Origin of the sequence: Micromonospora sp. NBC_01638 (genome assembly GCF_045209745.1) — a bacterium.
Taxonomy (GTDB): domain Bacteria; phylum Actinomycetota; class Actinomycetes; order Mycobacteriales; family Micromonosporaceae; genus Micromonospora.
This window is the reverse complement of record NZ_CP109273.1, coordinates 4,925,697-4,983,367: the sequence shown is the minus strand read 5'-3', so window position 1 is coordinate 4,983,367 and position 57,671 is coordinate 4,925,697. Positions and strand designations below refer to the sequence as shown.

The 57,671-nt window shown below is 69.3% G+C and carries 36 protein-coding genes and 2 pseudogenes (2 of these 38 cut by a window edge); 24 read left to right on the top strand and 14 right to left on the bottom strand.

Annotation, left to right across the window (positions count from 1 at the left end; all coding sequences use genetic code 11):
* The 11 genes and pseudogenes from OG811_RS23330 to OG811_RS23280 form a co-directional block, all read left to right on the top strand.
* Positions 1–292 carry the end of a condensation domain-containing protein gene (locus OG811_RS23330; protein ID WP_406068672.1) on the top strand. Its footprint begins 3,194 nt before the window's first position, so 292 of the gene's 3,486 nt are visible here — the last part of the coding sequence; the start codon falls outside the window, past its left edge; it ends in the stop codon at positions 290–292.
* A complete protein-coding gene (locus OG811_RS23325) occupies positions 282–5,729 on the top strand; it encodes an SDR family NAD(P)-dependent oxidoreductase (protein ID WP_406068671.1) in 5,448 nt (1,815 codons plus the stop codon). The genes OG811_RS23330 and OG811_RS23325 overlap by 11 nt, the downstream gene beginning before the upstream one ends.
* A gap of 28 nt (positions 5,730–5,757) precedes the next feature.
* The gene (locus OG811_RS23320) at positions 5,758–8,109 is read left to right on the top strand and encodes a lantibiotic dehydratase (RefSeq protein WP_406068669.1); all 2,352 of its coding nucleotides are present in this window, start codon (positions 5,758–5,760) and stop codon (positions 8,107–8,109) included.
* Complete coding sequence (locus OG811_RS23315; RefSeq protein WP_406068668.1) at positions 8,110–8,541, top strand: phosphopantetheine-binding protein; 432 nt, start codon at positions 8,110–8,112, stop codon at positions 8,539–8,541.
* Positions 8,532–11,285, top strand: a complete 2,754-nt coding sequence (locus OG811_RS23310) for a non-ribosomal peptide synthetase (protein WP_406068667.1) — start codon at positions 8,532–8,534, stop codon at positions 11,283–11,285. The genes OG811_RS23315 and OG811_RS23310 overlap by 10 nt, the downstream gene beginning before the upstream one ends.
* Positions 11,286–11,287: 2 nt before the next feature.
* The gene (locus OG811_RS23305; RefSeq protein ID WP_406068665.1) at positions 11,288–12,097 is read left to right on the top strand and encodes a hypothetical protein; all 810 of its coding nucleotides are present in this window, start codon (positions 11,288–11,290) and stop codon (positions 12,095–12,097) included.
* 2,303 nt (positions 12,098–14,400) lie between these two features.
* Positions 14,401–15,526: pseudogene (locus OG811_RS23300) on the top strand (branched-chain amino acid aminotransferase).
* A 275-nt stretch (positions 15,527–15,801) separates the two neighbouring features.
* Positions 15,802–17,010, top strand: coding sequence for a sensor histidine kinase (locus OG811_RS23295; RefSeq protein WP_406068663.1), 1,209 nt, complete (start codon positions 15,802–15,804; stop codon positions 17,008–17,010).
* Positions 17,011–17,027: 17 nt separating this feature from the next.
* The gene (locus OG811_RS23290) at positions 17,028–17,636 is read left to right on the top strand and encodes a DNA-binding response regulator (protein ID WP_406068662.1); all 609 of its coding nucleotides are present in this window, start codon (positions 17,028–17,030) and stop codon (positions 17,634–17,636) included.
* Between the two features lie 236 nt (positions 17,637–17,872).
* Positions 17,873–18,346 (top strand): acyl-CoA thioesterase, encoded by a 474-nt coding sequence (locus OG811_RS23285; RefSeq protein WP_406068660.1) that lies wholly within the window; start codon positions 17,873–17,875, stop codon positions 18,344–18,346.
* Positions 18,343–19,701 (top strand): cytochrome P450, encoded by a 1,359-nt coding sequence (locus OG811_RS23280; RefSeq protein ID WP_406068658.1) that lies wholly within the window; start codon positions 18,343–18,345, stop codon positions 19,699–19,701. The genes OG811_RS23285 and OG811_RS23280 overlap by 4 nt, the downstream gene beginning before the upstream one ends.
* Before the next feature lie 73 nt (positions 19,702–19,774).
* Here the strand turns inward: OG811_RS23280 and OG811_RS23275 are convergent, their stop codons facing one another.
* Positions 19,775–20,581, bottom strand: a complete 807-nt coding sequence (locus tag OG811_RS23275; RefSeq protein ID WP_406068657.1) for a BTAD domain-containing putative transcriptional regulator — start codon at positions 20,579–20,581, stop codon at positions 19,775–19,777.
* A 261-nt stretch (positions 20,582–20,842) separates the two neighbouring features.
* Between OG811_RS23275 and OG811_RS23270 the strand changes: the two genes are divergently transcribed.
* On the top strand, positions 20,843–21,808 hold the full coding sequence (locus OG811_RS23270; RefSeq protein ID WP_406068656.1) for a DUF1702 family protein: 966 nt from the start codon (positions 20,843–20,845) through the stop codon (positions 21,806–21,808).
* A gap of 72 nt (positions 21,809–21,880) precedes the next feature.
* On the opposite strand, the gene OG811_RS23265 is transcribed toward OG811_RS23270, so the two are convergent.
* Together OG811_RS23265 and OG811_RS23260 are read right to left on the bottom strand one after the other, a co-directional pair.
* Positions 21,881–22,756, bottom strand: coding sequence for a MaoC/PaaZ C-terminal domain-containing protein (locus OG811_RS23265; RefSeq protein ID WP_406068654.1), 876 nt, complete (start codon positions 22,754–22,756; stop codon positions 21,881–21,883).
* A 33-nt stretch (positions 22,757–22,789) separates the two neighbouring features.
* Entirely contained in the window at positions 22,790–24,133 is a 1,344-nt protein-coding gene (locus OG811_RS23260; RefSeq protein ID WP_406068652.1) for an extracellular solute-binding protein, read from the bottom strand.
* A 192-nt stretch (positions 24,134–24,325) separates the two neighbouring features.
* Between OG811_RS23260 and OG811_RS23255 the strand changes: the two genes are divergently transcribed.
* Entirely contained in the window at positions 24,326–25,204 is an 879-nt protein-coding gene (locus tag OG811_RS23255; RefSeq protein ID WP_406068650.1) for an alpha/beta fold hydrolase, read from the top strand.
* Positions 25,205–25,290: 86 nt separating this feature from the next.
* Here the strand turns inward: OG811_RS23255 and OG811_RS23250 are convergent, their stop codons facing one another.
* From OG811_RS23250 to OG811_RS23220, 7 genes and pseudogenes are all read right to left on the bottom strand, one after another.
* Complete coding sequence (locus tag OG811_RS23250; protein ID WP_406068649.1) at positions 25,291–26,460, bottom strand: pyridoxal-phosphate dependent enzyme; 1,170 nt, start codon at positions 26,458–26,460, stop codon at positions 25,291–25,293.
* A 17-nt stretch (positions 26,461–26,477) separates the two neighbouring features.
* A complete protein-coding gene (sbnB, locus tag OG811_RS23245; RefSeq protein WP_406068647.1) occupies positions 26,478–27,461 on the bottom strand; it encodes a 2,3-diaminopropionate biosynthesis protein SbnB in 984 nt (327 codons plus the stop codon).
* 9 nt (positions 27,462–27,470) lie between these two features.
* A complete protein-coding gene (gene sbnA / locus OG811_RS23240) occupies positions 27,471–28,436 on the bottom strand; it encodes a 2,3-diaminopropionate biosynthesis protein SbnA (protein ID WP_347662394.1) in 966 nt (321 codons plus the stop codon).
* A 69-nt stretch (positions 28,437–28,505) separates the two neighbouring features.
* A complete protein-coding gene (locus OG811_RS23235; RefSeq protein ID WP_124773869.1) occupies positions 28,506–28,715 on the bottom strand; it encodes an MbtH family NRPS accessory protein in 210 nt (69 codons plus the stop codon).
* Positions 28,716–28,826: 111 nt separating this feature from the next.
* Entirely contained in the window at positions 28,827–29,882 is a 1,056-nt protein-coding gene (locus OG811_RS23230; RefSeq protein WP_406068644.1) for a phosphopantetheine-binding protein, read from the bottom strand.
* A 4-nt stretch (positions 29,883–29,886) separates the two neighbouring features.
* Complete coding sequence (locus tag OG811_RS23225) at positions 29,887–31,467, bottom strand: AMP-binding protein (protein WP_406068642.1); 1,581 nt, start codon at positions 31,465–31,467, stop codon at positions 29,887–29,889.
* A gap of 1,349 nt (positions 31,468–32,816) precedes the next feature.
* Positions 32,817–33,380 (bottom strand): annotated as a pseudogene (locus OG811_RS23220) (FAD/NAD(P)-binding protein); the annotation flags it as partial.
* Positions 33,381–33,732: 352 nt separating this feature from the next.
* Here OG811_RS23220 and OG811_RS23215 point away from each other — a divergent pair.
* Positions 33,733–34,896 carry an IS110 family transposase gene (locus OG811_RS23215; protein ID WP_406068640.1) on the top strand — a complete coding sequence of 388 codons (1,164 nt, stop codon included), beginning with the start codon at positions 33,733–33,735 and terminating at the stop codon, positions 34,894–34,896.
* Positions 34,897–34,920: 24 nt separating this feature from the next.
* Here OG811_RS23215 and OG811_RS23210 read toward each other — a convergent pair whose 3' ends face one another.
* The 3 genes from OG811_RS23210 to OG811_RS23200 all read right to left on the bottom strand — a co-directional run bounded on the left by OG811_RS23210 (position 34,921) and on the right by OG811_RS23200 (position 40,759).
* Entirely contained in the window at positions 34,921–35,739 is an 819-nt protein-coding gene (locus OG811_RS23210; protein WP_406068639.1) for a thioesterase II family protein, read from the bottom strand.
* 47 nt (positions 35,740–35,786) lie between these two features.
* Entirely contained in the window at positions 35,787–37,373 is a 1,587-nt protein-coding gene (locus tag OG811_RS23205; protein ID WP_406068637.1) for an amino acid adenylation domain-containing protein, read from the bottom strand.
* 167 nt (positions 37,374–37,540) lie between these two features.
* Complete coding sequence (locus OG811_RS23200) at positions 37,541–40,759, bottom strand: condensation domain-containing protein (protein ID WP_406068636.1); 3,219 nt, start codon at positions 40,757–40,759, stop codon at positions 37,541–37,543.
* A gap of 413 nt (positions 40,760–41,172) precedes the next feature.
* Here OG811_RS23200 and OG811_RS23195 point away from each other — a divergent pair, with 413 nt between their 5' ends.
* The 7 genes from OG811_RS23195 (at position 41,173) to OG811_RS23165 (ending at position 52,915) form a co-directional block, all read left to right on the top strand.
* Complete coding sequence (locus OG811_RS23195; RefSeq protein ID WP_406068634.1) at positions 41,173–42,354, top strand: acyl-CoA dehydrogenase family protein; 1,182 nt, start codon at positions 41,173–41,175, stop codon at positions 42,352–42,354.
* A gap of 346 nt (positions 42,355–42,700) precedes the next feature.
* Entirely contained in the window at positions 42,701–43,717 is a 1,017-nt protein-coding gene (locus OG811_RS23190) for an alcohol dehydrogenase catalytic domain-containing protein (protein ID WP_406068632.1), read from the top strand.
* A 192-nt stretch (positions 43,718–43,909) separates the two neighbouring features.
* Positions 43,910–45,154 (top strand): cytochrome P450, encoded by a 1,245-nt coding sequence (locus OG811_RS23185; protein ID WP_406068630.1) that lies wholly within the window; start codon positions 43,910–43,912, stop codon positions 45,152–45,154.
* Positions 45,151–46,455: an enoyl-CoA hydratase/isomerase family protein gene (locus tag OG811_RS23180; RefSeq protein WP_406068629.1), complete on the top strand. Its 1,305-nt coding sequence runs from the start codon at positions 45,151–45,153 to the stop codon at positions 46,453–46,455. Before OG811_RS23185 ends, OG811_RS23180 begins: the two co-directional genes overlap by 4 nt.
* Positions 46,434–47,747 (top strand): PLP-dependent aminotransferase family protein, encoded by a 1,314-nt coding sequence (locus tag OG811_RS23175; protein ID WP_406068627.1) that lies wholly within the window; start codon positions 46,434–46,436, stop codon positions 47,745–47,747. The genes OG811_RS23180 and OG811_RS23175 overlap by 22 nt, the downstream gene beginning before the upstream one ends.
* Positions 47,748–47,893: 146 nt before the next feature.
* Positions 47,894–51,445, top strand: a complete 3,552-nt coding sequence (locus OG811_RS23170; protein ID WP_406068625.1) for a non-ribosomal peptide synthetase — start codon at positions 47,894–47,896, stop codon at positions 51,443–51,445.
* A 234-nt stretch (positions 51,446–51,679) separates the two neighbouring features.
* Positions 51,680–52,915 (top strand): acyl-CoA dehydrogenase family protein, encoded by a 1,236-nt coding sequence (locus OG811_RS23165; RefSeq protein WP_406068623.1) that lies wholly within the window; start codon positions 51,680–51,682, stop codon positions 52,913–52,915.
* Positions 52,916–53,458: 543 nt separating this feature from the next.
* Here OG811_RS23165 and OG811_RS23160 read toward each other — a convergent pair.
* Positions 53,459–55,285 carry a condensation domain-containing protein gene (locus OG811_RS23160; RefSeq protein ID WP_406068621.1) on the bottom strand — a complete coding sequence of 609 codons (1,827 nt, stop codon included), beginning with the start codon at positions 55,283–55,285 and terminating at the stop codon, positions 53,459–53,461.
* 51 nt (positions 55,286–55,336) lie between these two features.
* On the opposite strand from OG811_RS23160, the gene OG811_RS23155 reads away from it, so the two are divergent.
* The 3 genes from OG811_RS23155 to OG811_RS23145 form a co-directional block, all read left to right on the top strand.
* A complete protein-coding gene (locus OG811_RS23155) occupies positions 55,337–55,717 on the top strand; it encodes a phosphopantetheine-binding protein (RefSeq protein ID WP_406068619.1) in 381 nt (126 codons plus the stop codon).
* A complete protein-coding gene (locus OG811_RS23150; protein WP_406068618.1) occupies positions 55,714–57,069 on the top strand; it encodes a condensation domain-containing protein in 1,356 nt (451 codons plus the stop codon). Before OG811_RS23155 ends, OG811_RS23150 begins: the two co-directional genes overlap by 4 nt.
* A gap of 99 nt (positions 57,070–57,168) precedes the next feature.
* A protein-coding gene (locus OG811_RS23145) for an LLM class F420-dependent oxidoreductase (protein WP_406068617.1) crosses the window boundary here: on the top strand, positions 57,169–57,671 show its 5' portion. The gene runs 502 nt beyond the window's last position; only the first 503 of its 1,005 coding nucleotides appear in the window; its start codon is at positions 57,169–57,171; its stop codon lies beyond the right edge, outside the window.

The window sequence follows — 57,671 nt, the reverse complement described above, 5'->3', positions numbered from 1 at the left end:
GCAGATCGGTCTCGACGAGCACTTCTTCGAAGCCGGTCTCACCTCGATGAGGCTGCTGCAGGTGCACGCGCTGCTGGCCGATGCGATGCCCGATCCGCCTCCGGCAACGGCGTTCTTCGCACATCCGACCGTTCGCCAGGTCAGCGCGCTGCTCGCCGGAGCGGACGCGGCTGCCGGGCCGGTGGCGCCCCTGCGTTCCGCGGCCGGGCTCGGGAGTGCCGGTGACCGACGCCGGGCCGTCCGAACCCAGTTGAACCAGGACCGGAAAGGGAGGTCGGGGGATGACCGATGAACTCGAGCCCATCGCGGTGATCGGCATGGCCGGGCGGTTCCCCGGCGCCGACGACGTGGAGCAGCTCTGGCAGAACCTCAGCGCGGGTCGGGAGTCTGTCCGCTTCCCGTCGGAGGACGAGCTGCTGGCTGCCGGAGTCCCCCGCTCCACCCTGGACGATCCGACGTACGTGCGGGCGGTCGCCGAAGCCGCGCAGCTGGACATGTTCGACGCGGCGCTGTTCGGGATGACCGCGCGGGAGGCACGCACCAGCGACCCGCAGTTGCGGCTGTTCCTGGAGACGGCGCACGCCGCCGTGGAGAACACGGGCTACAACCCGGACTCCGTGACCGACGTGGGGGTCTTCGGCGCCGCCGGCACCAACCGGTACGTCGACCTCTACCTGCGCCCGAAGCCGGGGACGCCCACGGGCATCACCGGACTCGCGGTCGGCACCTGGAACAACCTTGGCTCGCTGGCCACCATGGTGTCGTACAAGCTGGATTTCACCGGGCCGGCGATGAGTGTGCAGACCGCGTGCTCCAGCTCGCTGGTCGCCATCCATCAGGCGGTGGCCGCCATCCGCAACGGGGAGTGCGAGATCGCTCTCGCCGGCGGCGTCGAGGTCGAGATGCCGGTGACCCACGGGTACCGGTGGGCGATGGACGGACCGTTCAGCCGGGACGGGCACTGCCGGCCGTTCGACGCCGCCGCCAGCGGCACGATCTTCGGTAGCGGCGTGGGTGTCGTGGTGCTCAAGAAGCTCTCCCAGGCGCTCACCGACGGTGACGCGGTCCGGGCCGTCGTGCGGGCCACCGCCGTCAACAACGACGGCGCCCGGAAGGTCGGCTTCACCGCCCCCGGCGTGACCGGCCAGACCAACGTGGTGCTGGAGGCCATGATGATGGCCGGGGCGGACGTGAACCACGTGGGGCTGGTCGAGGCGCACGCCACCGGGACGATGCTCGGCGACCCGATCGAGGTCGCGGCCCTGCTGGCCGCGTACCGCCGACTGGGGCACCCGGGTGACGGCACCGTGGCCCTCGGCTCCGTCAAGGCCAACGTCGGTCACCTGGGGCACGCGTCGGGTGTCACCTCGTTCATCCGCGCCGTGCTCAGCCTGGAGCGGGAGCGAATCGCGCCCACCATCAACGTGAGCGCCGTCAACCCCAAGCTCGAGCTCGACGGCTCGCCCTTCCACCTGCCGAGCGAACCCACCCCCTGGCCGCGCCGCTCCGACCGGCCCCGGCTGGCCGCCGTCAGCTCCCTCGGCATCGGCGGGACCAACGCCCACGCGGTGCTGCAGGAAGCGCCCCTACGGGTGGCCGAGCCCGCCGTCGCCCGGCCTCGCCTGCTGGTCTGGTCGGCAGCGACGACCACCGCCCGGGACACCTACCAGGAACGGCTCAGAAGCCATCTGGCCGACCACGGTGAGCGGACCTTCGCGGCGACCGTCTCGACGCTTCAACACGGCCGCCGCGCCTATCCGCACCGGGCCGCCCTGCTGGCCGAAAACGCCGCGGAGGCGGTCACCGGCCTCGCCGCAGGCGACGTCAACTCCGTGGTCCGGGGCTCCGGAGACCGGCGGGAACTGGCCTTCCTCTTTCCGGGGCAGGGCGCTCAGCACGCCGGCATGGTGCAGGACCTGTATCAGCAGGAGCCACGCTTCGCCGAGGCGCTCGACGAGACGCTGCACCTGTTCTCGGCGGCCGGCACGGACGTCGCGCACGCCTGGCGTACGGGCGACGACACCCAGTTGGCGGCCACCGTCGTCGCGCAGCCGCTGCTGTTCGCGGTGGAGTACGCCCTGGCGCAACTGTGGCGCTCCTGGGCCGTCGTGCCGCACCGCCTCCTGGGCCACAGCATCGGCGAGCTCACCGCGGCGGCCGTCGCCGAGGTCGTCAGTCTCTCCGACGCCGTCGCGCTGGTGGCGATCCGCGCGCGGGCGATGAACCGGATGCCGGCGGGTGGCATGCTCGCGGTCGCCGCCAACTGCGACGACCTGGCCGATCTGCTGTCGGTGGAGGTCGGGATCGCGGCGGTGAACGGGCCCCGACAGACCGTGCTGGCCGGTCCGCGCGACGCGCTGGACGGCCTTGCCGGCACGTTGCGGGAGCGCGGCCTGCGCAGTCGGCCGATCCGCACCGCGCACGCCTTCCACACGGAGGCCATGCGGGAGGCGGCCGACGAGTTCCGCTCCGCTTTCGGCGACGTCGCGCTGCGCGCGCCGCGTATCCCCATCGTCTCCGCCGCCACCGGCGCGACGATGACCGCGCAGCAGGCGACGGACCCGACGTTCTGGGCCGATCAGCTCGTCGAACCGGTGCTCTTCGGACCCGCGCTGGAGCATCTGCTCACCCAGGGGCCGCACATGCTGATCGAGGTGGGGCCGGGCCAGACCCTCACGTCGTTGAGCCGGTCGCACCGCGCCCTGGCCGACGAGGGCCACCTGGCTGTGGCGTCCCTGCCGCCCCGGCGGCCGAACCCGGGCGAGGACCAGAGTGCAGTTCTGCGTTCCCTCGCTGCCGTCTGGACCGACGGCCACGACGTGGACTGGAACGCGGTGGGTCACGGGCGACAGGTCGTCCGTACGCCGCTGCCGGTCTACCCGTACCAGCGGGAGCGGTTCTGGGCGGACCCGCCCGCGACCGCTGCGGTGGAGCCGACATCCCCCGCACCCGACACCGCACCGACGTCCGAGAGGGATCACAGCGTGGCGGCACCCGACACAGACGACCCGACGGAGGAGCAGTTGACCGGCGACACCCCCGTGGACGAGTCCCCGTTTTCGGTGCCCTGCTGGATACCGGCGCCCCACCGAGCGGACGGCAGCTCCGACACCGCGCCGTACGCGCTGTTGCTGGCCGAGGAGGACCGGGCGCGCGATCTGACCATTGCCCTGCAACGGGCCGGGATCAGGATGGTGCCCGTCCCGGCCGCCCGGGAGTCCGGCTCGTCCGAGCGCTCCTTCCACCTGCCCGCCCGACGTCAGGCTGAGCTGGGTGACCTGCTGCGGGACGTCGCGGCTGCCGGCCGGCAGCCGCTCATGCTGGTGCACGCGTGGGGTCTTTCCGGTACGGCTGCCGAACGCACCGATGTCGCCGCGCTCCAGCGCCCCTTCCGACAGCTGCACGAGGTGGCGCGGCTGGTGTCCCGGGTCTCTGGTGTGGCCGACGGGGCTCGGATCGTCGTACTGACCCGCCAGGCCGTCGACATCAGCGGCGCCGAGGGCGTACGCCCGGAGCACGCCCTGCTGCCGCCGTTGGCCGCGACCATTGCGGAGGAGGACCGACGACTCACCGTACGACTGATCGACCTCGGCGAGCGGGTGGCTGACGACGACCTCGCCGCGGAGCTGGCGGACCAGGACGGATCGCCGGTCGTCGCACTGCGCGGCGAACTCAGGTGGGTGCCCGCCGAGCGGCGGCTCGAGGTGGTCTCCGGTACGTCACCGACGGTCCGGCGTAACGGCGTGTACCTGATCACCGGCGGCGGTGGAGGGCTCGGCATCGAGGTGGCCCGCGGTCTCGCGAGGACCGGTCAGCAGCCGGTTCTCGTCCTGGTGGGGCGCAGCGGGTCGGTGCCGGGCGAGGTGGTCGACGAACTCGGCGCGCTCGGCGCGACGGTGGAGACCCACGGCTGCGACGTCGCGGACGCCCTCGCACTGGGTCACCTGGTCGACGAGGTGACCAGCCGGTGGGGGCCCGTCAACGGTGTCCTGCATCTGGCCGGCCGGATCGGCTCCGGCACGGTCCAGTTCACCGACGCGGCGGACAGCGAGGCGACGTTCGCGCCCAAGATGGCCGGTGCGCTGAGTCTCGAGTCGGTGTTCGCCAAACGCCAACGGCTGGACTTCTTCGTCTGCTTCTCCAGCAGGGCCGCGCTGGGAGGCCAGTCGGGGGGTGCCGACTACGCCGCGGCCAACGCCTATCTGGACACCTTCGTGCGCGACACGCCCCTCGTCGCGGATCGCCTGCTGAGCATCGACTGGCCGGCGTGGCGAAGCGTGGGCATGGCTGCGGGCGGAATGCTCCTCTCCGCCGCGGGAAAGGCTCCGGCTCGCCGGTGGCAGACGGTGCTGAGCGCGGAGAACGACCCGGTGACCGACGAACACCGGCTGGGCGACGTGCCGGTGGTGCCGGGCACCCGACACCTCGACCTGGTCGTCGACGCCTTCCGGGCCGAGATCCTGGACGGGGCGGACGAGCCGGTCCAGCTGAACGACGTCGTGTTCCAGCGGATGCTGGAGCTGACCTCGCCGCGGCGGGTGGAGGTGGCCTTCCACCCGGACGGCGAGAACTGGACCTTCGCGGTCTCCTCGGCACCGCTGACCACGTCCTCCCCCACCGACGTGCAGACCCACGTACGAGGGCGGGTCGCCGCGTGGCGGCCTGACGCGGACGCTCCGGCACCGCGCCACGTCGACCTGGCGGAACTGCGCGCCACGTTGACCGAGCACCGCCCCCTGCCACCGTTCGGCACCGACCGGCAGGCGTTCACGCTGGGCCCGCGCTGGCGCACCTATCAGCAGGTCCAGGCCCACCCGGCCGGTGACAGCCAACTGCTGGTCCTGGCGCTGCCCGAGGATTACCAGGACGAGGCCCTTCGACACGCGGTCCACCCGACGTTGATGGACGCCGCCACCACGTCGGTACGGGACCTGGACAAGGACGACATCCACGTCCCCTTCATGTACCGCTCGGTGGTGGTGCACGGCCGGTTGCCGGGTCGCATCCTCAGTCACATCCGCCGCCGGCCGGACGCCCCGGCCAACAGCATCATGGCGGACCTCGACGTCCTCGACGAGGACGGCACCGTGCTGGTCGAGGTGCGGGGCTTCACCATGCGCCGCGCCACCGACCCGGCCGCCCTGGTGTCACCTCGGGGGGCCGCCGACGGCGCCGCCGAGAGCGTGGGCATTCCGCCCGACATCGGTGTCGACCTGCTGATGACCCTGTTGGCGGCGCGCACACCCCGACAGGTGGCGGTTCGCCGGTTCCGCGACGGTCGTCCCGAGCCGTCGTCCGCGGACCTGTGGACGACGGCGGCGCGGGAGGAGACGCGGGCACGACGGCCGGTACCCGTTCCGCGGCCACCCGGACCGGCGACCGACCGGCACGGCCCGTCGACGCCGGCGGCCACCGTCCCGTCGGCGATGCCGGAACAGGCGTCCGCCATCGCCGAACCGCCACCGGCGCCGGCGATCGCGGAGCCGACAGCGGCGCCGGCCGAGCTGGCCGACCAGGTCCGCGAACTGTGGACGGCGGCGACCGGTGTCGTCGACCTCGGCGACGACCAGGACTTCTTCGCGCTGGGCGGCGACTCGCTGATCGCCGTGGAGCTGATGTCACAGGTCCGGGACCGCTTCGGTGTGGACCTGAGCATCGGCGCCATCTTCGACTACCCCACCCTCGGCAGCTTCATCGAGGAACTGCGCCGACTGGGAGCGGGCCGATGACCCGGCGGCAGAATCGGGGGTGGCGGCGGTGACGGCCGAGCACCTGCTCCGCCTCGGCGGCAGCGACTGGTCGATCTGGAAGCAGTCGGTGCTGCGGAGCGCCGGTTTCCCCGCGGCCGAGGTCGGACGCCTCAGCAACGTCGAGCTGGCGTCGGCGGCCGACCGGTCCGCGACGGGCGAGGGCAGCCGCGAGGACTACCAGGCCGCCTATGAGCGCGCGACGGCCCAACTGTCGGAGCAGATCCGGCACATCGCCCGCGACCCGGCGTTCCGCGAGGCGGTGGCCTGGCAGAACCGGGCACTCATCGCCGACTGTGTCGACAAGGCCGCCGCCGGGGAACCGCGCAACGTCCGGGGCCGCAACCACGAGTCGGCGATCGCCAGCTACTGGCAGCGCTACTGCGTCAAGAACGACACCATCGGCTTCTTCGGTCCGGTCGGCTGGGCGCACTGGTCCGCCGACGACGCGGCGACCCGCGTCAGTTCCGGCCTCGACCTCCTCGCCCGACGCACCACCTACTTCGAGGTCTGGGCGGTGGACGCCGTGGCGCATGCCTTGGAGCAGGACCCGCAGCTGTTGCCGTGGCTGCCGCCCCGCCGGGTCAGCTCGTTCGACCTCGTCGGCCGGACGCTGCACCGCAGCAGCCGGCCGCCGGTTCAGCTGACCGAGGCGGAGGCCGAGCTCATCGGCCTCTGCGACGGCGCGAGGACCGCCCGGGAGATCGCCGACGATTTCCTCTGGTCGGGCCACCCCGAGTTCCCCACCGAGCAGGACGTCTTCGACCAGCTCGTCACACTGCGGGAGCGTGGGCTCCTGCACCTGGGCCTGGAGGTGGCGGTCTCCGCCCACCCCGAGCGGGAGCTGATCGAGCGGCTCGACCGGGTGGGCGACCCGGTGGTGCGCAGGGACGTCCTGACCCGCGTGGGCCGCCTTCTGGACGCCCGGGACGCGGTCGCCGCGGCGGCCGGCGACGAGGCGAAGCTCGTGGTCGCGCTGGAACACGCCGCCGGGGTGTTCGAAGAGATCGCCGGGGTGCAGGCGGCCCGGCGGCCGGGGCAGACCTACGCCGGACGCACCATCCTCTACGAGGACACCGTGCGCGACGTGGACGTCCGCCTCGGCACCACGGTCCTCGACGCGCTGGCCCCGCCGCTGGCGCTGCTGCTGCAGAGCGCGCGCTGGTTCGTCGCCGAGGTGACGCGCGAGTACCGCACGATCTTCGACGACGCGTACGAGGCGGTGCGCGCGCGCTCGGGCGACACCCCGCCGTCGCTGGCGGCGGTCGTCGCGGCCGCCACCCCGCAGTTGGCCTTCTCCCTCCGGGAGCTGCCACGACCGGTGGCGAGGGTCGCCGCGGAACTTCAACGCCGGTGGCAGGAGATCCTGCGGCCCTCCGTCGACACGCCCTGTCACCGGGTACGTGCCGAGGACATCGCGGATCGGGTCGCCGAGCTCTTCGCGGCCCCGGAGCCGGCCTGGGCGGCTGCCGTCCACCACGCTCCGGACCTGATGATCGCCGCCGACGGACCCGAGGCGGTGACCCGCGGCGAGTTCCTGCTCGTCCTCGGCGAGCTGCACCTGGCATCGAACACCGTCGAGAGCCGCCTCTTCGTCGAGCAGCACGAGGATCCGTCCTGGCTGTTCCGGGCGGACGAGGCGGACCACGGCGACCGACGAATCTACCTGTCCTCGCCGAAGCACTGGCAGGCGGTGAACTCCCGCACCTACCCGCCGTCGGCGTTGCTGTCGCCCCAGTACACGTACTGGTCGCTGCACCCGGACGCCGGCGGCACCCCGGGAGAGCCGCTGCCGGCGGCACGCCTCGTGGTGGAGCGCACCGACGGCCGACTGGCGGTCCGTACCCGCGACGGTGTCCGGCGCTTCGACCTGCTCGAAGTGGCGGGCGAGCTGCTCTCGGCCGCCACGGTGAACGGGTTCAAGCCGCTGCCACCCGCTGCGCACCGGCCCCGCATCGCCATCGATCGGCTCGTGCTCGCGCGCGAGTCGTGGACGCTGGACGCCACCGACCTACGGTGGGCGTCCATCAAGAAGGAGCCGGACCGCTTCCTGGCGGCTCGCGCCTGGCGCGCCGAGCTGGGCCTGCCGGAGAGAGCGTTCTACAAGGTACCGGTCGAGGACAAGCCGGTCTTCGTCGACTTCACCAGCCTGGTGTTGGTGAATCTGTTCGCCAAGGCGGTACGGCGGACGGCCGAGGCGCGGCAGACCACTTTCACCGTCTCCGAGATGCTGCCGGACGTCGGCCAGACCTGGCTGACCGACGGTCACGGCGCTGGCTACACGACGGAGGTGCGGATCGTGGCCGTCGACCCGGCCGCCGGCGCGAACTCCACCGATCCTCGCACCGGAAGGGGTGAATAGGTGCTCGACGAAGAGCTGATCAACTATCTCCGTCAGCTGCTGCCCGACTACATGGTGCCGGCAGCGGTCGTGACGCTGGACGCCCTGCCGCAGACGCCGAACCACAAGGTGGACCTCAACGCTCTGCCGGCGGTCACTGTCGAGTCCCGCGCCGACGGTTCGCCCCGCGACGACCTGGAGCGGAACCTGGCCGGGTTCTGGGGGCAGCTGCTCAATCGCGACCAGGTGGGCATCCACAACGACTTCTTCCGAACTGGCGGCAACTCACTGCAGGTGATGCGAGTGATCGCGCACGTGCGCAAGACGTACGGGGTCGGTGTGCCCGCCAGTTACCTGTTCGAGCAGCCGACCGTGGCGGCCCTCGCCGCGCGGGTACGGGAAGCGTTGGCCGCGGGACCGGCCGACGCGGGAAGGCAGGACTCGTGCCGTTGACCACCGAGCCGTCGTTCGGGCAGGAGCGGATCTGGCTCCTGGAGCAGCTGCTGCCGGGCACGGTGATGCATCACCTCACCATGGCGTACGAGATCCGGGGGCCGCTCGACCCCGCGGTGCTCAGCCGCGCCGCCGAAGCCGTCGTGGAGCGGCACGCGCAACTGCGCACCACCTTCCACGAACGCGACGGCCGTCCCTTCGTGACGGTGCACGACAGCGCGCCACCTGTGGTGCGCGTGGTCCCGGTGGCGTCGCTCGAAGAGTGGGCGGGCCGGGCCGAAGAAGAAAGAGCCGTGCGGTTCGACCTCTCCGAGCTGCCGCTGATGCGGATAACCCTCTACCCGATCGCCGACGACCACCACGTCCTTCTCATCGTCCTGCACCACATCCTCACGGACGGGGCGAGCATGGGCGTGCTCCTCGACGAGCTCTCCGACGCGTACGCCGCGCTGCGCGACGGCGGCCGGTGGCAGCCGGCGGATCTGCCGACCACCTACCAACAGCACGTCGCGCAGGAACGGACAGCCGCGACGGACGGCTCCTGGGCGAAGGACCTCGCCTACTGGCGCGAGCGCCTGCACGACGCCCCTGCCGTTTTCACGATGCCGGGCGCGGCCCCGCGCCCGAGTCGACCGACGCTGTCGGCGCACGCGGCGCAGGCGTCGCTCACCGATGCCGACGTCACCGCGCTGCAGGAGTTCGCCCGTCGACACCGGGTGTCGCCGGCGATGGTTCTGTCGGCCGCGTGGGTGGCCACCCTGAGCCGACACTGTGGGGACCGGGACATCCTGGTGGGCACCTCGGTGTCCGGACGTGACCGGGCGGAACTCCGAGGGCTGATCGGCCTCTTCATGAACGTGGTGACACTGCGGGTGCAGGCACCCGCCGGCACGAGCTTCGCCGACCTGGTCACCCGGGTACGCGACGAGACACTGACGGCCATGGTGCACCGGCATCCACCGTTCGCCGCGGTGGTGGCCGAACTGGGCCGCGAGCGGAGTCTCGCGTACAACCCGGTCTACCAGATCCTGTTCAACAACGCCTCACGGTCGGCGCAGGCGTTCGCCGGCGTGCCCGAACTGACCTCTCGGCGGCTGCCGTTGGCCTCCGCGGCCCTCCAGACCGACCTCGAACTGGCCGTGGTCCCCGAAACCGACCAGCGGACGCTGCTGAAGCTGGAAGCCAGCGCGGACATCTACAAAGAGGGCACCGCCGCCCTCCTGCTGGAGCACATGGTCAACCTCCTCCGCCACGGGATGGCCTCGCCGGACACCCCGGTGGACCGGCTCAGCCTGGTGACCGAGGAGCAGTATCGGGACCTGCTCCGCCTGTGCGCGCCGCCCCGCACTCCCCTGCCCGGTGTACGCAGCGTCCTGGAGCTGGCGCTCGCCTCGATCGACAAGCATCCCGACGCGCCCGCGGTGTGCAGCGGGGGTCGCCGGTTCACCTACGCCGAGCTGGGGCGGCACGCCGGGCAGCTCGCCGAGCGGCTGGCACGGGAGGGGGTGACTCGCGGCGACGTGGTCGCCGTCCACCTCGACCGGTCCGTCGAGGCCCTGCTCGCGATGCTGGCGAGTTGGCAACTCGGCGCGGCGTACCTGCCCGTGGATCCGACGTACCCCCGTCGCCGGGTCGAGTTCATCCTGCGCGACGCGCAGGCTCAGGTGATCGTCTCCGGTCCGGGCACCGCGCCGGACACCTTCGGCGCGCTCGGCACGCGGGTCGTCGTGGTGGACGAGGTCGACGGCGACGCGGCGGACGGCCCGCCGCTGACCGTCGGTGCGGGGGGCGACGGCGAGGACCCCGCGTACGTCATCTACACCTCCGGCTCCACCGGCCAGCCCAAGGGCGTGAACGTGCCGCATCGCGCGGTGGTGAACTTCCTGACCTCGATGGCGGAGCGCCCGGGGCTGACCCAGGACGACGTGATGCTCGCCCTGACCAGTCCGTCCTTCGACATCTCCGTGCTGGAGCTGTTCCTGCCCCTGACGGTCGGCGCACGGATCGCGCTCGCCTCGACGGAGGACGCCCGCGACCCCCAGCGTCTGCTCGATCTGGTCACCGACGAACGGGTGACCGTGATGCAGGCGACGCCGGTGACCTGGGACGCCATCCTGGCCCTGGCCCCGGCGCACCTGCGACTACGCCTGGCGCTCTGCGGCGGCGAGGCGCTCACCCGCCCATTGGCCAACCGGCTCTGCGCGGTCGCCTCCCAGGTCTGGAACATGTACGGCCCGACCGAGACAACCGTCTGGTCGCTGATCGCCCCGGTACGACCCGGACCTGACGACGAGGTCGTGCCGATCGGCCGCCCGATCCACAACACCTCGGCCTGGGTGCTCAACCCCGATGGCGGTGTCCTGCCGGCCGGTGTGGTGGGCGAGCTGCACCTGGGCGGGAGTGGACTGGCGCTGGGCTACCGGGGTCGTCCGGGCCTGACGGACCAGCGCTTCGTCGCCGGTCCTCCGGAGACCGGCACCGAGCGCCTCTACCGGACCGGCGACCTGGTCCGGCTGCGCCCCGACGGCGACTTCGAGTTCCTCGGGCGGGCCGATTCGCAGGTCAAGATCCGGGGCCACCGGATCGAGGTGGACGAGATCGCCAGCCTGCTGCGCCGGCACCCCCGCGTGAAGGACGCCGTGGTGGTGGCCCGCGACGACGGTTCCGGCAACCGCCAACTGGTGGCCTACGTGGTGCCCTCCGGGGGCGGCGCGCCGGTTGCCCAGACGAACGAATCGAGATGACGATGCAGTCCACATGGCGGGTTCTCGCGCCCGGGCCCAGCGACCGCGTACTGCTCACCGTGGACTTCGGTCCCGGTCGTCGCGAGGCCGGCTTCAGTGACCTGGTCGCCAACCTCGCGCCGGAACCGGTCGTGTGGGAGCCGGTGTTCGCTCCGCAGACCGCTGACCCGGTCACCGGCACAGATCCGCACGGCTGCGTCAGCCGCTGGCTCGACGACGTCAGGAACGCCGGGCTGGAAGTCTGCGGGGTGCTCGGCTACTGCGCCGGGGGCGCGTTGGCCCGCCAGACGGGGGACCTGCTGCGCACGAGGGGCATGCCTGAGCCCCCGGTCGTGCTGCTCGACCCCAGTCACGTCGACGGCGACCTGATCCAGGAGCTCTTCGCCACGTCGGTGCAGGGTTATGCGGAGCTGCTGTCGGAGGACCAGATTGGGGCCGCCCTCGCTGCCGCGGCCGGTTTCACCGGCGCCCTCGGGTCGAACATCGGCACGCAGGCTCCTGCGGAGCTCGCCGAGGCCATGCGCAGCCTCCAGGCCCTGTACGACGGCGTCGTGCAGACCGTGTGCGACATGTTGGACGCCGACGAGGAGGTGAGCCGCGGGTTCTCGGAGCGGTTCGCCGCCTTCCTCAGCTACCTGGTCACCGCCGGACGTGCGAGCGCGGCGCGGGGCGGCTCGGCGACGGTCATCGTGTCCGGAAACCACCACCTGCCCGACGGGTTCGGCGTCGAGAAGCACCGCCTCCCGGTCTCCCGCGCGGCACTGCTGGCCGATCCCGCCGTCGCCCGTATCGTGGCGGAGGCACTGCGGTAAGCAGCGAGCTTCGCGTCCACCACGACCTAGTACGCGAACCGACCAGCCGTCGCCGCCGCACACCGCCGAGCCATCTGCCAACGCCTCCTTATCGAAACGGCTGCCGTAACCGGGTCCCCGGTCGCCCGTGGCGCAAGCCGCCGGGTCATCGCCGTGGCGCTGGCCATCGTAGGATTGGATCGACTCCGACCAGTGATCGGGCGATCTCAAGTGAGCCGCCCTCGCCTGATTGAGAGTTGCTCACGGGTCGCACAGAACGTGGAGCACTCTCGTGGAAGTTCCCTGTTGGGAGGTGATTGCCCTACAGAGGAAACCGACACTGATCGAGGGTTCGTAGCCATGCCAGCGACGTCACCAGTTAGCCTCATTTGCGCTAGTCAAGTTCGGTCACGGGGCTGCGCGGGCAGCCCTGATTCAGGCACACCGACGGCTGTGGTTGCTCACACGCGAGATCGAAAACGACTCGCAGGCGGGACACAGTGGCGGATGCCCAACTGGTACGTCGGTCCGACGGCCAGCGACACGTTTGCCTTCACGATGCCACGACAGGCGACTCGCAGAGCTGCGGCACCGGGCATATCTGGTGTTCATCGGCTGAAGACACTCGCCGGGAGGTCCCCCTTGGCCGTCACCTTCCTTCATCATGAGGTCACGGCAATTCGGTCGACATTCGGCTCCCGAGTGCCTGCGCCGCGCCGCGTCTCTCCTCGACGCGGATTCGGGCAGTCCACGGACAGCGGGCCGCTCGGTTGTTCAGCTCCAACCGCAGTTGCTGCCGATCCTGGCCGGCTTAGTCGGTGGCGTGGGCACTGACACTGGCTATTCGTCCGCGGGCCATACCTCGCGCACCTCGGCGTCGCGCCGTCCCGCGGGTCCCGCACCTGATGCGGTTTGACCTTCTCGCCGGTCTGCGCAGGCAGTGGCCGCTTGAGGTGCCGAAGGACGCCAGCATGCCCATCGGCGACTCTCGACGACGGGGCGCGGGCCGACGGCCAGGTCCACGCCGCGCCGGTGCCCGTCGAACGACTTCAGCACCGACTGAACGGGGCCGCGCCGACGCAGGTGCCGCTGATCAACGGGCTCGGTGGGCACCATCCGGATCCGAAGGTCGGACGCCTTTCACCAATGACCTGCCGGAGCTACTGACTCATTTACCCGGTGTTCATCATCGGTGCACCTGTATCCATGTCGAGCGCTCGGCCAGTACGCCGATCACCGCTTCCGGCGAGGACCGATTCCTGGCTCGCAACGACGACCTCGGCTCCTGGCCGCCCCCGTCAAGCCTGCCCTCGCGCAGACCAAACGTCGACCCATCCTCCGCCGGTCATCACGCACCCCCGCCCTCCGGCCCACGGTGAAACTTTCGGACGCGTCGATGACGCCACGGAGCCTGCCCGTCGGCGAGTCACGTGCACCGAACTCAATCTCGTCCGCCCCCTTGGGAACACGATCGACGCGATGATCGAATACCGACTGATCCCTTTGACCGACGCGCCGCCTGACGGGGGGGTCGGCGTTCTTCAGGCGGTCCCGATGGTGGCGTGGCGAGACAGCGTCGTGGCACCGGAGCGAGGCGGGCCACCCGAGACGAACGCCGTGCGACGAACGGTTCGGCCAGCAGTTGTGCGCCTCAGGATCTCAGTGCCCACCCTCCGTCTCCTTCGGGGCAGGAAAATGGCGGGAAGATCGGCGTCGTCAACGCGTAGAAGCGTCGAGATAATAGAAATTCATGCCACCCGGCCGGCCGGAGATCCGAAGACCTTTAGTGCACACCGCCCGGTGCGGAAATTGCCTCTCCTATGTTGCGCTGGAAGAAATCGTCCAGATATCGATAATTGCCCCGGTCGGCAGGGGCATCGAGCGATCGGACACGCCCTCGTCCAGCTGGAGGCGCGGAAACCGACGCGATCCCGAATCAGTGCCGATCGTCTCACCTGACGGTCGAAGAAAATCTTGAGGTGTGCCCTGACCTGGTGTTTAGTCGAGGAGCAGGAGGTGGTGGCCGATCGAGGTCCAATCGGCGGGACTCGACGCAAGAACGCCACTCGATCTAGGATGGATGTCGAGGTAGTTCGATACGACCCCTGAACCCAGGAGAGGGAGGCGATCAGTGCATATCGGACCTTCCCGTCGCAAGGAGCACTACCTGGCGCACCTGCCCAGGTGAAGGTAAATTGTTGGGTCTCGTGCTGAGGCGCTGACCGGCCTACGGTTTTCCCGACGACGAGAAGTCGTTTGTGTCGAATAAATTACTGGCAACTGATCAGTAACATAAATAGCCGCCAAAACACACATTACATGTCATGGGGAGGGCAGTAGTCATACTAGATTTCGACGTGCGTCCAAACCGTAATCCCTTGTCCCACACCGACCGGCAAGCGGTGCTCAACGCACCGGTCTTCGGTAAGGTGTTCACCGACCACATGATCACCCTGCGCTGGGACGCCGAGCGCGGGTGGCACGACGGACGCCTCGAAGAGTTCCAGAGCATCGCTCTGCCGCCGTCGGCATCCGTCTTCCACTATGGGCAAGAGATCTTCGAAGGCATGAAGGCGTACTGCCAGCAGGGCGGGTCGATCGCGCTGTTCCGCCCGGAGCGCAACGCCGCCCGGTTCAACGCCTCCGCCCGGCGACTGGCGATGCCGGAGATCCCGGTGGAGACCTTCGTGAGAGCCATCGAGCTGCTGGTCCGGCAGGACCGACAGTGGGTGCCGCACGGTGCGGGCACCAGCCTGTACCTTCGTCCCTTCATGATCGCGACCGAGCCCACGCTGGGGTTCACCCTCCCGTCCCGCAGCTACCTGTTCTGCGTGATCGCCTGCCCGGCGTCCGCCTATTTCAGCACCCGGACCGGCCCGCCCCGCACTGACCGTGTGGCTGTCGCAGGAGTACGCGCGCGCGGCGCCCGGCGGGACCGGCGCCGCGAAGGCCGGCGGCAACTACGCCGCCGCGTTCCTCGCCCAGCGAGAGGCGGTGGACCAAGGCTGCGACCAGGTTGTCTGGCTGGATGCGGTCGAGCACACCTGGGTCGAAGAGATGGGTGGGATGAACCTCTGCTTCGTCCAACAATCCGCGGCCGACGAACCTGCCTCCCTCATGACCCCCGCGCTGACCGGCACCCTCCTGCCGGGAATCACGCGGGATTCGCTGCTCCAGCTGAGCGGGCGGCTCGGCCTCGGCCGCAGCGAGGGGCGCATCAACGTACAGCAGTGGCGCAAACAGTGCGAGGCTGGCCAGATCACCGAGGTCTTCGCCTGCGGTACGGCGGCGGTCATCGCACCGGTCGGACGCGTACGCGGGGCGAGCGACGAGTGGACGATCGGCGACGGTCGCCCTGGTCCCGTGACCATGCGACTTCGTGACGAACTGCTCGGCATCCAGTACGGCCGCATCCCCGATGACCTGGGCTGGACGCGCATCGTGTGCTGACGGTGAGGGACTCTCCTGTCGGGCTCCGACAGGAGAGGTGTCTCTCCACACGCGTCTGGCGGCCCATCGGCAGGTCCGCCGATCCGGCATGACCGTGGGCCACCACCAGCGCGCTGCGGCAACGAGACCTGCTCCGACATCTGAGGCGCCGGCCCGGGTACGCCATCGGTCCGGTCGCGTCGTCGCAGGCCCACAGCGCCTTCATCGAGGAATGGGCCACTGAACCTTCCACGAAGACCTGGTTTCGGGGGTTTCCGAATGACATCACAGATGCCATGAAGCTGATCAGTTCCATGCCGTCGGCCGAGGAGGCTCAACGCGAAGACGCAGTGCCGGGGGTGGCACGTCTGCGGCTGGTGATTCTGGGCGTGCTGCTTGCGGTACAGATCAGCGCAATCCTGATCGCACCCATGCCGTCGCGGCGGGTGGCCGTCAGTCTGGTCGTGGTCACCACCCTGGCAGTCCTGCAGACCCGTCACATCAGAGTGACAGCTACGGGCCCACCGTGGCCGCGGATGGGGCTGTTGGCCGTCGAGGCTCTCACCACCTACCTGCCGATGCTGGCCGTCGGCGCGGTCTGGCCCGGCACGGGGGGATTCCTCGCAGCGTCGGTGCTGCTCGTGGTTCCCGGTCGAGCCGCATGGGCGCTGTTCACCACTGTGGTCATGAGCACGTTCGCGGCCGCCGTGACGATAGGGCCCGGAGTGCGGTACGCCGGCACGATCGCCATCGCCAGCATGGCCATCGGCCTGACCATCTATGGCATGTACCGCCTCAACGTGATGATCAAGCAGGTGCAGGGCAGGCACACCGAGGCGGTACAACTCGCCGTGGTCAGAGAGCGGATGCGCTTCGCCCGGGACCTGCACGATCTGCTCGGCTACAGCCTGGCCGCGATCACGCTTCGGGCCGAGTTGGCCGGACGGCTCACGAAGAGCGACCCGGCCACGGCCAGCGACGAGATGCGCGACGTGGTCGCCATGGCACGGCAGGCCGCCGCCGAGGTGCGGCAGGTGGCCGACGGGTACCGCAACATCTCACTGGCCCAGGAGGCGGCGGCTGTGGCCTCGCTGTTCGCCAGCGCCAACGTCACGGCGCGGGTCGAGGTGAACTGCGGAGTCCTGCCCGACAAGGTGGACTCGGTCCTCGCCATGCTTCTGCGTGAGCTGACCACGAACATCCTGCGGCACAGCAGTGCGCGTAACTGCTGGATCACTGTCGAACAGAGCGATGAACACGTGACACTCTCCGTCGCGAACGACGGGGTTCCACGGACCGCAACCACCTATCGCGACGGCGGCGGGTTGGAGAACCTCGCCTTCCGCCTGCAGGCGGTCGGCGGGACATTGAGCGCGTCGGTATGCGGTGACGGCCGATTCCACGTGCTCGCGGAGGTCGCCGTCAAGGCTGACGCGGCCCTGGGCACCCGGATACATCGCGTCGGATGCAGCTCGTCGTCGGCCCGGCATGCGCCGGCCGCGTGAATTGAGGGGAGTTGCGCATGCTGCGGATCCTGCTCGCCGAGGACGTCGCCATGGTCCGCGGGGCGCTGGTAGCCCTCATCGAACTGGAGCGGGACCTGAGGGTGGTCGCGGCCGTCGACAACGGCACGGACATCGTCTCCACGGCGCTGGACTGCCGGCCCGACGTCGCGGTCCTCGACGTCGATCTCCCGGGTCTGGACGGCCTGTCGGCGGCAGCACAGCTCAGGACCGAACTGCCCTGCTGTCGTACCCTCATCCTCACGAACCTGGGACGGTCCGGAACGGTCAGCCGCGCGCTTACCGCCCAGGTGTCCGGCTTTCTGCTGAAGGATTCTCCGCCGGAGGACCTGGCCAACGCCATTCGTGCCATCGCCCTGGGCCGCCGGGTGATCGACCCGCAGCTGGCCCTGTCCGCTTGGGACTGCGGCCAAAACCCGCTGTCCACACGGGAGCACGAGGTGCTGCGGATGACAGCCAGAGGTGCGGACCCGGTCGAAATCGCCGCTACTCTGCACCTGTCGGTCGGGACCGTCCGCAACTACCTCACAACGGTCGTCACCAAACTACATGCCCGCAACCGGGTTGAAGCGGTCAAGATGGCTTACGACTCAGGCTGGCTGCCCTAGGGCGCCGACAGCCGACCCGGACGGGATTCCGCAACTCCGAGTGATCGTGGATTGCTGTTCTTGTGAGCAAGGTCCGAGGTGGAGCGGCGTACGACCTTCCCGCAATCTAATCACAGGTCAGCAGAACAGCCTGCGGCGCAGCACGCAGAACCACGTTCGGCACAACCTGCGGCACAGCCGGTGAACCGGCGCTGCCGCTCCTTTGAGCTGCGTAAGCGACTCTGACGGAGGCGGCCATGAGGAAGCAGTACTACGAATACCGGCACGTCGTCGGCTTCGAGGAGACGAACCTCGTCGGCAGCGTCTACAACGTCTACTACACGCGTTGGCAGGGCCGGTGCCGCGAGATGTTTCTGCTCGAACACGCTCCGGGCGTGCTCGACGAGTTAAGTGACGACCTGGAACTGCGCCCGATCGAATCCGAGTGCGAACACCTGGCCGAGGTTTCTGCCTTCGACGAGGTGTCGATCCGGATGCGGCTGAAGGAGCTGACGCAGACCCAGATCGGCTTCGCCTTCGACGTCGTGCGGGTAGGCGAGGGAGTGGAGGATCTAATCGCTCGGTGCCGCGAACGCGTGGCGTGCCTGCGTGGTGCCAACGGTACCGCCACCCCGGCACAGGTACCGCCGCAGCTCGCGTCGGCGCTGGGTGCCTTCGCGGTCGCCCCCACCACGCAGCCCCGGGGCACCGGCACCGGAGGCAGGGCATGAGTGTCGCCGCGCATGGCCGACGGACCTTCCCGGGGCCACCGCCGTGGGCGACGCCCGGGTTGCTGCGCAAGCTGTGGGGTGACCGGCTGGGTCTGCTGTCCGATGCGGCCGACAAGTACGGCGACGTGGTCCGGTTCTCCATGGGGCCCAAGACGCTCTACTTCTTCAACCATCCGGACCACGCCAGGCATGTGCTCACCGACAATGCCGCCAACTATCACAAAGGGCTGGGCCTGGCCGAAGCCCGACGGCGGATTCTCGGCGACGGCCTGCTCACCAGCGAGGGCGAGACGTGGCGCGGTCAGCGGCGAGTCATCTCGCCCGCCTTCCGCCGGGAGCGCATCGCGGGTTTCGCCGGCGTGGTGGCCGACGCCGGCGCCCAGTTGACCGAGCGCCTGGCAGCGCAGGCCGGAAACATCGTCGATGTGGCCGACGAGATGACGGCGCTCACGATGGATGTGCTCGGCAGGACCCTGCTCGACGCCGACCTGAGTCCGCTGAGCTTCCTGGGGCCAGCGTTCGAGGCTGCGCAGGAGCAGGCAATGTTCGAGATGGTCACGCTGGGCGCGCTGCCGTTGTGGATGCCGCTTCCGCGCCACCGCCGCTTCCGCGCCGCCAAGCGGCAGATCGAAGACGCGGTGCGAACGCTCGTCGAGTCCCGCAGACATGACACGGGCACGGACGGGTCCGACCTCATGTCGGTGCTGCTGCGCGTCAGCGAGAGCGAGCAGGACGCCGATGCCCGCTGGCGTGGGCTGCGCGACCAGATCGTGACGATGCTCCTGGCCGGGCACGAGACCACGGCCAGCACGTTGTCCTGGGCCTGGTACCTGCTCAGCCGGCATCCGCAGGCGGCCGAGCGACTGCGTGCCGAGGCGATCGCGGTCCTCGGCGACCGCACCCTGGAGTACAGCGACCTGGTCAAACTGCCGTACACCACGATGGTCATCCAGGAGACGATGCGGCTCTATCCCGCGGTCTGGGGGCTACCGAGGGTGGCCCTGGCCGCCGACGAGATCGGCGGATACCCGGTCCCTGCCGGCGCGGACATCATGATCAGCCCCTACACGCTGCATCGGCACCGCGACTTCTGGGACGAGCCGGACCAGTTCCGGCCGGAGAGGTTCGCGGCCGACGCCCCGCCTGTCGGCCACCGGTACGCCTACATACCCTTCGGGGCGGGCCCCCGGGTCTGCGTGGGAAGCCACCTCGGCATGCTCGAGGCGACCCTCATCGCGGCCATGGTCGCGCGCCGCTTCCGGTTCGAGTTTGCCGGGCCGACCGACCCGGTGCCCGAGGCCATGCTGTCGCTCCGGATCCGCGGTGGCCTGCCGGTGCGGGTGAGGCGGGCCTGACCGCTGCGGCGTCTTCCTGGCGACCGACCGTCGGGGCCACGACGTGACGGCGGAGGTCGCCGGGCGGTTCGGGCTACGACGCGAGCCAGACCGGCTCGAAGTCCAGGGCGCCGGCCAGGATCGCCTGATGAAGTCGCTGTAGCCGCGGGCCCGGCTCCACGCCCAGTTCGTCGCGGAGTACGGCCCGTATCTGCCGGAAGGCCTCCAACGCGTTACCGGCGCGCCCGGAGCGGTAGTAGGCGATCATCAGCAAGGCGTAGAAGTTCTCGTGCATCGGATGCTTGGCCACCAGCATCGTCAGCTCGCCCAACAGGTCCGCATGACGACCGAGGTCGATGTCGGCCTCGATCCGGCGTTCCAGCACGCCGATCCTGTTCTCCTCGAGCGATCCGACCTCCGCACGCAGGATCCGGCCGACCGGGACGTCCACGAGGGCCGGCCCGCGCCACAGTGCCAGTGCGCAACCCAGCAGTTCGGAGCTGCCTTTCGGGTCTCCTGAATCCACGGCTCTGCGACCTGCGCGTGCGAGGTTGTCGAACTCCGCCACGTCGGTCTCGCACAGCTGCCCGTCGAGCTGGTAGCCGGAGTGCCTGGTGCCGAGCAGCCGTCTCGCCCAGTCCCGGTCCCGGGCAGCCGTCGCCAGCTTGGCCCTCAGCTGGAATATGTAGGTTTGCAGGGTGGTGGCGAAGCTGCGTGGCGGCTGGTCCCCCCAGAGTTCCTCCACGAGTGTCTGTGTGGTGACCACCCGCCCGGCGTTGAGCGCGAGCAGCACGAGGATCTGGCGCTGCTTGGGCGCGTTCGGCATCACCGGCTGGTGGTTCAGGTGCGCGGACACCGGGCCCAGCAGTTGGAAGACGACCTTCCCATTTTCCCTGTTCATTTCTCAGCTCCAAGGGTTGACACCGGATGACTTTCGGTTGCTCGATCGTCCCTCGAGCGGAACCCCAGCTCCCAGAGATCTGGTCACGACCCGGAGGGTGAAAAACTCACCCCACAAACATGACATCGCAACGTGCGACCACCAATGGCCGAGCCTGTGACGAAGTCGGGCGACGAACAGCAACCGAGAGTAAGCGCGCCCGCATTCCTCACGCCACGATGGAGAGGTGACGCGTCGGTGTCACCCGCGGAAGGTGGATAGATGCCAACTGTCTTCGGCTCGATGCGCAGGCTCATGCTGAGCCCTCAGCTCGCCGACGTGACCTTCGCCAAACGGGGCTTCCCGGGCGAACCGTCCCCCGGCGTACGACACCTGGAGGCTGTGCCCCAGGCCGTCATCTGCGGGTTCGAGTGGGGAATCGATGCCCGCGACCAGTGGGAGGTCGAGCGCCGGCTGGATCTGGTGAGCGAGGAGATGCGCGGATTCGCCTACGAGGGGGTGACGATGGCCTTCACCGTTCTCGACGCCATGGGACGTGGCCACCGAACCCGCGATCTGCTCCTCGGGCCCGGGCGTCCCCATGTTTTCCTCGCATACATCGGTATGGGTTTCGCGATGGCACGATTGCCCAGGAAGTTGTGGAACAAGGCAGTTCCCAACCTCGCCGGCGACCCCTATTACCCGACGATGAGCTGGTTGGCTGTCGACGGGTACGGATTCGATCGCGCGTATTTCGAGACGCCGCGCTGGGTCGATGCGCAGAAGGTGCCGAAGCCCTATCCCTGGGAAGGTTCGCCGGACTATTTCCTTCGAGCCGTCGATCAGGGAGTCGGACGGGCCCTGTGGTTCATCTGTGGTGGCCGCGCCCCCGATGTCGCCGCCGCGGTGGGGCGTTTCGCCGAGCACCGCCAGCCGGACCTGTGGAGCGGCGTGGGGCTGGCCGCGACCTTCGCCGGAGGAAGCGACGCGGAGGGCCTGGCCGCCCTGCGGCGGGCCGCCGGCGAGCACTGGGCGCAGTTGGCACTGGGCGTGGTGTTCGCGGTGAAGGCGCGTACCCACGCTGGCCTGGTGCCGGACTACACCACCGCGGCCTGCGAGACCCTGGCCGGTCTCACCGTGGACAAGGCGGGCGCGCTCGCCGACGCCACGGCGGTGCACTCCCCTGGATCGGCGCCCGCCTACGAGCTGTGGCGCCAACGGATCCGGGCACACTTCGACAACGCGTGACCGGTGACAGCTCGTTCCCGAGCTGTCACCGGTCCGCCGGTCCGGTGGAAGACCGCCGCCCGGCCGCCGGCCCTAAGAAGGGGCCTGGTACGAGGACGAGGCGCGATACCTGAACCGACCCCGGTCGATGACCACGGTCCCGTCTCCCCTGGCTGTCCGGAACGAGGCGGTGCCGTCAGCACCGCGCCAGATCGAGACGACCAACGAGTCGCCTGGGGTGACCGGGGCGGTGAACCTGCCCGACATCGCGATGAAGTTCGCCGGTTCGGCGCCGCACAGTTGATGCAGCAGCATCCGCCCGGTGAAGCCGAAGGTGCACGGACCATGCAGGATCGGCCGGCTGAAGCCTCCGCGTGCGGCGAATGTGGGGTCGCTGTGCAGCGGGTTCCGGTCGCCGGAAAGCCGGTACAGCAGTGCCTGCTCCGGCCTGGTCCGCTCCACCACCTGGTGGTCCGGGTCCCGGCTCGGCGGCTCCCACGGCTCGGAGGTGCCGCGGTCGCCGCCGAACCCGCCCTCGCCCCGGATGAACATCCCTGACCGGGTGGTGATGTAACGCTCGCCGGTGGCGGGGTCGACCGCGACGCTCTCGGACTCGACGAGCGCACCCGAGCCCTTGTCGTACATGCCGGTGACGGTGGGCGAGGTGAGCACCGTGCCGCTGACCGGTAGCGGCCGGTGCAGCTCGACGTACTGCTCGGCCATCACCAGTTGGGCGCGATCGAAGTCACCGATGCTGCGCGCCGGTGGGATCTGTGCGATCACCACGCCGTAGGTGGGCAGCACCCTCTGCTCGATGCCGTCGCTGTTCTCGGTCGTGAACTGGAGATCACGCAGTGGATCGCCGAGGCCCGCGCCGACGCCCAGGGCGTACAGCAGCGCGTCCTTCGAGGTCCAGGTTCGCTCGCACCGTTCCCCCGGTTCGCCGACGAGACTGTGATCGAGCGACATCACGACCTCCAGACGGTGATGCCAGGGCGTCGGCTACAGGCTGACGGCGAGGTCATTGGGGGTGCGGCGGGGAGGCCCGTCGCAGTACGAGTTGTAGGCGTCGAGGATCTGCTGTGCCCGTCGGGTCGCCTCGGCGAACCTGGCGTGGGGCTCGGCGCCATTGGTCAGGACGTCGTGCATCGCGCTGGTGATCTCGCCCATGATGCCCGCCTGCCCTCCGAGCAGAGGACCGAGCGCCGCCGGCGAGCCGTCCGCGGCCTCGAGCTGTTCGCCGGCCACGCGAAGACGCGGGTTGTCGCGGTACCAGCCCTCCTCGTGGAGGACGTCGACCGCCGCCCTGCTGATCGGGATGCGGTGGTGGCGTTTGGCCCACTCCGCGGCGTTGCTCGGCCGGTTCAGGTACTGGATGAACGCCAGCGCACCATCCTGTTTCGCCTGGCTCAGGCCCGCGGCGAGCCACAGCGCGAATCCGCCCATCATGTTGCCGGCCAGGGGAACATCGTCGTTGTAGGGCATGGGGCGCACCGCCACGGTGAACCCGTGCCGCTCACCCCGGTCCAACAGGTGCGACGCGTCCACCGAGGAGCTGAGGAAGAGCCCGATCCGCTGCTCCTCGAACGCGGCGTAGCCGCCCGCGAAGTCCAGGAGCTCGCCCGTGTAGAGGTAGTGGCCGTCGCGGTGGAGGCCTTGCCACCACCGGACGTAGTTCATCATCTCGGCCGAGGCCAGGTTCACCTTCTCGGCGCGGCCGGACCGACCGTTGTCGCGATCCGTGATCAGTCCACCCTGCTGGGCGACCGACTGGAGGAAGACCCAGTAGAAGTTGGGCCAGGCGATGCCGTGCGTGGGCCCGTTGGGCAGCTTGGCGAGTGCCTCGCAGGCCGCCGTGACCTCGAGCCAGGTTCGGGGCGGCTCGGTGATGCCGGCCTTGGCGAGGAGGTCCATGTTGGCGTAGAGCACGATCCCGGAGGCCGTACGCGGGATGGCCATCAGCTCGCTCTGGTAGCGGAAGTAGTCGCGCGCCGCGGGCACCATGTCGTCGAGCACGACGCGCTCACCGAGGACCTCGGTCCGCCCCGCGATGGCTCGCCCGACGGGCGTGAACAGGGGGTTCCCATCCGGCCCGAGCATGTCCATGGCGGCGCGGGTGGCGGTGAAGTGGTACTCCGCGATGTCGGGCGTCTCCCCGTGCTCCGCCGCTCGCGCCACCTCGGCGGGCATCGTACGGAAGTCGTGTCGGTTGATCTCGACCTGGTACTCCGGGTGCGCCTCGTTGAACTCAGAGGCAGCGGAGACCGCGATGTCCGCCTCGTTGGTTGCCCAGCTGGCCGGATCCGTCAGCCACACATTGATCTTGATCTTCGGCTGTTGCGTCATGTCAGCTCCTTCATTCATGCCGGCAGCGCGGGGTGGTGAGCAGGCGTGAGTCGATCGTGTCAGCGGGGCGCAGCCGACCGCGCCTTCGGTTTTGCTCACCGCGGCAGAGGTCGGGCAATCGTGAAGGTTGCCGCTCCGGGCCACCGTGCTCTGATGGCTACGGCTGTGCGAACCCAGCGCGAAGGAGGCAGGATGCGCCACACCGTACGGACGTCGGACGGTCGGCTGTTGGCCGTCGAGGAGTGGGGCGATCCCGCCGGCTGGCCGATCCTCGCCCACCACGGCACGCCGAGTTCCCGGAGAGCCGCCTTCCACGGTCCGTGGGTGCGCGACGCCGCCGAACGGGGGCTGCGGCTGATCAGTTACGACAGGCCGGGCTACGGTGACTCCTCGCCAGGGCCGGGCCGCACCGTCGCCGACACCGCCGACGACGTCCGCGCGATTTGCGCCGAGCTGGACATCGACCGCCTGGGGACGTGGGGATTTTCAGGCGGTGGGCCACCCGCGCTGGCGTGCGCCGCCCTGCTGCCGGATCTGGTGACCGCCGCCGTCGTGCTGGCCGGCATGGCGCCGTTCGAGCCCGAGGGCCTCGACTGGTTCGCCGACATGTACCGGGACGACGTCGACGACACCCGCATGTACCTCACCGACCCGGACGCGGCGCGGAAGAAGATGGACCAGGACCGGGAGGAGTTCCTCCTCGCGTCGGCGGACGATGCGGTCGACGCCGACGCGTGGACGCCCGCCCGGGAGGATGCCGCGGTCACGCTCGGCAGGTACCACCAGTTCCTGTCCTCCTGCCGGAGCGCCGGCCTTGCGCCGGGCATCCAGGGATGGTGGGACGACAGCGGCTCCCAGGTACGGCCGTGGGGGTTCGACCTCGCCGACGTCGCTGTCCCGGTCCTGCTCATGTACGGCCGACGGGACGTCTTCGTGCCGTTCGCGCACGGCGAATGGCTGGCCCGGCAGATTCCCGGAGCGGACGCCCGGTGGTTCGACGACGACGGGCACGGGACGCTGGCGCAGAGGCGCCTGCCTGAGGCACATGAGTGGTTGTCCGAGCGGAGATAGCCCGGTCGCGGCCGGGGTCAGACCTCGACGGTGGGGCGGCGGGTGACCGCCGCCCCACTCCCATCCGGCAGACGCCCTGGCCGGGCTCAGGTGACCCGAACGGACGTACCGGCCAGCGCCGCGGCCACCGCGTCGAGGCCGGCCGAGATGGTGAAGACCACGCCGGGCCTGTCCACCTCGACCGGAGCGACCGGCAGGTTCGCGCCGGTCACCCAGGCGACCACCGTCTCGTCCGGAGCGACCAGCCCCGCGGCGCACGCCCGGCGCAGACCCGCGACCGCCGCGGCCCCGGCAGGCTCGGTCGCGACCTGCGCCGCGTCGGCCAGCAACTCGACCGCGTCCAGGATCTCGGCGTCGCTGACGGTGACGAAGTCGCCGCCGGAGTGACGGACCTCGTCGATGGCCCAGTCGCCGAGCATCGGCTCCGGAACCTCGATGCCGTCGGCGACCGTGCCTCGCCACCGGGCCGGCGCCTGGACGCCATGCCACTGCGCGGCCAGCGGCGCGCAGTCTCGCGCCTGCACCGCGACCACCCGGGGAACCCTTTCCAGCGCGCCGCAGGCGACCAGTTCCCGGAAGCCCTTGGCCGCGCCGATCAGGGTCACACCGTCACCGACGGGCAGCACCACCACATCCGGCGTACGGTCGCCGAGCTGCTCCCAGACCTCGAAGGAGGCCGTCTTCTTGGCCTCGATGGTCAGCGGATTCAGCCCGGTGCAGCGGTCCAGCCAGTGGAACTGGGCCGCGGCGCGCCGGGACAGCTCGAACGCGGCCCGATAGCCCTCGCGGACCCGGAAGACGTACGCACCCATCGCCGTCATCAGCTCGACCTTGGCCGGCGCGCAGTCGGCGGGCACGAAGATGACGACGGCCATTCCCGCGGCCGCGCCGCCGATGGCGGTCGACAGAGCGGCGTTACCGGTCGACGCCGTCGAGACGACACCGACGCCGACACGCAGTCCCTGGTCGATCACGAGAGCCGTCGCCCGGTCCTTGTTGGAGGCGCTCGGTCCCACTGTCTCGTCCTTGAGCCACAGTCCCGGCAGTCCGAGTCGCTGCCGCAGCTCCCGCACCGGACGCAACGGCGTGCCCCCGACCGGTAGCGGGTACCGGGTGGACACGTCAGGGCGTGGCAGCAGGCGCTGATACCGCCACATGCCGGCCCCGGAGTCGGGGCCGGGCAGCAGCGTCCTGTCGTAGTCGTAGGTGTAAGTCTCGTGTCCGTGCACACCGGACTCCAGCCGTGCCTCACCCACCGGTGCCTCCTTGCGGGTCAGTCCTCGAAGAAGTTCGCCACCGTGACGGTGCGCGAATCGCTCTTCGCGTGGTCAAGAACGATGGCGCCGAGTGCGATGTCGAGGACGCCGAGACCGAACGGCGAGAACACGACCGGTTCCCGCGTTCGCAGTTCGCACCTGCCGAGCAGGACGTCGGCGAGTGTTCCCGTGACGAAGTCGCGTCCGCCGGAGAGCTCCTCGGCCAGATGGGGTGAGGTCTGCGCGCGCAGGCAGTGATCCACGTCGTCGACGATGTTCTGTGCGGCGAGCAGGGTCTGCGGGTGGATGTCGCGCAGCGAGATGTTGAGAACGGTCTGTCCCGGTGCGAAACGCAGGGTCTCCGGCAGGTAGGGCTTTCCCGCGGTGGTCGCGAAGACGATCACGTCGCAGCCGAGTGTGGCATCCAGGTCCGCGACACCGCCGGACCCTGGCCAGTGCTTCTCCCCGTGACCGACGAACTGCTGGGCCCGCTCGGGCACGAGATCGTGGCACAAGAAATGGGTCACCGGCAGCCCTGTGTGATGGAGGAAGTCAGCGATGGTGCGCGCGATCACGCCAGCACCGACGAAGCCGACACTGGCCGGCCCGTTCCCGGGTCGAAGAGCTCGCGCCGCCAGAGCTGCGGACGCGGCGGTACGCACGGCGCTGATCTGTGCCGACTCGAGGCAGGCCACGGGTCGGCCGGTCCGGTCGTCGTTGAGCAGCAGCACGGCTGACGCTCTGGGCAGACCGAGTTCGTGGTTGCCGGGGAAGCTGCTGATCCATTTGAGCCCAGGCATCCCGACCTCGCCGCCCAGGTACGCCGGCAGGGCGATGATGCGGTCCGCCGGCCGGTCCGGGAAACGCAGGAAGTGGCTGGACGGGTTGACGGTCTGACCTCTGTCATGGGCGAGATACGCCTTCTTGACCGCGGTCAGGACGGCGTCACGGGAGCCGCTCAGCGCATCGACAGCGACCGCGTGCGGCACGATCTGAAACATTCGGACTCCTCACCACCGAGCCAGGACCGAGTCGATTCCCGGGAAGTGCTCAGCCACCCACTTCTCGGAGTAGATGGTGTCGACGTACCGTTCCCCGGTGTCTGGCGAGATGGCCACCACCGGTTTCCCGTTCCGGAACGTCGGTGCCAGGCGACGCACCGCGGCGAGCACCGTACCGGTGGACCCACCGACCAGCAGTCCATACCGGCGCGCCACGAGGTGGCACGCGGAGACCGTCTCCACTTCCGGCACCACCACCCGCTCGTAGTCGCCGCCGTCGACGAGCAGCTCGGGACGGAGGCTCGCGCCCAGGCCGGGAATGAGGCGCGGAGCGCCCTGGTCCGCGAAGAGGATCGATCCTTCGGAGTCGACGGCGATGATCCGGGTGGTCGGGCGGTGCTCGCGGAAGAACTCCAGACAGCCCATGAGTGTGCCGGAGGTGCTCACCCCGATGACCACGGCGCCAACATCGGGCAGTTCGTCGAGGATGCTGCGGGCTGTCTGCCGGTAGTGCGCAGAACTGTTGGCCCGGTTGGCGTACTGGTTGGGCCAGAACAGCTTCCGGTCCTGCTTCAGCTGGGACCGGATGTAGTCGATCCGGGTTTGCAGGAACCCACCGTTGGCGTCCCGTTCGGTGACGACCACGACAGTGGTGCCCTGCGCCCGCATCGTGCGGATGGCGGCCGCGTTGGTGTTGGGATCGGCGACGATCGTGAGACTGATCCCCCGGGTGACGCACACGGTTCCGAGGGCGATACCGAGGTTGCCGGAGGACGATTCGATCAGCCGGTCGCCGGGGCCGATGCCGGATCTGCTGATCAGGTCTTCGATCAGCCCGACGGCGGTCTTCAGCTTGATGGACCCGGCGGGATTCAGGCCCTCCAGCTTCAGGTTCAGATCGACCCCGGGGACGAACCCGGCCAGGTCGAGAAAGATGTCGTCGGTGACGATGTCGTACGCAGCGTTGAAGATCATCGGTCCTCGCTACGCCAGTGGTACGCGGGCGGCATCAGCCGGTGGGCCGGCACCGTACCCGCTGGGCTCTCAGCCATCCTGGGAGCGGACGAGGCTTGCCGGACGCATGTCTGTCCAGTGATCCTCGATGTACTCGAGGCAGGCAGAGCGGGAGTCGTCGTCATGGACGACGACCCAACCGTCAGGACAGGCGATGGCGGCGGGCCACAGTGAGTACTGGGCTTCGTCGTTCACCAGAACGCGATATCGAGCGTCGGCGTCGTCAAACGGGTTGGACACGGGTGCTCCTCGCTTCGCTGTTGATCACTTTCGCTCGAGTGCCGGGCCAGCCGTCTGCATCGATCGTGCGCGCTGCGGACAGACCGGGCACCTTGCCCGTTGCCGACCAGCTCATCGACGGGATCCGGTGGTCGCGGCGCCGACCAGCACGTCGATCCGGTCGGCCAGATCCTTGAGCACCGGCGAGTCGACGAGCACCCGGACGCTGAAGTCCACGTTCCAGGTACGCCGGGCCGACAGCACCAACCTGGTCGCGAGCATCGAGTCCCCGCCGAGGTCGAAGAAGTTGTCGCCACGGCCGACGACGTCGACCCCAAGGACGTCCGCCCACATCCGGGCCAGGGCGAGTTCGGTCTCGGTGACAAGGTCAGCCTGCACGTTCTGTTCCTCGCCTTTCGTCTCGGTCGAGGCCCCGGAGGTGATCCCGTGGAGGAAGTCGAGGACCGCCGCCCGCGCCTCGGCGTCGGCAGCCAGCTCCGGTCGGTCGCACGACACGCGGACGGTTTGGAGGTCGGTCGCTCCCAGCCAGCCGGCGTCGGCCGGATGACCCTGTGAGATCACCTGCAGGATCGGGCCCCGCGGCGCCGGCTGCTCGTCGTGGTGCGCTGCTACGAGGAACGTGAGCCATTCGACGTAGACGCCGACCACGCCCTCCACCGGGCCGCTGACGTCGGCGTCGCCGAAACCGAACGCGGCCAGGGCCAGCCGCGCACGAAGGCGCAGGTCCTCCCCGATGCGCTTCACCAGCGTCTCGGGAGTGGCGAGCAGTCCCTCGATGTCGAGCAGCGGCGGTCGCTCGACATTGGGTGCTCGGCCCTCGACCTGACGCACGACCTCGTGGTACTCGTGGAGGATCTCGGACGGTGGAGTCTGCTGCGGGTCGAGCAGCACGATGGGCACGGGCCCGGCAGGGCCCACCAGGAGTGCGGCCATCGCGACAGCCAGTGGCGCGGCGGCGCAGTACGCGACCAGAGCCACCGGGCGATCTGGTCGCTGCCGCGCGAAGAGCTCGCTGGCGTACGCCGGAGTCGTCAGCGCGGTCGGCATCGGGGACGTCAGCAGATCCTGGCAATCGAACCCGGATCGGTCGAGATGCATCTCGCTGATGTGCGCCTCGGGTCGCCGACCCGGGTAGTCGAGGACAAGAAGCCTTGGATTGGCGGACACGGTCTCATCGCTCCCCTGCGTCGGCGGCTACCGCAGATCGGTTGCCCGGAGCCAGCAGCCGCGCGACGGCGGCTCGGTCGGCCTTTCCACTCGGCGTACGTGGGAGGGCGGGCAGCACCGTGATGGATGGTGGGACCGAGTACCAGGGAAGCTCCTCGCGGAGGGCGGCGAGCGCGGTGGCCGCGTCGAACTCCGCGGTGGCCGCGACCGTCACGGCTGCTCGTAGCTGACGGGAGCCGGCGCCCATGCTCACGGGGACACAGACGGCTTCCACCACTCCCGGCTGTCTGCCCAGGCATGCCTCGATCTCGAGCGGGTTGACCCGGTACCCGCGGATCTTGACTTCGTCGTCGGTACGACCGAGGAAGTGCAGCAGTCCGTTCTCCACGCTCACCAGGTCACCGGTCCGAAAGGCCCGGGTGTGCCCGTGTGCTGTCGGGGGGACCTGCACATACCGCTGCGCGTTCAACTCCGGCTGGTTCAGGTATCCCAGTGACAGTGGCGATCCGGCCACGAGCAGTTCACCGATCTGCGAGTCACCGGGCTCGGCGGTGTCCAGCAGGATCTCGCAACCCGGCAGTGGCAGACCGATCGGCGACAGCGAGGGCCACGAGCTGCTCTCCCCGGCCAACGTGTGCACCGACACCGTGTGCGACTCACTCTGGCCGTAGTGGTTGTTGAGAGCGCACTCGGGCAGGCGCTGGAAGAATTCCTTGATCGCCGGCGTGCAGACGAGTTGCTCGCCGGCGGTATTGATCTCGCGGAGGGCGAGGTTCGCCAGTGAGTCGAACGCCGTCGCCGCTGTCGCCAGCATGTGCAGCGCGACGCAGGGCAGGAACAGCCGCTCGATCCGCTCTCGCGCGAGCCAGTCCAGCAACTCGATCGGGTCCTGCCGCAACTCCTCGGGCATGATGACCAGCGATCCGCCGCCGCCGAGCGTACTGAGCGTCTCCTGGAACCAGATGTCGAAGTTCAGCGGCGCGAACTGCGCAGTCCGCAGGTCCTGGCGGACGGAGTGGTGCCGCTGCCAGTGCGCCATGTTGTCGATGCAGCTGTGCGGGAGAGCCACCCCTTTGGGGTTACCGGTCGACCCGGAGGTGTAGATGACGTAGACGGGCGTGTCCGGCGTGCACGGGACGAAGGTCAGGCCAGCCCCTGCCAGCCGCTCCACCTCGGTCCAGGCCGGGATGCTGACCCGACGAGGCGCCGGCAGCTCCGGGTCGGGCCCCGTGTGCAGGAGGACCTTCGCGCCACTCTCGGCGAGCATGTAGCCGAGACGCTTGCGGGGAAAGTTGCTGTCCAGCGGTAGGTAGGTGGCGCCCGCGCCGACGACGGCCCAGGCCGCGGCCACGATCGCCGCGGACCGAAGTCCGGTGACGGCAACCGTGTCGCCCGGGCCGACACCCGCTTCTCGCAGCAGACCGATGATGCGGGCGATCCATGCGGCCAGATCACGGTAGGTCAGCTGGTGTTCCGGGTCGCTCACGGCGAGTGCTCCGGGTTGGCGGCCGACCGCACGCTCGAACGATTCGAGCACGCAGGGCGGCTGGGACACCCCTCCCCAGAGTCCGGTCTCGATGATCATCGGTGCTGACCTCCCTCGAACGCGCTCACGGTCTGCCCTTCCTGCCGGATCCCCTCGACGAGCTGGTGCACGGCGCGGTCGACGTCGAACTGGGCGCGCTCGAAGCGTTCCGGGGAGGTGAGGTAGCCGTTGTAGAACGTCGCACCCTCACAGAGCAGCCCGAAGACCCAGATCCGGGAGGCCGAGCTGCCGTCCTCCCCGACGGGATGACCCTGATCGTCGACATCGATGGAGGACACGACCGGGCTGTCCGGCTTGAATCGCCGGACCATGCCCCGCCGGGCCATCGCCCCGACCACGGTCGGGTCGTCCCGCAGGGATTTCAGGCGATCGGTGTAGCCCTGGTAGAGCCAGTCCGCGCTGACCGTGCTGCGGACCGGAAACGCCGTCGAGGACAGGGCCCAGGTGCGACTGTCGTCATCCCAGCTCACGAGGGGATTCGGCCCCAGGGACATCGACACCACACCCGAGCGGAGCAGCGTCAGGATGTTGGCGGACCGCTCCTTCTCCGGGCCGATCACCAGGCGGTTGATCGCTTCGACGTGGTAGCGGTAGAACCGGTCGAGCGAGGCGTCCGTCAGTCCGCCGAATTCGATCGCGTACCTGATGGTGTCGCGGACCTCGCGACACATCTCGGTTGCCGCCTTGAAGGGGCTGCCGTCGAATCCGCGGGCCGCGTTCGCTATGTCGGCGGCCATCCAGGACTCCAGCGACCGCTGGTACGTCTCGCCGTCGGCCGACGCCGGGGAATCCTGGGCGTTCGGGGTCGGGCTCCCGTGGTACGCCGCCTCGGCGTCGAACTCGGCGGCCCCGGGCAGCTCGTCGAGCTCGTCGAGGCGCCCCTCGGCGGCGGCCGCACGCGCACGGAGGAGGAATGCCTCCGCGTCCTGGGCGCCCGCCTGTTGCAGGAGCGCCGCCCGCCGGTACGCCACCCGTAGTTCGAGCAGGAGCAGCGGCAGAACATCGCGGTCGAAGTCCAGTTGCGGCGTCCGGGTGCGCAGCCCGTCGACCGCCGACCGCGTGAACGCGACCGGCTCGTACGACACTACCGACGACGGCGCGGGTCGCGCACGATATGGCAGGCCGGAGCGGGAGAACACGACGATGCGGGGCTCACGACCGCTCGCCACGTACCGCTCAGGTAGGACCGTCCGGTCGAATCTGCCGCTCCGCCCCACCGTCAGCGCGAGGATCGCGTCCGTTGCCGTCAGACCGAGGCCCGCGATGGCGACGGTCTCGGACGGCTGTACGGACGCGAGTTGTCCAGGCAGCGGGTACGGCGAACTGATCAGTCGGTCGGCTGAGGCATCCTGATCGCGCTGCGGTTGGGCGGGGCGTTGGCCGACTGTCACGAAGACGTGATCCGCCTCGACGCGGTCACCGTTGTCGAGGCACAGGATCGAGGTGTCACCCTTCTGCTGGAGGTCCACGGCGTTGGACGCGTGCCCGATCAGTCGCACGTTGTCCGGAGCGTTGTCCCGCAGATACTGGTGAAACCACAGCAGATACTCGCCGAAGACCCGCCGCGGCAGGTTGTCGTTCGGCCTGACCGGGCGCCCGTCGGCCCCTACCGTGAAGCCGTCGGCCGCCACCCGCATCCCGCGTTCCCGCGCCCACTCGAAGAGGTTCGGGCCGCGCATAGCGGGCGCGTGCGAGACGGACCTGGCAGAGGGGAACATCGAGGCGTACGCGCACGCGTGATTGAGCAGAAGGTAGTCCGGCTGATGAATGTCGTACTGCCGCGGCTGGGCCGGGTTGGAGTCCACGAGGTGCAGGTCGAACGTCAGGTTCTGATCGGCGAGGGCCGCGTGGCTGATGAGACGCTCCAGAACACTGAGCCCTCGGACACCGAGGCCCACGATCGCAACAGTGACCGATTTTCTCCGTTGGTCCGGCGCGTAGTACTCACCCATCGAAGACCCTCCAGGTAGGCAGTGATGGGCCAACGACCGCATACCGCACCGACGGCCCTCACTGACGATTTCAGTCCCGCACGACCTGTCACACCTTCGCGATTGCCGCCGTCAGCTCCGCTGATCGCGGCTACCTATTGACTGGTGGTACGACCGCAGCCAGGCCAGGCTTGGTCGAGGTGACCGGTGGGGTCGCTCTCATCGCGGCTGCCCACCGCAGGCTGGTGTGGCTCTCATCTGGCGTGCGCCCCGCCGGTCACCGCGGCGGAGAGAGGCTCAAGAGGGGACTGCCCAGCTCAAGGTAGCGCTGCCCTCCCGTCGACGACCCATCGTCGGATCGAGGGAGGACACGATGGCTCAGGTCATCATCGGCGTGGACCCACACAAGCGTTCCGCCACCATCGAAATCATCAACGCCCGAGAGAAGACGCTCGGGCAGGGCCGGTTCGGCACCGACCGCGACGGCTACCAGGCCATGCTCGCCGCCGGCCGCAAGCACAAAGACCGCCTTTGGGCGGTCGAGGGCTGCAACGGCATCGGCCGGCACGTCGCTCAACGCCTGGTCGCCGACGGCGAAACCGTCGTGGACGTTCCCGCGAAGCTGTCCGCCCGGGCCCGCGTGTTCGCCACCGGCCAAGGCCGCAAGACCGACCCCGTCGACGCCCGCAGCGTCGCTGTGGTCGCCCTGCGCACCGAAGGCCTGCGGCAGGTCGTCACCGATGACGCCACGGTCGCGTTACGGCTGCTCGTCGACCGTCGTGACCAGCTCGGCCGGGCCCGTACCGAAGTGGTCTCCCGGCTGCATCACCTGCTGCTCGAACTGGTGCCCGGCGGCGCGAAGAAGGACCTGTCCGCCCAGCAGGCCCGCGCCCTGCTGGGCACCGTGCGACCGCGTGACGTGGTCGGCAAGACCCGTCGCCGGCTGGCCTCCGAACTGATCGGCGAACTCGTCGTCATCGACAAGAAGATCAAGATCGCGAAACAAGAGCTCACCGACCTGGTCAACAGCACCGGAAGCCGGCTGATGGACCTGACCGGCATCGGACCGTCCGGCGCCGCTCGCCTGATCGGCGACATCGGAGACATTGCCCGGTTCGCCAGCCGCGCTCACTTCGCCTCGTGGAACGGCACCGCGCCGATCGACGCCTCGTCCGGCGAGCAGAACCGGCACCGGCTTTCGAGAGCCGGGAACCGGCGCATCAACCGGGCACTGCACATCATGGCCATCGTCCAGCTGCGCCGTGACACGGAAGGGCGCCGCTACTACCGGCGCAGACTGGCTGCGGGCAAAACCCCGATGGAGGCCCTACGGGCATTGAAGCGGCGCCTGTCCGACATCGTCTACCGGCAGATGGTGGCCGACGCGAAGCTGGTCAAGACGGGTCCGGGAGGACACGCGGGGGCGACTCTGCAATCCAGCGCGGCCGACCCAAACCCCAAGATCGACACTTCGGAAAAGTCACTTCCCGGACCCGCCACACCCCAGCCTAGAACAACCCTCGCCGCGGCCTCTTGACACAGAGGGGTGCCAGAATCGTGACTACGTCCCCAGATCAGCGGCTATCCGCCCCAGCACCACCGGGGAGTTCTCGAAAATCGCGAAGTGATCGCCGTCCAGCACGAGCTGCGCGTACCGGTCGCTTGTCTCCTGCTCCCATCCGGCGACCTGGTCCGGTGCCGCGAAGTGGTCACGTGTGCTGGCGAAAGCCGTGATGGGGACCGGCAGGCGGGGTTCGGGGTGGTAGCTGTACATCTCGTTGACGTGGAAGTCGGCGACGAGCAGCGGCTGGATCAGCTCCAGCATGAACGGCTCCGCCAGGATCTCCTCGGGTGTCCCGCCGAGCCGGCGCAGCACCACCGCCAGCTCGTCCGCCGGCAGCCCGGCAAGCTCGGTCCTGATCATCGGCATGCTCGGCGGACGCCGGCCGGCGACGAAGAGGTGGACCGGCAGCGGTCCGTTCAGACGACGGATTTCCCGGACAACCTCGAAGGCACACAGTGCGCCGGTGCTGTGGCCGAAGATGGCGTACGGCGGTCGCACCGTCCTGATCACCTCCGGGGCCAACTGCCGGGCCATCTCCACCGCCGACGTCAGCGGTTGTTCGGAGCGCCGGGTCTCCCGCCCGGGCGGTTGGACGGGGCAGGCGGCAATCGTTGCCGGCAAGCCGCGACCCCAGGCCCGGTAGACCGTCGCACCCGCACCGGCGTGCGGGAGGCACAGCAGGCGGACCGAAGCCTCCTCTCCCGTCTCGAACGGGAACCACGGGTTTCTGGGACGTACCCGCCCGGTGCTCCGCCCCGCGCCGCTACGCATGGCGAGGCCCGGCGGCAGCGGCAGCGGGATTGTCGGTGGCCTCATCAACGTCGAGCCTCGGGCGGGTGACCGCGAGCGAGGTGCCGTCCGCTTCAGCGCTCACGGCCGCGTCCCGATCTGACTCGACCGGCGGGCCGCGACCGCCGGGCGATCTCGTGCAGTGCCGCGCGGTCGACCTTGCCATTGGCGGTCACCGGATACTGCGCCAGGCCGCGGACGATCTGCGGCACCATGTACGCGGGCAGCAGTTGACGCAACTGGGCGTGCACGCCCAGGGGGTCGTCCTCCGGTGGCCCCGACGGATGCGCGTCCGATCTCGGGACCTGATACACCAGCGCCAACCGCTGTGGCAGGCCCTCCAGGTTGGTCATCGGGAAGGCGATGCAGTTCCGGACGCCCGGTAGCGAGCCGGCCACCGACTCGATCTCGGCGAGCTCGATCCGTTGTCCGCTGATCTTGATCTGGCGATCACGCCGACCGCGGTAGTGCAGGACACCGTCGTCGTCCCAGACCCCCATGTCGCCCGTGCGGTAGAGCCGCACCGGAAGCCCGTCGAGGTCGATGGTCGGGAACTTCTCCAGGGTCAGCTCGGGCTGCCCGAGGTAGCCGGTCGCCAGGCCCTGGCCGGCGATGCACAGCTCGCCCTCCTGACCGGGTTCGCAGCGTTGATCGCTCTTGTCGAGCAGCACCACGCTCGTACCCTGCACAGGTGTGCCGACCGGAATCCCCCCCGGCACGTCGCAGTCCGCGGGCACCAGCCGCCGGAGAGTTGTGATCATGCAGCTCTCGGCTGGCCCGTACGCGTTCCAGAGCGGGAGGTCGGGATGGCGGCTGAGGAAAGCGCGCATGTGCTCCGGCGACGCCTTCTCGCCACCGGTGTAGACGCGGGCGAGGCCGCCGAAGCAGTCCGGGGCCTCGTCGACGAACATGTTGAACACGGACGTGGTGATCCACAGCGTGTCGACGCCGTGCCCCGACACGATCTGGCGCAGCGTGTCGGGTAGCAGGTAGTTCTCCGGGATCAGCACCACGGTGCCGCCCGTCGTGAGCTGCCCCCACAGCTCGAAGGCGTACATGTCCCAGGCCAGCGCCGCTACCTGCGGGGTCGTGTGGCCAGGCCCAAAACCGTCGAGGCCCGGGGAACCGAAGAGCCGGGTCACCGCCTGGTGCGGTGACAACACACCCTTCGGTACGCCCGTCGTGCCGGACGTGAAGAAGACGGTCGCCGGCGCGTCCGGTGGCACCGGTGCCGGGTGGAACGGTCGTGCGCGCCGGGCCGCACGGTCGATGCCGCCATCCGACGGTTGGTAGCGGTCGAACCGGCCGTCCCACTGGTTGTCCGTGCTGACGACCACCGCGGGCGCGATGAGGTCGAGGATGATCCTCTGCCGCTCCATCGGCCAGTTCGGGTCGAGATTCGTGTAGGCCGCCCCCGTCTTGAGCACACCCAACTGGAGCGCCACCATGTCCGGCGACCGATCCAGCAGAATCGGCACGACCTGCCCCGGCCGGACACCGCGATCATGCAGGTCGACGGCGTAGTCGTTCGCGGCCGCGTCGAGCGTGCCGTAGCTGATCGTCCGGTCGTGCCAGACGAGTGCGGTGGCGTCCGGGTCACGCGCGGCCTGCTCGGCCACGGCGGCGTGGATCAGCGGCTGAGGGCTGGGTTGACCGGTCATGCGTCGGCTGCCAGCTCTGGGTGCCAGCCGCGTCCGTCACGGTGAACGAGCTGTTCCGGATATCTGCTCATGGGGTTCCTCCGAGATAGGGCGCGAATCTGCGCTTCGGCAACGCGACAGCGAGAGGTGTTTCCATCCGTCATCGTCGGAAGGCGCCCTCGCCGGTGCTACTCACCCGTTGCGGCCGGCCCGACCCGCTCGCCAGTGGAAACATCGCCCAGGTATTCGTTGACGGCGCCGACCGAGGGGTTGCTGAAGAACTGTTTGAGAGACAGCTCCACGCCGAAGCGCTCGGTGATCTTCGCGATGAGAACCGCTGCCAGCAGAGAGTGGCCGCCCAGATCGAAGAAGCTGTCCCCGACTCCCACCTGGTCGACACCCAGCACCTGCGCGAACAACTCGCACAGACGCTCCTCCTGCGGCGACGCCACCCCGTCACGAACTAAAGCGCCGGAGTCCGGAGACGGTGACGTCAGCTCGTCCAGCTGCCCCGCGAACTCCAGGGTCCCGTCCGGACGCCACCGCACCAGGTCGCCGGTCCGGTACATCCGCTCACCCACACCGAACGGGCACGCCACGAACTGCTGGGCCGTCCGCCCTGCCTGGCCCAGATATCCTCGCGCCAGCCCCGCACCCGCCACGTACAGCTCTCCGGCAACACCCGGCGGGACCGGCCGCAGGAGGCTGTCGAGCACGAAGACCCGCGTGTTCCAGATCGGACGTCCCATCGGCACGACAGCACCGGACTCATCGCCGACGCGGTGCGCGACGCTGCCGATGGTGCACTCCTCCGCTCCGTACTCCCGGTGGATCTCCGCACCGCCGTGCGACCAGTCGCGCGCCACCGAGGTGGGAAGTGTCTCGCCACCGATGACCAGCACCGTCTTTCGGTCCGCCGCCCGGTCCTCGTGCCCGGCCATTGCCCGCAGATCCGACGGCTTCAGCCGCACGGGAGCCACCGGGCCCGCCGCGCCGTCCAGTAAGGCGGTCAGCGGCTCGCCGCCGACACCCTCCGGGATCAGCACGACCGTGCTCCCGGCCAGCAACGGCAACAGGATCGAACTGATGGCGAGGCCGGACGACAACCCGGGGCGAACCGGGGCCGCGCTTTCCCCGTCGACCCGATAGGTGGCGCTCGCCCAGGCGCAGTAGTTGATGACGCCCCGATGGGTGACGGTGACGCCCGCAGGGGCACCCGCCACGCCAGAGGTGTAGACCACGTACGCCGGGTGGGTGTGCCGCAGCGCGGCGGTCCGCTCGTCGTCGGAGAGGGCAGTCCCCGGCACACTCGTCAGGGCGTCGCGCGTACCGGCGGCATCCAGGATCATGACCGGGGGGCCACCGGCCGCGGGCAGCCCGGCAGCAGTGGCGTGGTCATCGGTGATCACGACCGTCGGGCGAGCGTCAGTGAACATGAACTCGACCTCGCCGGCGGGCTGCTCCGGGTCGACCGGCAGGTAGGCCGCACCGGCCTTCAACACCGCCAGCAGCGCGATGACCAGAAGCTCACGGTGCGCCAGCGCGACAGCCACCGACTTCTCCGGGCCGGCGCCGAGAGCGACCAGATGGCGAGCAAGCTGGTTGGCCCGGTGGTCCAGCTCGGCGTAGGAGAGCTGGTTCCCGCCGCAGTCCACCGCCGTGGCATCCGGCGTCCGGGCCGCCTGCTGTTCGAACAGCTGCGGCAGGGTGAGCCCGGGCACCGCCCGGCCGGTGTCGTTCCAGTCGTGCAGGATCCGCCGCCGCTCGTCATCCGCCAGCACCTCGTATTCGCCGACCGGGCGGGACGGGTCGTCGACGACCTGGCGCAGCAGTCGCGTGAGTCGTTCGGCGAGAGCCTCGACGGTCGATTCGTCGAAGAGGTCCTGCGCGTACTCGAAGGTGCCCCGGATACCCGCGGGCGAGCCGTCGGCGTCGTACAGCGGGCGGACGAAGAGCGACAGGTCGAACTTGGTCGTCTCGTGGCCGAGCGGCGTGGGCTCGATCCGCAGGCCGGGCAGCTCCCACCTGCCGGTGCCCGCGTTGTCGGAGACGAGCATCACCTGGAACAACGAATGCCGGGACACCGAGCGGGCCGGATTGAGAATCTCGACCAAGCGCTCGAACGGCACGTCCTGGTTGGAGTAGGCGGCGAGGTCGGTCTCGCGGATGCGGGCCAGCAGCTCGGCGAAGGTCGGGTCGCCGCTCAGGTCGGCTCGCAGCACGAGGGTGTTGACGAAGAACCCGACCAGATCGTGGACCGCCTCGTCGGAGCGGCCGGCAACCGGCGTGCCGATCGGGATGTCGGTGCCCGCGCCGCAGCGGGACAGCAGCGCCGCCAGCCCGGCATGGAGCACCATGAACAGGGTCGTCCTGTGTTGGCGCGCCAACGTTGCCAGGTCGCTGTGCAGTTGGGCGTCCAGTGTCACCACGACCATGCCGCCGTGGTCGGTCGGTTCGACCGGCCGCGGGCGGTCGTACGGGAGTGCCAGTTCGTCGGGCAGGTCACGCAGAGCCGACGTCCAGTAGTTCACCTGTCCGGACAACATGCTGCTCGCCTCACCGCTGTCGCCGAGCAGGCCGCGCTCCCACAGGGTGTAGTCCGCGTACTGCACCGGCAGCTCCGGCCACCCTGGCGCGTGGCCGCCCGTCCGGGCCCGGTACGCCTCGGCCAGATCGCGCACCAGGATGCCCATCGACCATCCGTCACAGGCGGTGTGATGGGTCATCAGCAACAACACGTGCTCCTGCGGCGCCACCCGGAACAACCAGGCCCGGACCGGCAGCTGGGTCGCCAGGTCGAAGACGTGTCGCGTCGCCTGCTCCAGAAGGCTGGGCAGGGTCGCCTGGTCCGCCTCCACCACCGTCAGTTCCGGCGCAGCCTCGGCGGCGTCCACGATCTGCTGGTACGGCTGACCGGCCACCACCGGAAAGATCGTCCGCAGCGACTCGTGTCGCCGGACCACGTCCCGCAGCGCCGACTCCAGTGCGCCAACATCCGGCGAGCCCTCAAGCCGCCAGGCGAACGGCATGTTGTAGACCGGGCTCGGCCCGCTGAGCCGGTCCAGGAACCACAGTCGCCGCTGAGCGAACGACAGCGGCAGACGCTCCGGCCGCGCCGTGGCTACCAGCCGGGGCCGGGAATTGCCGGCCTCGTCCAGGGCTCTGGCCAGCTGCGCGACGGTCGGATTCGAGAACAGCGTACGGACCGCGACCTCCACGCCGAGCACCGCGCGGATGCGGCTGATCAGCCGGATGGCCCGAAGGGACTGGCCGCCCAGATCGAAGAAGCTGTCCTCGACCCTCACCCGGTCGACGCCCAGCACCTGCGCGAACAACCCGCACAGGATCTCCTCCCGCGCGGTGGTCAGGTCCCCCAGTACGCCACCGGCGTCGAAGCGATTTGCCATGCTCATTCCCATCCTGGCTGGAACGAATCGATCCGCGCCGGCCACGCCATAGGTGGAATCAGCTGCCCGCTCATCGCGCGCAGCACTCTGGGAGCGTCACAGCCGCGCTACCGACGGCCATCTCCGCTCTTGCTCGACGACCGCCGCGCCGACCACTGTGGTGGGAAGCGTGGCCGGGCAGCGTGGCCGGGCAGCGTGGCCGGGCAGCGTGGCCGGGCAGCGTGGCCGGGCAGCGTGGCCGGGCAGCGTGGCCGGGCAGCGTGGCCGGGCAGCGTGGCCGGGCAGCGTGGCCGGGCAGCAAGCGCGAAGACGCGGCAAGCCGGCCGACCTGGAAATGTCTGCATAGCCGCTGATTCCGATATCGGCCCCTATGACGCAGCGCGGCCGCGGGACGCCTGCTAAGGAGAAACTCGATGGAGATTACGCAAGCGCCGCCCAGGGACGAGCTGGTCCGTCGCGCCTCTGAGCTTGTCCCGCTGCTGCGGGACAAGGCCGTCTGGATGGAGGAGAACCGACGGATCCACGACGACGTCGTCGACGCGATCACCGACGCCGGCATCCTGAAGATGCGGGTCCCGGTGCGCTACGGCGGCTACGAGTCGGACATGCGAACTGTCGTGGATGTCGTGGCGGAGCTCGGACGCGGCGACGGCTCGACCGCGTGGACGGTCGCGGTGTGGTCGATCAGCACCTGGATGACGGGGCTGTTCCCCGACGAGGTGCAGGACGAGGTGTTCGCAACCCCGGACGTGCGCATCAGCGGCATTCTCAGCCCCGGCGCGGTGGCCGTTCCGACCGAGGGCGGCTTCGTCATCAACGGTCGGTGGTCGTTCAACACCGGGGCCCAGCAGAGTACCTGGAACACGAACGCCGCTGTCACGCCGACCGGGGACGGCGGCTTCGCACCGATCATGGCGGCCATCCCGATCGCCGACCTGGAGATCGTCGACGACTGGCACACGTCGGGGCTGCGCGGCTCCGGCAGCATCACCACGATCGCGAAGGACGTCTTCATCCCGGCCGAGCGGGTCCTCCAGATGGGGCCGGTGCTGCAGGGTCAGCACCAGTCCCGACTGAACGCCGACGCAAGGATTTTCAAGGCCCCCTTCATGCCGACCGCGTGCGCCACCATCAGCGCGCCGGCCCTTGGCCTTGCCAGGGCGGCGAAGGACGCCTTCCTCGAGCGACTGCCCGGCCGGAAGATCACCTACACCGCCTACGAGAACCAGGCCGAGGCACCGGTCACCCACCTGGAGGTCGCCGAGGCGATCACCAACATCGACGAGGTCGGCTTCCACGCCCACCGCGCGGCCGACATGATCGACAGCAAGGGCCAGGCGGGCGAGCCGTGGACGCTCGAGGAGCGGGCCCGCGTACGGCTCGATCTGGGCGCCGCTTGCCAGCGGGCCAAGGAGGCGGTCGACATCCTGCACGGCGCGAGCGGCGGTTCGTCCATTCACACGGACGTGCCGATCCAGCGCATCCAGCGGGACGTGCAGGCGCTCAACCTGCACGCCATCCTGCACCCCAAGACCAACCTGGAGCTGTACGGCCGGATTGTCTGCGGACTGGACAGCAACACGCCCTTCGTCTGACCGTCGCGTTCACCGGGGCCCGCACAGGGTGGCCAGTGACCGCAACCAGGAGTACCGCTGCCCGTCGTGGCTGACGGGCAGCGGTGCCTGGTCACACCGCTCCGGAGTGCCGTCCGCAGCTCACCCATGAGGCCTGCGGATCAACCGTGCACAGCGGACCGCCTCCGGAGGCGTCCCCCGGCTCGGCCAGCCAGTGTGCGTTTCCCGGACGTGGGTCCGACGGTGGCTGGTCGACGATCCGGTGTCCCAGGCGTGCTCGACCCGCCGCTGGGATCCGGCTGAGGACTTCATTCATCAGGATCGGCCGCCTCAACCGGCCGGTCATACTCGGAAAGGCGTCGTCGTGATGCTGGCATCAGTGTGTCCCGCAGCAGGTCAGACCTGGGAGTTGACCGAGGTTCCCAAGCCCGTGCCGGGTCCCGGCGAGGTGCTCATCCGCGTGCACGCGAGCGGTCTGTGTCGCAATGATGTGTGGCTCACCGACGGCACGTACCCGTTTCCGCCGATCGAACCGGCCATCGTCGGGCACGAGCCTGCCGGTGAGGTCGCCGAGGTCGGTCTCGGGGTGACCGCGCGCAAGGTCGGTGACCGGGTCGGCGCCACCTGGATCCAGAGCGGCTGCGGCTCGTGCGATTACTGCCGGCTGAACCTGCCGGTCACCGGCATCACCGGCATGAACTGCGACAACCCGGAGATGACCGGGCTGACCAGGGCCGGTGGCCACGCCGAGTACCTGGTGGTACCCGCGTCCTCCACGGTGCTGCTGCCGGACGAGCTGCCGTACGAGATGGCAGCGCCGCTGCTGTGCGCCGGGTACACCTCGTGGTCGGCGTTGCGGGCCGCGAATCCCCAGCCACACGAACGGGTCGCCGTGCTCGGCATCGGCGGCCTCGGCCACCTGGCCGTGCAGTTCAGCAAGGCCTGCGGCTTCGAGACCGTGGCCGTGACCCGTACGCCGGACAAACACGAGGTCGCCCGCGAACTTGGGGCCGACCACGTGGTTTCCGACGGGGAGGCTCTCGCGGGCATCGGCGGCGCGGACGTCGTCGTCGTCGCAGGCACCTCGTACGAGGCCGCCGCCGAATGCCTCACGGGCCTTCGGGTCAATGGCCGCATGGTGCTCGCGACAATCGACCCGTCGGGTTCCTTCGCCATCGACCCGTCGCGACAGTTCTTCGCCAAGGGTCAGTCGATCCTCGGTGCCACCCACAACGGTCTCCCCTATCTCGTCGAGGCCCTCGACCTGGCAGCCCGCGGGGCCGTCACCCCCCATATCGAGGTCTTTCCCAAGGAGGAGATCGCCGAGGCGGTCGACCGGGTGGCCGCTGGAGAGGTTCGTTTCCGCGCCGTCGTCACCTACTGAGCGGGCGGCCGTTCCCCGCGCGGTGACCACTCGGAACGTCGATCAGAACAGCATGCCCGCAACGGCGGACCAGCACGCCGGCGGCAGCATTCAGCAAGAGGTGTCCCCAGGGCAGGTCATGCCATCGTCACCGATGAAGGTCGGTCATTTTCCGGCACGAGGCTGGTCTCACTGAGCAGCGAGGACGGCGTTATGCAGAACGAAGACCCTCCGGTTGTCATCGACACGTCCGGTGCCGATATCCACGGGGAGAATGCGCAGATTCGCGAGCGCGGGCCAGTCGCCCAGGTCGAGCTACCCAATGGCGTACGGGCGTGGTCGATCACCGGCTACGAAGCCGGTAGGCAGGCGCTGAGCGACCCGCGGATGTCCAAGGACGGGCATCAGCACTGGACCGCGTTCGTCGACGGCGAGGTCGATCCGAGCTTCCCCCTCATCGACTGGGCGCTCATGGACAACATGAACACGACGTACGGACACGCGCACAGCAAAATGCGTGGGCTGGTGGCAAGAAGATTCACACCGCGACGGATCGAGGCGATGCGGCCGACGATCGACGCGGCCGTCGCGGGCCTGTTGGCCGGTCTTTCCACCAGCCAGACCGGCTCGATCGTCGACCTCAAGGCGAGGTACGCGTATCCGCTCGCCGCCCACGTGATATTCGACGTCCTCGGTATTGCCGACGCGGCCCGGGGGACCATTCTGGGCGACGGCGAGGCGCAGGTCGACACGACCAAGACCGGCGAGGAGATAGCGGCGAGCGTCGAGCAGGGCCTCATGGAGATGGCCGATCTGGTCGAGGCAAAGCGCGGAAACCCGGCGGACGATCTCATGAGTGATCTGATTGCCGCCCAGGAGAAGGATGGCTCAGGGCTGCGCGACGCCGAGATTGTCGGCACGTTGTCGTTCCTGCTGGGGACCGGCACCGAAACCGTCACCAACCTGGTGATCAACTCGATTCTCGCACTACTCACCCATCCCAACCAGCTCGAGCTGATCAGGCCCGGGAACGCCTCGTGGCAGGACGCGATCGAGGAGACACTTCGCGTCGAGGCTCCGGTGGCACATCTGCCGTTCCGCTTTCCCACCGAGGATGTCCAGCTCGGCGACGTGACGATCGGCGCGGGCGAGCCGGTCCTCATGAACTTCGCCGCCATCGGACGCGATCCCGCCATCCACGGCGCGAGCGCCAGCTCCTACGACATCACCCGGCCGCGCAAGGACCACCTGTCCTTCGGTCACGGCGGGTACAGCTGCATCGGCAAGGCCCTGGGCCGGCTGGAGGCCGAGATCGCGGTCCCTGCGCTGTTTGCCCACTTCCCCGATCTTGCTCTCGCGGTTCCGGCGTCGGAGATCAAGCCGCAGAGCACCTTCATCATGAACGGTCGGGACGAGTTGCCAGTCCTGCTGTCCGCGCCCGCTGCCGAGTCAGCGTGACTCCACCAACCACTCCCCTGTTGCGGGACCGCCTACGGGCCGAGGTGACGGATGCCGCGGCCCGCACGGTCGACCTGTTGTCGACGTTGCCCGCTCCCGCCGACCGCAACCCCGAGCAGCAGACCCGAGCCACCGCGGCACACGGACACGCGCGCGCAGCGAGGCGCCGACTGCTGGACGCCCGAGCGGACCAGCTCTGTCGGGACATCGTCGGAGAGAGCCCACAGCGGCGGTCCCTGGCTGACCTGTCGTACCGGCTGGCCGACCTGGTTCCCGGCTTGACGCCGAACCGGGCGGAGATGGAGCGGGAACGTGGCCGTCGTCAAGCCGCCAAGGAGGGCTTCGAGATCGACCAGGGCATCGCGTACTCCGCGCTGCTCCGATCCGGTGCGGGCGGCGACCTGCTGCGCTCACAGCGACTGCCGACGGACGAGGCCCGCTCGCGGCTGCCGGAGTTCCAACGGACCGGCGTGGTCGAGATGCCGGTGGTGTCCGTGCGACGTACGGACGGGGTCGCCGAGATAACCGTCGCCAACCAGCGCTATCTCAACGCGGAGGACGAGCCCCTCGGTGAGCAGTTGGAGGTCGCTGTCGACCTGGCCCTCCTGGATCCGGGCGTACGCGTGGGCGTCGTGCGGGGCGCCGTCATGGAGCACCCGAGGTACGCCGGCCGTCGGGTCTTCAGCTCGGGAATCAATCTGACACTCCTGTGCGCTGGTCAGATCCCCTTCCTGGGCTTCGTCATGCAGCGGGAGATGGGCTACCTGAGCAAGATCCAGCGTGGCCTGTGGGACCCCCGGCAGGAGGTCGATCCGACGGCTCGGGGCGGCAAGCCATGGGTCGCCGTGGTCGACGGGTTCGCCATCGGCGGCGGCATGCAGCTGATGCTGACCTTCGACTACGTGATCGGCCTGGACACGGCCTACTTCACTTTGCCGGCGGCACGGGAGGGCATCGTGCCCGGTGCGGCCAATCTCAGGCTCGGCCGCCTCCTCGGCCCGAGGCTGGCTCGACAGGTTCTCCTGGGCGGAAGGCGGATAGCGGCCCGCGACCCGGTCGCCGCGCTGCTGTGCGACGTCGTCGTGGCGGAGGACGGCGTCGACGACGCGGTCGACGACGCGGTCCACGCCATGGACAACCCGGCCGTGGTGGCCAATCGGCACATGCTCACCGCCTTCGAGGAGACCGAGGACCAGTTCCGGGGCTACCTCGCCGAGTTCGCGGAAGTTCAAGTTCAGCGGCTGTACAGCCGGGACGTACTGCATCGGTTGGAGCAGCAGTGGATGCAACGGCAACGCTGATCACCGGGACGCACCTGCACGCTGATGATCTGCATCGCAGCGTGTCCAGCCGGCAGGTCGCCGCCATGACCTTCCTCAACGAGATCGTGGCCGAGTTCCCCGACGCCATCTCGTTCGCGCCGGGCGCCCCCTACGAACCGTTCTTCGCCGACGTCGCGGTCGGTCCGCTGCTGGACACCTTCGTCGAGGCCCGACGTGCCGCCGGCTTCAGCGAGGAGGCGGTGCGCCGACACCTGTTCCAGTACGGCCCGAGCAAGGGGATCATCAACGACCTGGTTGCCGCCGCACTGCGGGCCGACGAGGGCATCGACGTCTCCCCGGAGGCGATTGTCATGACGGTCGGGTGTCAGGAGGCGCTGTTCCTCACCCTGCGTGTCCTTCATCCGCCGGGTGCCAGCCTGGCGGTCACTGATCCGTCTTACGTCGGCGTGGTCGCGGCGGCCGGTTCCCTGGACATCGCGGTTCACCCGGTGCCGGACGATGGCACCGGTCCCGACCTGGCGGCCCTCCGTACGGTGTCGGAGCGGGAGAGGGCAGCCGGCCGTCGCCTCCGCGCGCTGTACGTCTCCCCTGACTTCGCCAACCCGTCGGGAAACCGGCTCTCGCTCGCCGCCCGACATCGTCTGCTGGCGGAGGCGTCTGCCCTCGACCTCATCCTGATCGAGGACAATCCGTACGCGTTCACGGCTGCTTCGGACGACCGGCTGCCCAGCCTCAAGGCGCTCGATCGCGACGGTCGGGTGGTGCACGCCGGCACCTTCGCGAAGGTGGCGGTGCCGGGTGCCCGGGTGGGCTACGTAGTGGCTGACCAATGGGTCGAGTCTCGCTCCGGTCCGCCGGTGCGACTGGCGGCCATGATCGCCGCTGCCAAGAACGCGGTCACCCTGAACACGTCGCCTCTGGCTCAGGCCCTGATCGGCGGGCTTCTCATTCAACATGGGGGTTCCATCGCCGCCCTCGGCCAGCGAAAGGCGGCGCACCTGCGCGGCAACCGAGCCGTTCTCCTCGATCGGCTTGTCCACCACTTCGGCGAACCCGATCAGCCGAGCACCAGGGTTCGCTGGTGGGCTCCCGAAGGCGGCTACTTCGTCCAGGTCGAGCTCCCGGTCGAGGCCGATGACGCGCTGTTGCGGCATTCCGCGGAGACGTACGGCGTGCTCTGGACCCCGATGCGCGGCTTCCACCTCGGCGTGGGCGGCGAGCGCCGAATTCGGCTGTCGTGTTCCTCGCTCGAGCATCAGGAGATCGTCGAGGGCACCGGTCGGCTGGCTGACTTTGTCAACGCGTTGTAGAGGACACGCCGATCGCGCTCGGTGCGAACATGCGCTGGTGCGGTCACTCCGGTCGCTCGGTTGCCGCGTCGATCACGACACAGGCGCCGAGGCTGGCGACGACAGCCGGTGGCGGCGACGACCGGCGCCCAGGCGAAGGAGGAGCAATGAGCAGCGACGTCTCGTCATCCGAGCGGCGGCCGACCGCCAACCAACTCGCGTTGTATCTTGCCGAGCAGACGGCCTTCTGGGCCGGCGGCCTGCAACGCTGCCGGGCGGTCCTGGTAGCGGGTGACGTGGTCCTTGCCGCCGTGGCCGCCGCATGCGCAGATCTCCAGCGTCGACACGCCGTGTTGCGATGCCACTTCCGTGACGTCGACGGAGAACCGCTGCTGGTTTCGAGCGATCGATGGCCGGTGGAGTTCATCGCCGGTGCTCCACGATCGTTGGGCGCCGCGCTCAGGGTTGCCGCCGTCGACGCGAGCCGTCATTTCGACCTGGACGACCGACCTGCGATCAGGGTTGGCGTGTATCCGGTGGAGGGCGACAGGACGCTGGTGGTGCTGACCATCCACGCCGCGGTGGGCGGCCGGTCCGTGGCAGCGCGGCTGCTCGACGAGCTGGGTGAGCGGTATCCGTTCGCACTCGCCGGCCCGCCCTGGCCGTCGAACGACATGCCTGCCCTGGAGCAGGGCGGCCCGGACCGCGTCGTCGGGAGTGTCGCCACGCTCGACGGCGTCTCTCGTGCCGTGCTGGCACACAGGCCGATCACGTGGCCCGTCAGCCGTGGCCGCGGGCGCGGTCATGGCCGGTCGATCACGACGGCCTGGTGGCTGGAGGAGAGTCACACCGCCCTCCTGCGGGCGTTTGCCGACCGCGTGGGCGTCTCCGTGGCCACAGTCCTGCGGAGTGCCCTACGCATCCTTCTCTTCCGGGAGACCGGCGAGCGGGACATCCTGCTCGGCTCACCCAAACCCACCCGCATCGGCGACGTTGCTGTCGCAGCCGAAGACATCCAGATCTTGCGACACGCTCTCGACCCGCACACCTCGGTCGTCGACACGGTCCAGGCCGAGCACACCATGGCGACGCAGCCGGTCGACCACCCCGACGTGCTGAATGCGGTGCTCTCGCGGGCGCTGCGACCGGAACAGAGCGACGGGCTCGAAGTCCAGGTCGGCTTCCGGTGCGACACCGGAGCCGAACCGCCCATCACCTGGGCCGGAATGGTGGCACGGGACATCGACCTGCCGGTGGCGCACTCACCGTACGAACTCGAAGTTGCCGTTGCCGTCGGTGACGACGGCATTGTCGGCGAGTGGCGAGGCGCGGTCGGGCTGTTCGACGAGCAGACCCTCGATCGGATGGGGCGCAGCTACTCGACCCTGCTGCATGGCCTCGTACAGTGCCCGGCCAGGCCGATCGGCGAGCTCGATGTGATCCACCCGACCGACCGGACGCGGCTGGCCAATTGGGAGGCCCCTACCTCGGGCGCGAGCGGTGAGGACACGCTTGTCGAGCTGGTCGGTCGTTGGATCCGGCGGACGCCCGACCGGCCGGCGGTGGTGATGGCCGACGTCGTGCACACCTACTCGGAGCTGGACGCCGCGGCGACCCGGATAGCAGCCGCGTTGGGCACGCTTCGACTCCCGCCCGAATCACCGATCGGCATCCTCGTCGCCCGTCGTGTGGAGCTGCCGGCGATCCTGCTCGGAGTTGCCCGAGCCGGTCTGGCCGCCGTACCCATGGATCCGGACCATCCCACCGAGCGCCTGTCCTACATCGTCGGCGACAGCGGATGCGGCGGGGTGATCACCGATGGTGCCCTGCCGATCGAACGGGTGACAGCGCTCGGCGTACCGGTGGTGTCGCTGTCCGACCTGCTGGCGGCCGACCCGGCACCACCCGGCCGACCGCCGCACCCGGATTCACTGGCCTACGTGCTGTACACCTCCGGATCCACCGGACGTCCGAAGGGCGTCGCGGTGACCCATCGCGGCCTGGCCAACTGCCTGGTCGCCACCCGGCAGCTGCTCGACTTCCAGCCGGCCCAGTCGCTGCTCGCGGTGACCACGATCTCCTTCGACATCGCGATGCTGGAGACGTTCCTGGCCCTGACCAGCGGCGGACGGACGATTCTGGCGACCAGCGCCCAGGCACGCAACGGAGCGGAGTTGCAGGCTGTCCTGGCACGGCATCGGCCCGACGTCATGCAGGCCACGCCGATGACCTGGCGCATCCTGTTCGCGACGGGTTGGCCGGGTGACCCGGAGTTGATCGTGTCGTGCGGTGGCGACGTCGTCTCGCCGGAGCTGGCCAGCCGGTTGGTCAGCTGCACGAAGGAGTTCTGGCACACCTACGGGCCCACGGAGGCCTCGATGTACGCGGTGTGCGAACGGCTGCCGCGCGACCCGCAGACGTCGATCGTGCCGGTCGGTCGTCCGCTGCCCGGTGTGTGGCTGCACATCCTCGATGCCGCAGGTTCGCCCGTGCCGCCTGGTGTGGTCGGTGAGCTCTATCTCGGCGGTGTCGGCGTGGCGCGGGGTTACATCGGCGCCCCGGCGCAGACCGCCGAGCGCTTCGTGCCCGATCCGACGAGCGAAGGCGGCCGGCTCTACCGCACCGGTGACCTCGCCCGGTGGCGCGCCGACGGCCGACTGGAACTGCGAGGACGCAACGACCGTCAGGTCAAGATACGCGGGCATCGCATCGAACCGGACGAGATCGAGAGCGTCCTCAGCGGGCATCCGGACATCGCGTTCGCCGCGACCGTGGTGGCCGGCCACGACCGCGACAGCAGGAGCATCGTGGCGTTTCTCCAGCCACGGCAGCCACGTGCCGTCCAGGACCTGGTGAGCCGGGTCGCTGCGCATGCCCGCCAGGCATTGCCGGCGTACATGGTGCCGTCCTCGTACGTCCTGCTCGGCACGATGCCACTGACCGCGACCGGCAAGATCGATCGGGCGGCACTGGCCCGTATCAAGCCACCGCGACGCACCGTTGCCGAGAGCGATCCGGAAGCACGCTGGATGTCCGAGGCGTGGCGATCCGTTTCCGGGGGCAGCGCCGGCCGCGGCGACGACCCTGGTCAGCTCGCGGGAGATCTGCGACTCGCCTGGAAGCTTCGTGCCCACGTACGGCGCGAGTTGGGCGTCCAGCTTCGTCTGGACGACATCGTCGCCGCGGCCACCGCCGCCGATTTGGCACAGCGAATCCGGCAGCTCCGGCTCGCCGCTGGCGTACCGCCGCTGCGCTGGTCTGGTCGTGCGGACCGGTCCGCGCTGGTGCTCCTGCAGGGTGACGAGGCCTGGCCGGCGCAGGCCGTGGCGGATTTCGAGCGCTGGTTCAAGGTGTCGATCCTCGACATCGCCGACGGGCGGTGCCCGCAGGACGTGCCGGCACGGCTGGCGACGATTGATGCTCCGGGCGCGGCCGTGCTGGCAGCGCGCGGTGACCTGGTGACAGTGGCGGCCGACATCGCCCACACCGTCCACGAGCGGATCGGCGTCGGGCCGAAGGTGCTCGCGGTCGAACCATCCGCGCCGAGCGGACCGCACCCGCCGGGGCATGCGCCGCAGTGGGTGGTGAGCCGCGACCACGCGCTGCTCCGCTCCTGGCGGGCGGCGGCAGAGGACACCGACCTCGTGCTGTTGGCGGTGGAGCCGGATCCGCCGACGGACTGGACGATGCTGGCATCCGTGGTCACCGGAATGGGTTGATCGGCACCGCTGACGCAACCTCCGGCAGCGGCGTCGCGACCACGACAATCGGCCGGGATCCGGCAACCGCGAAGTGGTCGACAGCGGCACGGAGGGACGACGGTGGAGTCGTGGAGGCGACCAGTCGTCCGCGTTTCGAACGGATGGCGGAAGACTCCCTTCGCCCCGTACGAGGAACTCCGCACCATTACATCCGGCAGCGGCGATCGTCGGTAAACCAGAGATGGATGGTCAATGACAGCGAACATGAAAGCCGCCGAACACGACCTCCCGACTCCGCCCGAACCGGGGCTCACGCCGGATCAGGTGATAGCGAGGGCCGAGGCGATGGTGCCCGAACTCGTGAAACGCCAAGGTGAGGCGGAGGAACGCGGTTTCTACGCCGAGGACATCCACGAACGCTTCGCCCGAAACGGCTTCTACCGAATTCTGGTGCCCCGTCGTTACGGCGGATACGAATTCGGCGTGGAGACCTTCCTGCGCGTCGCCATGACCCTGGTACGGGGATGCGCCTCGACCGGCTGGATGTACAGCCTCGGGGCCTCGCACGCGCTCATGGCCGCGACGTTGTTCGACGAGCGGGCGCAGGCGGAGCTCTTCGGCGGCGGCGACTTCATCTGCCCCAGCACCGCGGTCCCCAGCGGATCAGCCGTCCCCGCTGCCGGCGGCGGATGGACGGTCAACGGCACCTGGTCGTACTGCTCCGGAGCGCCATACGGAACCCACTTCATGGCACACGCGTTGATGCCCGCGGACAATGGGCACCCCCCGGAGACGCTGCTCTTCGTCGCGCCGCAGGACCAGTGGGTGCGACTGGACGACTGGGGACAACTCATGGGCCTGCGGGGCAGCGGCTCGCACAGCATCACGATGAAGAACAGCCACATCCCCGACCACCTGGCGCAACCTGGCGTGCGGATCGTCGACCACGACGCGACGTCGGGCACGCCGGGCCGGACCCTGCACGGCAACCCGGAGTACGGCGGCACGCAGCATGCCTTCATCAGCCTCCTCAACTGCTCCATGGCGGTAGGCATGGCGCGGGGAGCGCTGGACACGTACGAGGACCTGCTCCGCGACCGGACGACCCTGGTGCCGCCGGTGGTGCCCCGCTATCAGGACCCGGACTACCAGATGTGGTACAGCGAAGCCGTCGGGATGATCGGCACCGCCGAGGGCGCCCTGCTGAGCGCGATCCAGCAGTGGCATCGCACGGCGGCCCAGGGTCCGGCCGCGGCGACCAGGGAGTCGGACCTGCGCCTCTCGGCCGTTTGCCGGCACGCCGCCAACCTGTGTTGGGAAGCGATGTCGAAGTACATCATCCCCACGGCGGGCTCGAGTGCGCTGCGGCAGGGTGAGCGCCTGGAGCGGGTGTGGCGGGACATGTCCACGCTGCACACCCACGCCGGGCTCTCGATCCTGTTGCCCACCGTCGCCCTGCGCGAGCTCGCCAAGAGCCTGGCGAGCTGACACCCCACTGCCGCTTCGCCCGTCCGCACCGGTGACGCCGGGCGAACGGGTCGTCCTCCGCCCAGCACGGACGATCCCCGTTCAGCGCGTGGAGGGTTGTTCGAGCGTGCCACCGCCGCAGTTGGGGCGCGCCCGAACAACCTCGCGGTGTCCGCTGGTGGGAGCGGTCGGGTGCGGGCCACGGCATGCAGGGGTCGACGGCCGCCGGGCGAACCCGGCTTCGCGGCGAACCCGACGTGGTCGGGGACGCCGGCGGCGAAACCGTCGGGCCGGTCGCATCCACGACGCCGTCGGCAGGTCGAGCCGACGGCGGTCCACGCGCTGGCAGACAGCCCTCGCACGATCTTCGAACGGCCCACAAGCCGCCCTGGCGGCCGCTCCGGCGGAGCGCGGGAATGGGCCAGCACCGCCCGGCGGGAAACTCCCAGCGCCTGGCGGTGCTGTCCATCGAGGTCAGAGTCGGACGCGGTCGGTTTCAACCGCAGGCAACTGATCAGGATCTCCGGCCGCCCCCGCTGTGACAGCCACGATTGTCAGCCCCGGTCACGACGTCCTTCGTTCAAGTCGCTCGGGCCCGTCGCGGATGATGTCGAGGAAGTGTTGCTGGATGTCGTCGACAAGGCTGGCGTCGTGCTTGTCGGTCCGCACCTGGAAGCCGATGTGAAGCCCCTCCGGAGTCGGCGTCACCATGAGCATCACGACGAAGAAGCTCTTCGTGGCAAACGCGGTGCCCTCGGTCACGAGTGCCCCGTCAACGCCACCGAGGCTGAGGCTGGGTGTCGAGTTGTAGTTCAGAGCGACCATCCGGTCGAGCGGGATCACTCCCTCGGATCCGCTGAGCGCGTCTGCCAGATCCTTCGGGGCGACGAGAGCGTCGCGGGCAGCCATCGCCTGCTGATACGACCCGCGGACTCGCGCGAGGAGGTGCGAGCCTGACCGGGACGGGGCATTCGGGCGCAGCAGAATCGTGCCGACCCGGTTGGTGATGGTCCTGTCGATCACCTCACCGGAATTGTTCGCGATCGGGACCATCACCGCGAAATCTGGCGACGCACCCGCCCGGACGAGGGACTCCACGTACACCGCCGCGATACCCACGGATGGCGGCATGCCGTTGGCCCGGGCGTAGTCGTTCCAGGACCGCAGGTCCGACTCCGGTACCCGGAAGCTGCGCAGGACGGCCGGACCTGCGGCTGAGTACCGCGAGCCGTCATGCATGAGGGGCACCGTCACCGCCCCGTCGCGATGGCTGGGAAACTGGCAGGCCGGTAGTTCACGGAGCTCGTCGCGCCAGTATTGGCGCTGCGCCTCGATGTCCGACGACGCGAGCTGGTGCCGGAAGTCGCAGGCCATCTCGGCCAGCGAGGCGGTTCGGCCCGGCCACTGCGGCGCCCTCCCGGCCACCCGCGCCGCGTAGGCAACCGGCAGCTCTCCGGTCAGGATGTCCCACGAACGACCATCGAACCCCGAGTGGTCCACGGCCACCCCGAACAGGGTGCGCCCGGTCTGCCCGTTGCGTACGAGCACGCACCGCCAGACCTTCCCCTCGTCGACCCTGAGCGGCGTCCGCATCGCCCGCCTGAGCGCTTCGGTCGCAGCCTTGTCACTGGCCTCCTCGGCCAACCGGTGAAACTCCACCCGTCCCGGATCGGCCGGCACTTCCGCCAGGCCGAGATCCGGCTCGCCGAGGTACCGGGCGTGCAGCGCCTGGTGACGGCGATGGACATCGGTCGCGGCACTCTCCAGAGCCGCCGCATCGATCTCGCCGTCGAACCACCAGGCAATCTCGACCACGATCTTCTGCGGAACAGATTCCGCCTGAATCGGCGAGATGGCCACGAGTTCGTCGCCTCCGGCCCCGGAAGGCCCGGCGGGGACGTCCTGCTCGTTGCTCACCGAGCCGCGAGCGGAGTCGATCCACGCTGCGAGCTGGGCTACGGTGGGAGTCCGGAAGACCTGGGTGAACCTGACACGTACCCCGGTCATCTGCTCCAGCCGGGCACAGGCGACTGTCACCCACACCGAGTCGAGTCCGAGATCGAAGACGGAAGCCGTGCGCGGCAGGCCGGGGACATTGAGCATCTCGGCGAAGAGGCGCTCAACCATAACCTCCGTCTCGCCTTGCGGGCGCTCGTCCCCGACAACACCCGACCACGGAGCGGTGTCGGAGGTTTCCAGGGCTTCTTGCTGCGTCATTTCCACTCCTCGGAGGGGATAGGAAGGGCCGGCAACCACGGTTGCCCAGAGGCTGAGGATCGCTCCACCTTCTGCGGCCTCGCACCTCTCTTGTTGCCCAGCGGCCTGCACCGTGCGGTCGCTGACCGAGGCGAGGGCAATCCCTGAGGTGCACCCGGTCGAACCGACTGCCACGTTGGGTTCCGCAAAGCACCTTCAGCTCCGGGCTCACGAATGGGGAAAGGTATGGATTCCAGCTCCGCCCGGGAACAGCTCGCCACGCAAGCCGCTCAGGCACCGTGCGCGGAGTTGCCCGAACCAGTATTCGCCAACCCGTCGGCCTACCGGGCGCCCGGTACGCCCCGGCAGGAGACGCTCTGTTCGCTGTTCGCGGAGGCCCTCGGGGTGACGAGGGTGGGATTGGACGACAGCTTCTTCGACCTCGGCGGCCAGTCACTGAACGGGGTCCGGCTGATCAACCTCATCAACAACGCCCTCGGTTTGGAGCTGACGATCGACGAGTTGTTCGACTTTCCCACCGTCGCCGAGTTGGACCAGCACCTCGGGGCCGATCCGGATCGAGCCCTCACTCAGCAGCAGATTGCGACCAGCAGGAGGCAGGCGTGACGACAACCGACGCCGAAGGTCAGGCCGTGACCGTCCCGTTGTCACTGAATCAGGAGTTCAACAGCCTCTTCGACGGGGGCGGCGACGACGGCCCGTTCGGTTGCCGCAACCACGCCGTTTCCGGTTGGCGCATCACCGGTGGTCCCGTCGACAGCGACGTCCTGCGCGACGCGCTGCTCGACGTCGTGACCCGGCACGAGGCACTCCGGACGCGCATCGCCGGGCCGCCCGACGACCGGTACCAGGAGATTCTGCCGCCCAGCCCGGTCCGGCTGGATGTCCGTGACTTCCCGGCCGCTCCCGAGGCGTCCCGCGCGGAGCTGGCCGAGGCGCTGATCCACGAGATCGAGACGGAGACGATAAGCGCGTACGAGGCCCCGTTCCTGCGTGCCACGCTGGCCAGGTTCGATGAGCGCGATGCGGTCCTGATCCTGATGGCACATCACATCAGCGTCGACGGACAGTCCCTGACGGTGATCATCCGGGACCTGGCCAATCGCTACGCCGCCCGGAACGGCCACAGCGTTCCGGACCTACCAGCGTCCCCGCAGTACCGCGAGTACAGCGTCTGGGAACGTACGGCGGCCGAATCGGCCGCAGCCCGCGAATACTGGCAGCGCCAACTGGACGGCGCCCTCTTCACGGCGATCCCGACCGACCTGCCGCGCTCGTTGGGCCTTGCGGAGTCGACCGCCCGGCATCGCTTTCTGATTCCGGGCGACGTGGTGTCGGCCATCGACCGCATGGCCAGGTCGAACCGAGCCACGCGCTTCATGGCCATCGCCGCGGTCTACCAGCTGCTCCTGCATCGGCTGACCGGCGTCACGGACGTGGTGATGGCGACGTTCACTCCGGGCCGCGGCGGAGGGCTCTTCGACGAGACTGTCGGTTCGCTCTACAACTTCATCCCGCTGCGAACGGACCTCACCGGCTGCAAGACGTACGAGGACGTGCTCAAGCGGACCCGCCGCACGTGTCTCGAGGCCTTCGCGCACGACATCCCGTCTATTCAGATCTTCACCGAAGCGCCCCAACTGATGGGCCCGGTGATGACCGACAACGCGACCGCGATGGTGCTCCAGAGCGTCCCCCTGAACCCCATCGTCGACGCGCCGGGTGACCTGAGATTCGTGCAGATCACCCGACTGCTGAAATCGCAGGAGCTGGCGTCCGCGGTGCCGGACGGCGCGCTGTGGGACATAAACAAGGATCCGTCGGGCGATGCCATCGGCTCCGTCGCCTACAAGCGAAACCTCTTCCGCGAGGACACCATCGTCTCCATGGCCGCGGAGTTCGGCGAGATAGCGCGCCTCTTCAGCTCGTCCCCTGGCGCTTCGGCGGGTCTGCTCTGACCTCCGGCCGGGGGACACCTCGGCCGTGTCTTCCTCGCTCATGACAACGACAGCTTCGTGCAGGGCGAACCGGCACGATGCCAGGAGAGGACGTGCTTCGTGACCAGTAATCCGCACAGCATGCGGTTCGGCATGTTCGTCCCACAGGGGGGTGATTTCGAGCTCGCGGGCATACCGACGACCGAGCAGTGGAACGTGCTGCGTGATCTTGCCCAGGCAGCCGACGCCGGGCCGTTCGAGTCGATCTGGGTGTTCGACCACTTCATCACCGACCCGCCGTCCGACGAGTCGACGTTCGAGGCATGGTCGATGATGGCGGCGTTCGCCGCCTGCACGTCGCGGGTGCGGCTGGGGCAGCTCTGCACGTGCATGGGCTACCGCAACCCGGCCTACCTGGCCAAGGTGGCGGCCTGCATCGACGTCATGTCCGGCGGCCGGCTGGATGTCGGCATCGGCGCCGGTTGGTACGAGCACGAGTGGCGCAGTTACGGCTACGGCTTCCCCAGCCTCGCCGACCGACTGGACATGCTCGACGAGGGCGCCCAGATCATGCGGCAGATGTGGAAGACCGGCACGGCCACCCTGATGGGGAAGCACTACCA

What these genes read in the sequence shown, in the direction of transcription:
- OG811_RS23325 (WP_406068671.1), top strand. Translation starts at nt 282, where the DNA reads ATGACCGATGAACTCGAGCCCATCGCGGTGATCGGCATGGCCGGGCGG.
- OG811_RS23305 (WP_406068665.1), top strand. Translation starts at nt 11,288, where the DNA reads ATGCAGTCCACATGGCGGGTTCTCGCGCCCGGGCCCAGCGACCGCGTA.
- OG811_RS23295 (WP_406068663.1), top strand. Translation starts at nt 15,802, where the DNA reads ATGAAGCTGATCAGTTCCATGCCGTCGGCCGAGGAGGCTCAACGCGAA.
- OG811_RS23290 (WP_406068662.1), top strand. Translation starts at nt 17,028, where the DNA reads ATGCTGCGGATCCTGCTCGCCGAGGACGTCGCCATGGTCCGCGGGGCG.
- OG811_RS23285 (WP_406068660.1), top strand. Translation starts at nt 17,873, where the DNA reads ATGAGGAAGCAGTACTACGAATACCGGCACGTCGTCGGCTTCGAGGAG.
- OG811_RS23280 (WP_406068658.1), top strand. Translation starts at nt 18,343, where the DNA reads ATGAGTGTCGCCGCGCATGGCCGACGGACCTTCCCGGGGCCACCGCCG.
- OG811_RS23275 (WP_406068657.1), bottom strand. Translation starts at nt 20,581, where the DNA reads ATGAACAGGGAAAATGGGAAGGTCGTCTTCCAACTGCTGGGCCCGGTG.
- OG811_RS23270 (WP_406068656.1), top strand. Translation starts at nt 20,843, where the DNA reads ATGCCAACTGTCTTCGGCTCGATGCGCAGGCTCATGCTGAGCCCTCAG.
- OG811_RS23265 (WP_406068654.1), bottom strand. Translation starts at nt 22,756, where the DNA reads ATGTCGCTCGATCACAGTCTCGTCGGCGAACCGGGGGAACGGTGCGAG.
- OG811_RS23260 (WP_406068652.1), bottom strand. Translation starts at nt 24,133, where the DNA reads ATGACGCAACAGCCGAAGATCAAGATCAATGTGTGGCTGACGGATCCG.
- OG811_RS23255 (WP_406068650.1), top strand. Translation starts at nt 24,326, where the DNA reads ATGCGCCACACCGTACGGACGTCGGACGGTCGGCTGTTGGCCGTCGAG.
- sbnB (WP_406068647.1), bottom strand. Translation starts at nt 27,461, where the DNA reads ATGTTTCAGATCGTGCCGCACGCGGTCGCTGTCGATGCGCTGAGCGGC.
- sbnA (WP_347662394.1), bottom strand. Translation starts at nt 28,436, where the DNA reads ATGATCTTCAACGCTGCGTACGACATCGTCACCGACGACATCTTTCTC.
- OG811_RS23225 (WP_406068642.1), bottom strand. Translation starts at nt 31,467, where the DNA reads ATGATCATCGAGACCGGACTCTGGGGAGGGGTGTCCCAGCCGCCCTGC.
- OG811_RS23215 (WP_406068640.1), top strand. Translation starts at nt 33,733, where the DNA reads ATGGCTCAGGTCATCATCGGCGTGGACCCACACAAGCGTTCCGCCACC.
- OG811_RS23210 (WP_406068639.1), bottom strand. Translation starts at nt 35,739, where the DNA reads ATGAGGCCACCGACAATCCCGCTGCCGCTGCCGCCGGGCCTCGCCATG.
- OG811_RS23205 (WP_406068637.1), bottom strand. Translation starts at nt 37,373, where the DNA reads ATGACCGGTCAACCCAGCCCTCAGCCGCTGATCCACGCCGCCGTGGCC.
- OG811_RS23200 (WP_406068636.1), bottom strand. Translation starts at nt 40,759, where the DNA reads ATGGCAAATCGCTTCGACGCCGGTGGCGTACTGGGGGACCTGACCACC.
- OG811_RS23195 (WP_406068634.1), top strand. Translation starts at nt 41,173, where the DNA reads ATGGAGATTACGCAAGCGCCGCCCAGGGACGAGCTGGTCCGTCGCGCC.
- OG811_RS23190 (WP_406068632.1), top strand. Translation starts at nt 42,701, where the DNA reads ATGCTGGCATCAGTGTGTCCCGCAGCAGGTCAGACCTGGGAGTTGACC.
- OG811_RS23185 (WP_406068630.1), top strand. Translation starts at nt 43,910, where the DNA reads ATGCAGAACGAAGACCCTCCGGTTGTCATCGACACGTCCGGTGCCGAT.
- OG811_RS23170 (WP_406068625.1), top strand. Translation starts at nt 47,894, where the DNA reads ATGAGCAGCGACGTCTCGTCATCCGAGCGGCGGCCGACCGCCAACCAA.
- OG811_RS23165 (WP_406068623.1), top strand. Translation starts at nt 51,680, where the DNA reads ATGACAGCGAACATGAAAGCCGCCGAACACGACCTCCCGACTCCGCCC.
- OG811_RS23155 (WP_406068619.1), top strand. Translation starts at nt 55,337, where the DNA reads ATGGATTCCAGCTCCGCCCGGGAACAGCTCGCCACGCAAGCCGCTCAG.